Origin of the sequence: Nocardia sp. NBC_00508 (genome assembly GCF_036346875.1) — a bacterium.
Taxonomy (GTDB): Bacteria; Actinomycetota; Actinomycetes; order Mycobacteriales; family Mycobacteriaceae; genus Nocardia.
This window is the reverse complement of record NZ_CP107852.1, coordinates 1032953-1090337: the sequence shown is the minus strand read 5'-3', so window position 1 is coordinate 1090337 and position 57385 is coordinate 1032953. Positions and strand designations below refer to the sequence as shown.

The following is a 57385-nucleotide window of genomic DNA, read 5'->3' as shown; positions in this document are numbered from 1 at the left end:
GAACCATTGCGCGACAAGGAGTTCGGTGGCCTCCTCGGGCGGCGTCCTCGGCGCCACTACGGCGAGCAGGGCCTGCTGCGAACCGGTCAGCGCGCGGGCGCGGGCGACCACCTGCGCGAGGACCAGGTCAGGGGTGGTGCCGGCGAGGAACTCGGTCGCGATGTCGCGGGTCGCCGTGATCCACGCCTGCCTGGTCCGCGCGGATTCGTACAGCCTCGCGTTCTCGATCGCGATGCCCGCCGCGGCGGCCAGCGCCAGCACGATCGACTCGTCGTCGTCGGTGAACGGCCGGCCGCCTGCCTTTTCCGTGAGATACAGATTGCCGAAGATCTCCTCGCCGATCCGCACCGGGACGCCGAGAAAGCTCCCCATCGGCGGATGGTGGCGCGGAAAGCCCACCGACGCGGGATGTTTCGACAGATCGTCCAGCCGGATCGGTTCCGGCTGCACGAAGAGCAGTCCCAATACGCCGTGCCCCTCGGGTAGTCGGCCGATATCCGCCCGGGTCGCGTTGTCGATGCCCTCGTGAATGAATTCGGCCAGCTGCCGGTCGTGTCCGCGCACGCCGAGTGCGGCGTAGCGTGCGTCGACCAGGCGTGCGGCGGTCCGCACGATGGCACGCAAGGTGTCGAGCACCGTAGCCGATAGGCTGGGAGTGACGTCCGTCATAGAGTTTTCCGGCGGCCGGTGGGGTGCGCAGAGCGTGCCCAGTCTAGTCGGCCGGACACGCGCACACCCTGAAGTCGCGGCACCTCCCTGACCGTCCGACGTTCGCAAATCAGCCCCCCGTCGCCGATCATCGGACTCTTCCGCACCGCAAGCGCACCGTAGCTCGCACGGCTCGGTCGTCTCCGCCTGCTCGATACTCATCACATAGCCGCAGGTCTCCGCCGGAGATCGGCGCATCCGGCCGGAGCGTCGTCCGCCGCCGTGGCCCGCGTCGCGTTGCCCGCAGCACGGCCACGGCATACTCGGCAGATACTCGCGCGCCCGCGCGGCACCCCGTCGACGGAATGACGGCCGCGTCGTGCAGTTGACCAGCGGTGCTGGGAGGGCGATGCTACGGAGGCGTCCTGGCCTGTTTCCCGGCTCCATCCGTTACGTCCGGCTGCCGTGTTCCCGCCATTCATCGAGGTGAGGGGCGGTCCGCGAAACTTGTCGGTGCTCATGCCTAGCATGGCGGGTCGGGGGTATGTCTGGACGCCGAACACGAAGGAGAAGGGACGGCCTGTGGCGGAACGCCTCACTGTGCGCGGAGCTCGGGAGCACAACCTGAAGGGGGTTGATCTCGACCTGCCCCGCGACAGCCTCATCGTGTTCACCGGTCTGTCCGGTTCGGGCAAGTCGAGTTTGGCCTTCGACACGATCTTCGCGGAAGGGCAGCGGCGCTACGTCGAATCGCTGTCGGCGTACGCGCGCCAGTTCCTCGGCCAGATGGACAAGCCCGACGTCGACTTCATCGAGGGGCTCTCGCCCGCGGTATCGATCGACCAGAAGTCGACCAACCGCAACCCGCGCTCCACCGTGGGCACCATCACAGAGGTGTACGACTACCTGCGCCTGCTCTACGCGCGCGCGGGCACCCCGCACTGCCCGGTCTGCGGCGAGCTGATCGCCAAGCAGACGCCGCAGCAGATCGTCGACCAGGTGCTCGCGATGGAGGAGGGCATCCGCTTCCAAGTGCTCGCCCCGGTGGTGCGCACCCGCAAGGGCGAGTTCGTCGACCTGTTCGACCAGCTGAACACCCAGGGCTACTCGCGCGTGCGGGTCGACGGCGTGGTGTATCCGCTCACCGATCCGCCGAAGCTGAAGAAGCAGGAGAAGCACGACGTCGAGGTCGTCGTCGATCGCCTCGCGGTCAAGCCGAACTCCAAGCAGCGCCTCACCGATTCGATCGAGACCGCGCTGCGGCTGGCCGACGGCATCGTCGTACTGGATTTCGTCGACCGCGACGAGCATGCGCACGACCGGGAGCGCCGCTTCTCCGAGCGCCTGGCCTGCCCGAATGGTCACCCGCTCGACATCGAGGACCTGGAGCCGCGCTCGTTCTCGTTCAATTCGCCCTACGGCGCGTGCCCGGACTGCACCGGGCTCGGCATCCGCAAGGAGGTCGACCCGGACCTGGTGGTGCCCGACCCGGCGCTGAGCCTGAACGAGGGCGCGGTCGCCCCGTGGTCGCGCGGGCAGACCGCCGAGTACTTCACCAGGTTGCTGTCCGGCCTCGCCGATTCCATCGGCTTCTCCATGGACACCCCGTGGCAGGACCTCCCACCGAAGGCGCGCAAGGCGGTGCTGGAGGGCAGCGCGGATCAGGTGCATGTGTCCTACACCAACCGCTACGGTCGCAAACGCTCGTACTACGCGGATTTCGAAGGCGTGATGCCGTTCTTGCAGCGCCGCATGGAGAACACCGAGTCCGAGCAGATGAAAGAGCACTACGACGGGTACATGCGCGATATTCCGTGCCCGGTGTGCAACGGCGCTCGATTGCGGCCGGAGATCCTCGCGGTCACCATCGCGGCGAACGGCCACAAGAAATCCATCGCCGATGTCAGCGACCTGTCCATCGGCGAATGCTCCGGGTTCTTGAACTCGCTGACCCTCGGGGAGCGCGAGACCGCCATCGCCGGGCAAGTGCTCAAGGAGGTGCAGGCGCGACTGGGCTTCCTGCTCGATGTCGGCTTGGAGTACTTGTCGCTCTCCCGCGCGGCCGCCACCCTCTCCGGTGGCGAGGCACAGCGCATCCGGCTCGCCACCCAGATCGGCTCCGGCCTCGTCGGTGTGCTCTATGTGCTCGACGAGCCGTCCATCGGCCTGCATCAGCGGGACAACCGCAGGCTCATCGAAACCCTCACGCGCCTGCGCAATCTCGGTAACACGCTGATCGTTGTCGAGCACGACGAGGACACCATCCGCGCCTCGGACTGGGTGGTCGACATCGGCCCGTTCGCCGGCGAGCACGGCGGCACGGTAGTGCACAGCGGGCCTTACCAGGAACTGCTCACCGATCCGAATTCGCTCACCGGCGCGTATCTTTCCGGCCGGGAGCGCATCGAGGTTCCGCTGGTGCGCCGACCGGTCGCCAAGAAGCGGCAGCTCACCGTGGTCGGGGCGAGCGAGCACAACCTCAGGGGCATCGACGTCGGCTTCCCGCTCGGCGTGCTCACCGCGGTGACGGGCGTATCCGGATCGGGCAAGTCGACGCTGGTGAACGACATCCTGGCGACGGTGCTGGCGAACCGGCTCAACGGCGCGCGGCAGGTGCCGGGCCGGCACACCCGGGTCAACGGGCTCGACCACCTGGACAAGCTGGTGCAGGTGGACCAGTCGCCGATCGGCCGCACGCCGCGGTCGAACCCGGCCACCTACACCGGCGTCTTCGACAAGATCCGCACGCTGTTCGCGGCCACCACCGAGGCGAAGGTGCGCGGCTACCAGCCGGGCCGATTCTCGTTCAACGTCAAGGGCGGCCGGTGTGAGGCCTGCTCCGGCGACGGCACGCTGAAGATCGAGATGAACTTCCTGCCGGACGTCTATGTCCCGTGCGAGGTCTGCCACGGCGCCCGCTACAACCGGGAAACCCTCGAAGTGCACTACAAGGGCAAGACCATCGCCGAGGTGCTGGACATGTCCATCGAGGAGGCCGCGGAGTTCTTCCAACCGGTCACCTCGATCTACCGCTACCTCAAGACCCTGGTGGACGTCGGGCTCGGCTACGTGCGTCTCGGCCAGAGCGCGCCGACCCTCTCCGGAGGCGAGGCCCAGCGCGTGAAACTGGCTGCCGAGCTGCAGAAGCGCTCCACCGGACGCACGGTGTACATCCTCGACGAGCCGACCACCGGTCTGCACTTCGAGGACATCCGCAAGCTGCTCGCCGTCATCAACGGGCTGGTGGACAAGGGCAACACGGTGATCGTCATCGAACACAACCTGGACGTCATCAAGACCTCCGACTGGGTGATCGATATGGGTCCGGAGGGCGGATCCGGCGGCGGCACCGTGGTGGCCCAGGGCACGCCGGAAGATGTCGCGGCCGTCGCGGACAGCTACACCGGCCAGTTCCTCCGAGGGGCGCTGGAGCAGCCGCCCGCGCCGCAGGTCGCGAAGAAGGCTCCGGCGAAGAAGGCCGCCGCGACCAAGACCACCGCGAAGCGGGTGACGAAGAGGGCGGCGGCCGTCGGCTGACGCGTCAGCGATTGGCGATGGTATGGATCAACTCGGCGAGTTCCTTCGGCTTGGACCACATCGGCCAGTGACCGGTCGGCAGGTCGACGTATTCGGCATCGATGCGGCCCAGTTCGGCGAAGATCGCCGCTTCGCCGTTGTCCCGCAGCTTCTTGACCAGCTCGGCCGTCATGCTGCTGCAGATCACGGTGGTCGGGACAGCCAGCCGCGCGGGCGAATCGCTCAAATGCAACGGCGCCGAGGCGATGGACGCGGGCTCGGGCACGGCACGCTCGCGGAAACGCGCCAAGGCCGCCTCGTCCAGCCCCGCCAGGCTGCTGCCCTCGGCCTCCAGCTCGGACCATTCCGGCAGCGTCCATTCACGTGCCGCGTTGTCCAGCGCGGAGTTGATGACGAAGCCGCTCGGTAGCGGCGCGCTGTCGACGTAGATCGCCCGGCGGAACAGTTCGGGCGCGCGGTCGATGGCGAGATAGGCGGGCGCCGCGCCGCCGGAATGCGCGACGAGCACCGCGGTCTCGCCTGACGGCACCGTGTCGATGATGGCCTGCGCCTGCGTGTCCAAGGTCGCCGACAGCCGATCGGGGTCCGCGGCATCCAGGCCGGGCAGTGTGAGCGCTTGGACCTCGTTGCCACGCTGCCGCAGATCGGGCGCGACCTCGTCCCACGCCCAAGCACCGAGCCAGAATCCGGGAGCGAGAAGAATCCGAGTAGCCATGGCCCCACTGTGCCCTACCCATTGGGAATTTTCCTAAATTTCGGTCTCGGAGCGGGCATTTCACCCAAATTCTCTAGTCGGCCTTTCGGAATCTCCTGGAAGGGGTTAGTGCTGTCGACAAACGTGCCGTCAGTAGACCGGGCCGGTGTACTTCTCGCCCGGACCTTTGCCCGGCTCGTCGGGATGGGCGGAGAATTCGCGGAAGGCACGCTGCAGCGATTGGAGGCCCTCGCGGATCGGTCCGGCATGGGGACCCAGGTATTCCACCGACGCCGTCACCAGTCCGGCCAGCGCGGTGATCACGCGCCGCGCCTCGTCCAGGTCGCGGCGCGGACTGGCATCCGGATCCTCGTCGGCGAGGCCGAGCTTCTCCGCTGCCGAGCTCATCAGCATCACGGCGGCGCGGCTGATCACCTCGACCGCGGGGATGTCGGCCAGTTCACGCACGGAGGTGTCGAGCTCGTCAGTCATGCCCTTCAGGCTAGCGACGCCGCCCGCAGCATCCGGAGGTGGCCGATCTCGGCGACGTTCTTCATCAGCTCCGCGTTCACCCAGCCCGCCATATGGGCCAGGGTCAGTCCGGCGTCGGCGGGCCACGGGTATGCGGTGGGGCGGTCCAGGTCGGGTTCGGTCAGCCCGTCGAGGACCCGCTCCCACTCCGTACCCAGGTCGCGCACGCACGCGATGGCCGCGGGGCCGTCGCCTGGCCAGTGCACGTTCTCCCGCGCGGGTGGCGTCAACCTCTCGGCGTGGTTGATCGCCGAGCCCCACCACCAGCCGATATGCCAGGTGAGCCAGCCGATCGTCGGGACCGGCGCAGGGTCGGGTTCGGTATCGGCCCAGTCCGGCCGCCAGATGCCGTCGGCGTCGGGGCGTACCGTCCAGGTGACTCCGGCGGGTTCCCAGAGGAAGTCCGCGGCCGTCAGCGCGTCGAGATGGATACCGGCGAGCGACCAGGTCAGGTCGAATTGCCATCGCAGCAGGTCACGGCGTGGTGTGCGCATCGGGGGAGCGTGGCACGCGGGGCAGAGCCGGGCAAGCGGTTTTCGTCCCGATTCGTCCCGATTCGGCGATAGCCGAACGGAATGTTAGACTGGCCGCTGACGACCGCCCCGGGCTTGCCCCGGGGCTGATAAGTGGAGCCCGACTCCCACCGTTGCCGACGAGTGATCGTACGGTCAACGGTCCGGTCACCCGCCCCGCGAGGGTGGGTTTCTCGTGCCGGGGTTCTCGTAAGAGAGCCGCCATTGCGAGAGTCGATCCGAGTTCGCTCGCGATCGGCGATCGGTCGACATCGGGCCCCGTGTCGCGGAATACCGCACCGGGGCTTTTGTGTTGAAAAGGGGTTGCAGTTATTGCGTGCGGTCGTCCGACGACACCGCTTGACCTAGGAGGCCCCATCAGCACTGAGACCCGCATCAACGATCGCATCCGTGTTCCCGAAGTCCGGCTAATCGGACCTGGCGGCGAACAGGTTGGGATCGTGCGTGTTGAGGATGCATTACGCGTCGCCCTCGAAGCCGATCTCGATCTCGTCGAGGTCGCACCCGATGCCCGTCCGCCGGTCTGCAAGATCATGGACTACGGCAAGTTCAAGTACGAGACGGCGCAGAAGGCGCGTGAATCTCGGAAGAACCAGCAGCAGACGGTGATCAAGGAGCAGAAGCTCCGTCCGAAGATCGACGATCACGATTACGAGACCAAGAAGCGCAACGTCGTTCGCTTCCTCGAGGCCGGGTCCAAGGTCAAGGTGACGATCATGTTCCGTGGCCGCGAACAGTCCCGGCCCGAACTCGGCTTCCGGCTGCTGCAGCGGCTGGCCTCCGACGTCGCCGACCTCGGTTTCGTGGAAACGTCGGCCAAGCAGGACGGTCGCAATATGACCATGGTCCTCGCCCCCCACAAGGGTGCGAAGACGCGGGTGAAAGCGCAGCAGGAGTCCACCCAGCGCCCGGCGCCCAGCGCCGCACCGGCCGGTCAGCCCGCCGCGGAGCAGGCCGAGACGGCCGGTCCGCAGTAACACCGATCAGAACACCGGCGGCCCTCTGGGCCGCCGGCACGACAGATAGAGGAATCCATGCCGAAGATGAAGAGCCACAGCGGCGCCTCGAAGCGATTCAAGGTGTCCGGTAAAGGCAAGCTGCTTCGCCAGCAGGCGAATCGTCGCCACCTGTTCGAGCACAAGCCCAGCCGCCGGACTCGTCGTCTGGACGGCGTGGAGGTCGTCGCGGCTGCCGACGTCCGTCGCGTGAAGAAGCTGCTCGGTATCTGATTGCGCCGTCGCGCAGCCGGCAAGCACCCCGCGACCGGAGCTTCTCCGGCGCCACCCCCGACCAATTTCCGGGCGCCGCCCCGCGCCCCCACATCGAACAGGACTGACCAGTGGCACGCGTCAAAAGGGCCGTCAACGCGCAGAAGAAGCGCCGTTCCATTCTCGAGGCCTCCAAGGGCTACCGCGGCCAGCGCTCGCGGCTGTACCGCAAAGCCAAGGAGCAGCAGCTGCACTCGCTCACCTACGCCTACCGGGACCGCCGGGCGCGCAAGGGTGACTTCCGCAAGCTGTGGATCGCCCGGATCAACGCCGCGGCGCGGATCAACGACATCACCTACAACCGCTTCATCCAGGGCCTGAAGGCCGCCGGTGTCGAGGTGGACCGCAAGATTCTCGCCGAGCTCGCGGTGTCGGACGCCGAGGCGTTCGCCGGTCTCGTCGCGGTCGCCAAGGCCGCCCTGCCGCAGGATGTCAACGCCCCGGCGGCCTGAGCCGGAATCCGTTGACACACGGACAACTGTCGGAACGACCCGTGGAAGCGCTCAGCGAGCGCAATCCGCGGGTCGTTTCCGCTGTCAAGCTCCAGCGCAGCGCGCAGCGTCGTAAGATCGGCCGATTCCTCGCCGAAGGAGCCAACGCCGTGGCCGCCGCGCTGGATACCGCGCGGGTGCACGAACTGTTCTACTCGGGTGCCGCCGCCGAGCGTGACCACGCGCTGATCGCCGGTGCGGCCGCCGCGGGGGTTCGCACCACGCTGGTGAGCGATCGCGCGGCACAGCATCTCGGCGAAACGGTCACCGCGCCCGGGTTGGTGGCGGTCTGCGATCTGCTCGATGTGCCTTTGGCGCGGATCCTCGACGCGGGCCCGCGCATGCTGGCCGTACCTGTCGAGATGGCCGAGCCGGGCAACGCGGGAACCCTGGTCCGGGTCGCCGATTCGGTCGGCGCCGATGGTGTGGTGCTGGCAGGCGACACCGTCGACCCGCACAACGGCAAGTGCGTGCGGGCCAGCGCGGGCAGCATCTTCCACGTGCCGATCGCACGCCACCGGGACGTCGCCGAAACGCTGGAGTCGATCGCGGCGGCGGGCATCACGATCCTGGCGACCGCGGCGAACGGCGAAGCCGACCTCGATGACGCCGACGACCTGTTCACCCGGCCCGTGGCGTGGCTGTTCGGAAACGAAGCACACGGTCTCGACCCCGTCGTCGCGCGCAGCGCCGACCATCGCATCCGCATTCCCATTCGCGGCCGTGCCGAGAGCTTGAATCTGGCCACCGCCGCGGCGATCTGCCTCTACGCGAACTCGCGCGTCCGCTACGGTGTCTGATTTGCAGCGCCTGCGGCGCTGCGTGTTCGCGGCCCCCTTATGGCTCGCGTCCGAGCGACCGCCGCTGGCGACTTCGTCGCGGACGCGGCGGCCGCTCGGACGCGAGCCGGGCCGCGAACGGGGCAATGCTCGGTCTCGCTGCGCTCGAAATCGGGGGTTGGGCCGAGTAGTTGCGTGGGTCGGCGACTGCGGCGTCAAGGGTGTGCCGCATTTCATCGCTAGCGGCTGGGTGTCTGCCGCTGGCGACTTCGTCGCGGACGCGGCGGCCACTCGGACGCGAGCCGGGCCGCGAACGAGCAATGCTTGATCTCGCTGCGCTCGAAATCGGGGGTTGGGCCGAGTGGTTCGTGGGTCGGCGACTGTGGCGTCAAGGGTGTGCCGCATTTCATCGCTAGCGGCTGGGTGTCTGCCGCTGGCGACTGCGTCGCGGACGCGGCGGCCGCTCGGATGCGAGCCGGGCTGCGAACGGGGCAATGCTCGGTCTCGCTGCGCTCGAAATCGGGGGTTGGGCCGAGTAGTTGCGTGGGTCGGCGACTGCGGCGTCAAGGGTGTGCCGGACTTCATCGCTAGCGGCTGGGTGTCTGCCGCTGGTCACTTCGTCGCGGACGGGGCGGCCACTCGGATGCGAGCCGGGCTGCGAACCGGGAATGCCCGGTCGCGCTTCGCTCGAACGGTGGGGTCTGGCCGGCGTGGTTGTGTGCGGCGCAAGCACGGCGTTGAATTGTGGCCCTCTGGCGGGCAGCCCTGGATCGTCAATCGCCGTACGTGCTCAGGTCTTCCATGATCTCCGCCGCCCAGGCCGCTGGCACCGCATCCGGTCCGGCGACCCGCATCGCGCTCATCACCGTGAGCAGCATCCCGGTGGCGAGGAACCGGCGCGCCTCGGTTTCGGGTGCTCCGGACAGCTCCTGGATCAGCTGGTAGATCTGGCCGAAGCGCCCCCTGACGTCGTCGCCGATCTCGGGGTCTGCGCTGGCCGCGAACCCGTGCAGCAGCAGTTGGAGCAGTTCTCGCTCGGCCAGGAACACCGTATAGCCGTGGCCGAGGGAGGTCAGGGCCTCGTCGGGGCTCGCGCCGGGCGGCGCGTCGGCGCGTGACGTGCGGAAGATCTCCTCGATCCGGTCGCACACGCGATGCAAGGCGGCGCGGAACAGGTGCTGTTTGGTGCCGAAGAGCCGGATCACGTACGGCTGCGACACGCCTGCGCGCCTGGCGATCTCGTCGGTCCGGGTGGCGGCGTAACCGGACTCGGCGAAGGCCGACACGGCCGCGTGCAATACCTGCTCGCCTCGTTCAGTCGCGGTCATTCTGGTCCTGGTCGTTCCCGCCATCGTGCTCCATTCCCGCTGGTATCTGGTCCGGCCTTGACATGTTATCAGTCAATGCATACTGTTCGAGCCGTTAGTTATCAGTCGATTACAACAAGGATTGGACATGACCGAGACTCTCGCATCCGCCGCCGCGCCGCCGGTCGTCGCGCCCGCGCGGACGATCGGCGGGCGCAGGCTCGCCGCCGTCCTGGCCGCGGTCGGCATCCCGATGTTCATGGTCACGCTGGACAACCTGGTCGTGACCAACGCGCTGCCGGTGATCCGCACCGAGCTCGATGCCTCGCTGACCGACCTGCAATGGTTCGTCAACGCCTACACGCTGTCGTTCGCCTCGCTGCTGCTCACCGCCTCCGCCATCGGTGACCGGCTGGGCAGGCGCCGGATCTTCCTGCTCGGCATCGCGGTGTTCACGCTGGCTTCCGCGGCCTGCGCGCTGGCGACCGGCCCGGGCATGCTGATCGCGGCGCGCGCGGTGCAGGGCTTCGGCGCGGCGGGGGTGATGCCGCTCTCGCTGACCTTGTTGTCGGCGGCCGTCCCGGAACGGATGCGCAGCGCGGCCATCGGCATCTGGGGTGGCATCGCGGGCCTCGGCGTCGCGCTCGGGCCGCTCGTCGGCGGCGCGGTGGTTGACGGGCTGAGCTGGCAGTGGATCTTCTGGCTGAACGTGCCCATCGGCCTGATGGTGCTGCCGTTCGCCGCGCGGGTGCTCGCGGAATCGCACGGCGGCAGCCGCCGCCTCGATCCGGTCGGCCTGCTGCTGTCGGCGGGCGGCGTGCTCGCGGTGGTGTGGGGCGTCATCCATGGGGCCGACGACGGCTGGACCTCGGCGGGCGTGCTGTCCGCGTTGATCGGCGGCGCCGCGCTGCTCGTCTGCTTGATCGGCTGGGAACTGCGCACGCCGGAGCCGATGCTGCCGCTGCGGCTGTTCCGCTCCCGGGCTTTCAGTGTGAGCAATGTGGTCGGCTTCGCCTTCTCGGTCGGCGTGTTCGGATCGATCTTCCTGCTCGCGCAGTATTTCCAGGTCGTACAGGGCTACAGCCCGCTGGAATCGGGCGTGCGCACGATGCCGTGGACCATGGCGCCGATGGTGGTGGCGCCGATCGCGGGCCTGCTGATCGACCGGGTCGGCGCGCGCACGCTGATCACCACCGGGCAGGTGCTGCTGGCCGCCGCACTGGCCTGGATAGCCGCGATCACGACCGTGGACATCGACTACGGCTCGTACGTCGCACCGTTCCTGCTCGCGGGCGTGGGCATGGGGCTGACCTTCGCGCCCGCGTCGACCATCGTGATGGCCAGCGCGGCGCCGGAGGACCAGGCCATGGCATCCGGTACCAACAACACGGTCCGCGAAGTCGGCGTGGCGATGGGTGTCGCGGTGCTCGCGTCGGTGTTCGCCTCGGCCGGCTCCTACCTGGGGCCGCAGAGCTTCGTGGACGGCTTGGTGCCCGCGGTCTGGGTCGGCGCGGGCATTGTCGCGGTGGGTGCGCTGGTGTCGCTGCTGTTGCCGGCGCGGATCACTGCCGCGCACTGATCATCGACGCATGAGGCCGGCCCCGGGGCGATACCCGGGGGCCGGCATTCAGTCGCAGCCACCGGAGAGCAGCGCCTGCACGGGGTCGGTCCCGGCGGCGGTTCCGATGCCGACCAGGGCGCTCCGGGCGAACGGCTCCAAGCTGGCCTCCTTCGTGCTCCCCGGTCCCTCCGTATGGTGGGCCATGGGACTACCTCCGAGCTGGTCGTCACCGTCGGGGATCCGAACGGGTCGCGCGGCGGCAGCGGACCTTGCCCGGGTCGCTCGGCTCGGGCGCGCGCAAGCCGCCTGCTAGCACACGGCGCGAGCGCGGCGGCAGGTAATCCGCGTGAATCCGGGTCCACGCATCGAATACGATGCGACCAGCAGCAATGCGGGTCGGCAATCAGCTGTGCCCGCGAACCGATCCCCAGGGGAGAGACGGAGCATGGTGGCCGACGACATCGACGCAGGCGAGCAGAACGCGGCGCTGACCGAGGAGGCACTGGCCGCGGCCGCGGCGGCCGCCGAGAAGGCGTTCGCCGCTGCCGCCGACCTGGATGCGCTCGCGGTCGCGAAAACCGAACACCTCGGCGCCAAGGCGCCGCTGGCGCTGGCGCAGCGTGCGCTGGGTGGCCTTCCGAAGACGGAGAAGGCCGACGCGGGCAAGCGGGTCAACCTGGCCAGAGGCAGGGTGTCGGAGGCGTTCGAGGCCCGCCGCGCCACACTGCTGGCCGAGCGCGACGCCGCCGTGCTGGTCGCCGAGGCCATCGACGTGACGCTGCCCGCCCGCCGCACCGCCGTCGGCGCCCGGCATCCGATCACGGTCATCTCCGAGCAGATCGCCGACGTATTCGTCGCGATGGGCTGGGAGGTCGCCGAGGGCCCCGAGGTGGAGACCGAGCACTTCAACTTCGACGCGCTGAACTTCCTGCCCGACCATCCGGCGCGCACCATGCAGGACACCTTCCACATCGCGCCGGAGGGTTCCCGGCAGGTCCTGCGCACGCATACCTCTCCGGTGCAGGTGCGCTCGATGCTGGAACGCGACCTGCCGATCTACGTGGTCTGCCCCGGTCGCACGTTCCGTACCGACGAACTGGACGCCACGCACACCCCGGTGTTCTCCCAGGTGGAGGGCCTGGCGGTGGACAAGGGCCTGACCATGGCGCATCTGCGCGGCACCTTGGACGCGTTCGCCAGGGCGCTGTTCGGCCCGGAGACCCGGACCCGTATGCGCCCCAACTACTTTCCGTTCACCGAGCCCTCCGCCGAGGTCGACGTGTGGTTCCCGGACAAGAAGGGCGGTCCCGGCTGGGTCGAATGGGGCGGCTGCGGGATGGTGAACCCGAAGGTGCTGATCGCCAGCGGGATCGATCCCGAGGTGTACAGCGGGTTCGCGTTCGGCATGGGCCTGGAACGCACCCTGCAGTTCCGCAACGGCATCCCGGACATGCGGGACATCGTCGAAGGCGACGTGCGTTTCACGCTGCCCTTCGGTATCCGGTCCTGATCCCACCCTTCGATCGAGAGAGCGAAACGTCAAGTGCGAGTAGCGCAGTCCTGGCTGACCGACATCATCCAGCGAACCAACCCCGAGTGGTCGGTGACGCCGGAGGAGCTCGACGCGGGATTCGTCCGGGTCGGGTTGGAAGTCGAAGAGGTCGACAAGCTCCAGCGCGTCGACGGCGGGGACGGTCGGCCACCGCTGGTGGTCGGCCGGGTCGCCGAGATCACCGAGCTGGCCGAGTTCAAGAAGCCGATCCGCTTCTGCAAGGTGGACATCGGCCGGCCCGACCTGCAGGAGATCATCTGCGGCGCACAGAATTTCGCGGTCGGTGACCTGGTGGTCGCGGTGCTTCCCGGCGGTGTGCTTCCCGGTGGATTCCAGATCACCTCGCGCAAGACCTACGGCCATGTGTCCAACGGCATGATCTGCTCGGTCGCCGAACTCGGCATCGGCAAGGACCACTCCGGCATCCTGGTGCTGGAGCCGGGCACCGCGGAGCCGGGTACCGATGCCAACGAGCTGCTCGGGCTGGACGACACCGTCATCGAGCTGAACATCACCCCCGACCGTGGCTACTGCTTCTCGGTGCGCGGGCTCGCCCGCGAACTGGCCTGCGGTTTCGATCTCGACTACGCCGACCCGGCCGTGCGCACGCTGCCCGGCCACGAGCAGGAAGCCTGGCCGATCCAGGTCGAGCCGAATTCGCAGTGCACTCGCTTCGCGGCGCGCCGGGTCACCGGCATCGATCCGAAGGCGGTCAGCCCCTGGTGGTTGCAGCGCAGACTGCTGCTGTCGGGTGTGCGCCCGATCTCGCCCGCGGTCGACGTCACCAACTACGTCATGCTCGAGCTGGGGCAGCCGCTGCACGCGTTCGACGCGGAGAAGGTGTCCGGTGGCCTGGTGGTCCGCTCGGCGAGCACGGGGGAGAAGCTGCGCACCCTGGACGACGTCGAGCGCGTGCTCGATCCCGAGGATGTGGTGATCGCCGACGATTCCGGCGTGATCTCGCTGGCCGGCGTGATGGGTGGCGCCAGCACCGAGGTGGGCGCGGAGAGCACCGACATCCTGCTGGAGGCGGCCACCTGGAACCCACTGCGGATCTATCGGACCGCCCGCAGGCACAAGCTGGTGTCCGAGGCGGGCAAGCGGTACGAGCGGGTCGTCGATCCGGAGATCAATGTCGCCGCGCTCGACCGGGCCGCGAGCCTGCTCGCCGAAATCGCCGGCGGCACCGTCGAACCCGTGCTCACCGACGTACGGATCCCGGTTCCCGCCGCTGAGCCGATCCGCATCGACATCGATCTGGCCGATCGCGTCGCGGGCGTCATCTACCCGACCGGTACCTCGGCCGCTCGCCTGGCCCAGATCGGCTGCACGGTCGAGGTCGGCGTCAGCGAGACCGGACACGGTCAGCTGGTGGTGACCCCGCCGAGCTGGCGGCCCGACCTGGCCCAGCCCGCCGACCTGGTGGAGGAGGTGCTGCGGCTGGAGGGGCTCGAGCAGATCCCGTCGGTGCTGCCCACCGCCCCGGCTGGGCGCGGGCTCGCCCCGGCCCAGCGCCGCCGTCGCGCCGTGAGCCGCGCGCTGGCGTTCGCCGGTGCCGTCGAGGTCCTGCCGCCGATGTTCCTGCTCGCCGGTGTGTTCGACACCTGGGGCCTGGACGCCGACGACCCGCGCCGGGTCACCACCCGGGTGCTGAATCCGCTCGACGTGGAACGCGCGGAACTGGCCACCACCCTGCTGCCCGGCCTGCTCGAGGTGGCCGCCCGCAATATCTCGCGTGGCGCGCGTGATCTCGCCATCTACGGCATCGCCCAGGTGGTGCTGCCCGGACCGGACACCCGGGCGGTCGAGCCGCTTCCGGTGGACCGGCGTCCCACCGACGACGAGGTCGCGCAGCTGCTCGTCTCGCTGCCCGACCAGCCGGTGCACGTGGCCGCCGTCCTGACCGGCCGCCGCGAGCCGCGCGGGCCGTGGGGACCGGGCCGCCCGGTCGAAGCCGCGGACGCGTTCGCTCTCGCCGACGCGGTCGCCGACGCGGCGGGTGTCACCATCGAGCGCCGTCCTGTCGCTCACCTGCCCTGGCATCCCGGTCGTTGCGCCGAGCTGGTGGTCGAGGGCGCCGTCGTCGGCTACGCGGGAGAACTGCACCCCGCGGTGCTGGAGCGTTCGGGTTTGCCGCCGCGCACCTGCGCCGTCGAACTGGACCTGGACGCGCTGCCACTGCGGGAAGCCCGGCCGGCGCCGACGGTGTCGCCGTTCCCGGCGGTGCTTCAGGACGTTTCGGTGAGTGTCGAGAAGGCGATTCCGGCTGCCTCGGTCGAGTCCGCGCTGCGTACCGGGGGTGGCGAGCTGCTGGAGGACATCGCCCTGTTCGACGTGTACGAGGGCGCGCAGGCGGGCGAGGGGCGCAAGTCGCTCACGTACGCGCTGCGTTTCCGCGCTGCTGACCGGACGCTCACCGAAGACGAGGCCAGCGCCGCGCGGGACGCGGCTGTCGCCGCGGCCGCCGACGCCGTGGGCGCGGTCCTGCGCGGCTGAGCTGCGCGACCGTGTCGCCCCTGCGGCGGCATGGTCGCGTCCCGGGGTGCCACCCGGTAGCTGGATAGTGCGATCGACTGCGGAACGAGCGCGCGTCCTCGCACCACCCGCCTGCCGCCCCGCCGTCGTTCGGGGGTAAGAACGTGGCATGCGACATCCGGCCAGTCCGATCCTCAACGCGCTGACCTACCTGCCGGAACGGGCGATCGCGCAGACCCCGGCGCTGCTGGGCATGGACTACACCGACCTGTCCCTGACCACCTTGGACGGGGAGGTCTTGCATGCCTGGTGGATTCCGGCACGGGAATCGGTCGGGCACATCCTGTTCGCGCACGGCAACGCGGGCAACATCGGTGACCGGGTGCCGATCTTCGCGTTGCTGACCGAAGCGGGATTCGACGTGCTGGCCTTCGACTATCGCGGGTACGGGCGCAGTACCGGAAGGCCTACCGAGCACGGCACCTACCTCGACGCCCGCGCAGCGCGCGAGGCGCTGCTGGCGCAACCGGGTGTCGATCCGGATCATGTGCTGTACCTGGGCAAATCGCTCGGTGGCGGTGTCATGCTCGAACTGGCGCAGCATCACCCACCGGCCGGGTTGATGCTGATGTCCACGTTCACCGGGCTGCGCGACGCGGCGCGCTCGGTGTACCCGTTCCTGCCCGCACCGCTGGTCCCGAACGCCTATCCGAGCGAACGCCGCATCCGCGAGCTGCGCGCCCCGGTGCTGATCATGCACGGCGACCAGGACGAGCTGCTGCCGCCGCGGCACGCGGAACGGCTCTACGCCGCGGCCAGGGAGCCGAAACGGCTGGTCGTCTTTCCCGGCGCGGGGCACAACGACCTCATCGCCGTGGGCGGCTCGGCGTGGTACGACCTGGTGCGGAACTGGGCGAGCGCCCTGGTCGGACCATGACCGACGCCCGATCCGGTCGCGCTGCGTAGCCTGGCGTCATGAGTGACAACAGCGATATCGCGAGCCGGTTGGCCGGGCTGTCCGACGCGGAACTCGCGGGTGTCCTCCTCGTCGCGACGGCGGGACGTCCGGGGTTCGCGGCGGTCCATGCGGCGCTGGTCGGGCTACTGGAGTCGGGCGATGTGGTCCCCCAGGGGGATGTGACGCCTGCCACGGCGTTCGAGGCCGCTGCGCCTCCCGTCCAGGCGCCGGAGGTATCCGGGCAGGTCGAAGACATTTCTGCGGTACCGGTACCGCCGTCGGGTATATTCACGCCCGCCGCCGGCGGCGGATATTCGGACTCGGGCGTTCCTACTTTCGAGTCAGTTCGCGATAGGGTCGAGCAGCGCTTCGGGACCGCGCAGGGAATGAGCGAGCTCGACCGGCAGACTCCTGCGGGCCGCCGCGCGGACGAACAATGGGAGGCACGCGAGAAGGCCGCGCGGGAGCGCCTGGATCGGATTCGGAAATCGTTGCACGGCAACGACATCGACCCAGACCAGTCGTGATCCGGGCCGGGCGCGCCGGACGACGACTGTGATGGGTGGATTTCGATGAGCGAGCCGCGTGAGATCGCCGAACGGCTGCTGGACGCCCAAGTGGAGTTCCTGCTCGCCGAGGTGAGCGGAGACCGGTTCGCCGAGGTGATCGCGCGCGACACCGAAGCCGTGCTCGCGGTCGCCGACACGCTCGTCTTCCGGGACGTCGTCGAGATCGAGCAAGCCAAGGACACCGTCCGCACCGTCATCGATCTGATCGGCGGCAGTCCGGTGCTCGCCGACATGGTCGGGGTGTTCGCCGACTCCATCTACGACCACATCGCCGACAATCACGACTACACGCTCGGCGAGGTGGTCGAACGCGTGCCGGTCGAGGCGCTGCTGGAGAAGATCTTCGGCATGCACCAGGCCCAGGAGCGCATCCTGGACCGGCTCACCGAGAGCCCGCTGGTGGCCACCGTCGCCTCGAAGTTCGTGGACAAGCTGATCAACGACTTCATGCAGGCCAACCGGGAACGCGCCGAGAAGATCCCGGGCGTCTCCTCGCTCATGTCGCTCGGCCAGTCCGCCGCCAATCGCGCGAAGAAGGTCGCCGCCGACAGCACCTTCGTGGGTGACCTCGCGGGCAAGGGCGCGCTGTTCGCGCTCAAGCGCACCAATAACGCGATCCGGGAGATGTTGCGCGACGCCCCGGTGCACGACGCCGCCATGGAGTTCTGGGACCTGCACGCCGATGAACCGGTCAGCGGGCTGCGCGAATATCTGACCCAGAAGGACCTCAACGAACTGGTTCTGCTGTGCTACGAAATCGCCGTCACCACCCGCGAGAAGGAGTACTTCGGCCTGCTCGTGGACGAATGCGTGGAGGTGTTCTTCACCAAGTACGGCGACTACACGCTGGCGGCCATGCTGCCCGAACTGGGCCTCACCGGGGATGACATCGCCAAGGAGATCCTGCGCTACGGCCCGGCGGTCATCGAGGGCGCGAAGCGGGACGGCGTGCTCGCCAAGCTGATTCGCGAGCGCCTCGCGCCGTTCTATACCTCCGGCGTAGTACTCGGCATCCTCGGCGCCGACTAGCTGGTGTAGCGGCACTGCGAACGGAGAATACCCGGTCCCGCTTCGCTCGACGGCGGTGGAGCCGATGTGGTGGTGCGAGGTCCGCTACGTCGGCAGCACCGGGACGATCGCCTCGCCGACCTGTACCAGCCGATCGCACGGGCTCTGTCCGGCGGTCTTGGTGACCAGCGTCAGTTGCAGTAGCCCTTGCTTCGCGGCGAACAGCACGTCGCACATCTGATCCTTGGCGGCGTCGTCGACGCGGAACTGGCGGCCCGCACGTCCGGCGATGGTGACGTCCTGGAAGTCGACGTTGCCCTGCTTGCGCTCGAACTCGGCCACCGTCCCTGCGGTGGAGAACACGCCGAGGGTGTAGTCGGCGCCCTTCCATCCGCAGATCTCCCAGCCGGGCTGCTTGACGCCGCCGATACCGGCCTGTTCGGTCGCCGGGTCGAGTCCGGCGGTCGTCAGCGCGTTTTCGGGAATGCCGGCGCAGGGATCGAACAGCTGGGCCTGCGTACCGCTGGCACTAGTTGGCTGTGTGCTGGTGGCGGCCGGTGACCCGCCGGGCTCCTCGCCACCGCAGGCGGCCAGTCCCAGCACAAGTGCTACCGCCAAGGGAACCAACGTGATTCGGTGCGCCATCCCGCTCTCTTACCCTTCGGAGTGTCGCGCCGGACTGTATCAGAGCCGCGCCGGTGGGTTTGATGCCGGGCGAAGGCGGGTATCACGCAGTGTGATTCGGCGCCCGATCGCGCGGGAATGGAAGCCGTTTTGTCGCGCCAGGTAACCCTCCGTTGCCAGTGTGTTTAGAAGTCCGCACAGTGTCCGTTTTGTCCGGTTTTGGCGTTGACAGTGGGTAGGCGCTGTGAAAGCTTGCCCTTGTTCTCGTGCGCTCGCCGTGGAGCGATCACGGCGGGGCAATCGGAGGAGCCAGGGTGGTGCGGTTACGTCGACGGCCGGAGAATTCCGGCGGTACACGGGCTGCCACGCACGTCGCCTTCGTCGGTGAACGGCAGGCGTCCAGCAGCGGAATTGTTCGTCCTCGGACCATTCGCGGCCAGCTGGCCCGAATCCTCGTCGTGTCACTGGTTCTGGTGCTCGCGTTGCTGGGCGCCCTGATCGCACGGGAGATCGACGCGTATCGCAAGAGCCGGGACACTGTGGCCGCGGTGTCGCTGGCCCTCGCGGTGCAGGACCTGGTGCACGAGACGCAGCGCGAGCGCGGTCTGACCAACGGTCTACTCGGCGGTGACGGGCGATTGCGGCAGCCGGTGGACGACCAGCGCGGCGCCGTCGACCGCGCGCTGCGCGACTTGCAGCAGGCGATGGCGAGCAACCCACCCGGCGCCGAGCGGGTCCGGTCGGCCGCTCGGCCGCTGACCGACCTGGACGCGACCCGGTCCCGGATCGATGAGCTGCGAACGTCACGGCAGGCGGCCTTCCAGTACTACACCGACGCCATCGACGCGCTGAACCACCTGTCCCTCGGTCTCGACCAGGCGAGCGACCCCACGGTCCGGCACGGCCTGCAGGCGCTGTACGCGCTGGGCGAGGCCAAGGAGCAGACCGCGCGGGAACGTGGCTTCCTCAACGGGGTCTTCGCCGCCGACGCGTTCGGACCGGGGGAGTACGTGCAGTTCCTCGACATCCGAGCGGCCAAGCTGGCCGGTTTGGCCGCGTTCGCCCGCGATGCCACCGCGGCCCAGCGCTCCCGCCTGGACGCGGCGCTGGACAGCGCGAACGCGGTCGCAGCCGCGGAGTCGGAGAACATCGCGATCGCCTCCAGCGCCGGACCGCTGGTTCGGCCGGTCGATCCGATCACCTGGTGGACCCGGATGACCGCGGTGATCGACGAGCAGCGCACTGTGCAGCAGGCGGTCGGCAGCGACGTGCGGCAGCGCGCCGACGTATTGCGCAGGAACGCCGCGGTGATCCTCGGCGCGTTCGCGCTCGCCGCGATGGGCTCGATCGCGGTGCAGGTGGCGTTGGTCGTCGCCGCGGTGCGGGCGATCGTCCGGCCGTTGGCGACGCTGGCCACCGACGCCGACGACGTCTCGAGCAGGCGCCTGCCGGACGTGATCGCCGCATGGCGCACCGGCGCCGACACCCGGCCGGACCCGCCCGCTCGAGTGCGGACTCCGCCGGGGGCGGGCGCCGAGATCGCCGCGGTGGCCGGAGCGTTGGACCGGGTGCAGTCCACCGCGTTCGACCTCGCGTCGGAGCAGGCGCTGGTGCGCCGCAACACCACCGAGTCGATGGTGAGCCTGGCCCGCCGCAGCCAGAACCTGGTGCGCCGCCAGCTCAATCTGATCAGCGAATTCGAGCGCGAGGAACTCGATCCCAAGGCGCTGTCGAACCTGTTCGAGCTCGACCACCTCGCCACCCGTATGCGCCGCAATGCCGAAAGCCTGCTCGTGCTGGTCGGCGAGGGGAGCCCGCGACGCTGGGCGGAACCGATTCCGTTGAGCGACGTGATCCGCGCCGGTTTGTCCGAGGTCGACGACTACCGCAGGGTGGTGCTGCGGCGCATGGACGACGTGCTGATCACCGGGGCGGCGGCCAGCGAGCTGGCGCACATCCTCGCCGAGCTGATCGAGAACGGGCTCGCCTTTTCCCCACCGGACCTCGAAGTGGAGATCTACGGGCGCGGCGGGCCGGGCGGGTATCTGCTCGCCGTGGTCGACCACGGGGTCGGCATGCCCGCGGAACAGCTGGCTCGAGCCAACGCGCGGCTGTGTGGCGAACAGGACTTCGTCGTCGCGCCCACCCGCAATCTGGGCCACTATGTGGTCGGCAGGCTTGCCCAGCGCCTCGGTATCGGCGTCGAGCTGAGCGTCTCGCCGGTGAGCGGCATCGTCGCGCGCCTGACGCTGCCGCCGGGAATGCTGGAAATCGAACCGGACCAGCAGCGTGATGTCGCGGCCGAGCGAGCCGCCGCGTCCGGAGCCGAAACCGGCTGGGGCGACTCCGGACGGGTCGCCGGATCCCCGGCCATCGGCGCCGCGCGAGGTGACACCGCCGCGCTCCCGGTCGTCTCGGCTCCGGCGGTGCCGGGCCGGCCCGCAATCGCGGTCGACCAGATCGGTGCGCAGCCCGCGTCTCCCACCTCGGCTCCCAATCCACCCGCCCGCTCGAGGGGTGGCGCCGGCCCGTCCGCCTACACCCAGTTCGTCTCACCGCGAATGGAATCGGCGGCCGCACCGGTTGATTCCGCTCACGAATCCTCCCGCGAGACAGCGAAATCGGGTTCCGGCCACACCCCGATCGCTTCGCCGCAGACGGAGTCGGCGCCGGTCGGCCGTCCTCGTGAAAGCTTCCGTGCACCAGCGCCATCGGTTTCCGGCGAACCTGCGGTTCAGCGCACCAAGAACGGCCTGGTCAAGCGAAACAAGAAGGCCCGCGCGGCGGCTACACGCCCCGGTTCCGACGCGGTACCCCGGCTGGAACTCGCACCGGCGGTTGATCGCTCACCTGAGGAGATCCGCAGCATGCTGTCCGCCTTTCGCACCGGCCATCAGCGCGGCGTACCGGCCCCCGCCGCACCGCGCGACAACGACATCAGCGCCGTCGCTTCGGCGTACGAATTCCAGCCTGCCGTGCCCATCGCAGAGGAGATCCGGTGACCACCCACCTATCGAGCGCCGACCCGCACACGTTCAACTGGATGCTGGCCAACTTCGTCCGCGAGACCGACGGTGTCCGCGAGGCGGTCGCGGTCTCTTCGGACGGACTACTCATCGCGATGTCCGACGGCTTGGACCGCACCTCCGCCGACCGGCTCGCCGCCATGGTGTCCGGGTTGGTCGGTCTCGCCAGGAGCGCCTCGCGCAGTTACTCGTTCGACGGGCTGAAGCTGATCATGATCGAGATGAAGCGCGGGTTCCTGCTCGTCTCGGCGATGGGCGACGGCAGCTGCCTCGGCGTGATCGCCGACAGCGGTTGCGACGTCGGGCTGGTGGGCTACGAGATGGCCGTGCTCGCCGACCGCGCCGGCGCGCTGCTGGATCCGGCGCTGATCGCCGAACTGCGCGAGACGCTGCGGCGATGAGACAGCCAGAGCCACCTCGGCTGCCGGACCCGCGCATGATCTCGGTGCAGGGGACCTACGGCGGGTTCGGCAGGCCGCCGGACCGCCCTGCGGACGAATCAGCCGGCGGCGACGAGCGATTCGTGCGCCCTTTCGTCGTCACCGCCGGACGCACCACCCCGCTGCTGGACGGACTGCGGATAGAGACGCTGGTGCGGGCGGAGCCGGGTGCGCTGTCCGCACCGCTGCGCTTCGAGCAGCACACCCTCGTGCGGCTGTGTCAGCAACCGCACTCCATCGCCGAGATCGGGACCGCGCTGCGCGTTCCGATCGGGGTCGCGAAGGTCGTCGTCAGCGACCTGGCCGCCACCGGACACGTGACCGTGCGCGCCGCCGACCAGCTCACCGCCGCTGCCATCGAGAGGATCAGGGACCTTGTCCGGGCACTCTGACATGCGAACGCCGACCATGCCGTCCTCGGTGAAGATCGTGGTCAGCGGCGGGTTCGGGGTCGGGAAGACGACATTCATCGGTGCCATCTCCGAAATCGAGCCGCTGGCGACGGAAGCGGCGATGACCGAAATGGCCGTCGGCGTGGACGATCCGGGACACCAGGACAAGACGCAGACCACGGTCGCCCTCGACTTCGGCCGCATCACCCTGGACCACTCGCTGATTCTGTACCTGTTCGGCACACCGGGACAGGACCGATTCGTATTCCTCTGGGACGACTTGGTCGACGGCGCGCTCGGCGCGGTGATCGTGGTGGACACCGGCCGCGTCGACGACTGCTATCCGGTACTGGACTACTTCGAGGAACGCGGCACGCCCTTCGTCGTCGCGGTCAACCGCTTCGAGGGCAGCGCCCACTTCGACCTCGACGAGGTCCGCGAGGCGCTCGAACTGGAGCCGTGCATTCCGGTGCTGGAATGCGACGCCAGGCAACGCGATTCGGTCAAGAACGTGCTGGTTTCGCTGCTCGAGCAGGTGCTGCTGCATCGCACGGACGACATCCCGGCCCGGGACGCGGGCTGAACGCTGCCCCGCGGCACGTCGCTAGCCTGGGGCCATGCTCACAACCCTGGCCGTCGAGAACTATCGGTCGCTGCGGCGGTTGGTGGTGCCGTTGGCCGGGCTGAACGTGGTGACCGGGGCCAATGGGAGCGGCAAGTCGAGCCTCTACCGGACGCTGCGGCTGCTGGCCAACTTCGCGCGCAACGGGGCGGTGGCGGCGTTGGCGCGCGAAGGCGGACTCGGCTCGACGCTGTGGGCGGGGAGCGAGAGCGTGGGCGATGCCGTACTGCGCAGCGTCCCACCTGGGCTGCGGGTCGGGTTCGCGGGCGACGACTTCGGCTACGCGGCCGAACTCGGCATGCCGCCGCGGGACCGGAAATCGATGTTCAACCTCGACCCGGAGATCAAGGCGGAGGCGGTCTGGGCGGGACCGGTATTGCGGCCCGCAACGCTGCTGGCCGAGCGGGCCGGACGGGTGGTGCGCCTACGGGAGGACAACGGCGAGTGGGGAATGGTCCCGCACGCGCTGCAACCATTCGACAGCATGCTCAGCGAACTGGCCGACCCGCAGAGCGCGCCGGATCTGCTGCTGGTGCGGGAACGGATTCGTTCCTGGCGGTTCTACGACCACTTGCGCACCGACGCCGACGCACCCGCCCGCGCACCCCAGGTGGGCACCCGCACCCTGGTTCTCGGCCACGACGGTGCGGATCTCGCCGCGGCATTGCAGACGATCCGGGAGATCGGCGACGCGCAGGCGTTGGCGCAAGCCGTCGACCGCGCCTTCCCCGGCAGTGAGATCGCGATCCTGGATCGGGACGGCCGATTCGAGCTGGCGCTGCGCCAGCCCGGCTTGCTGCGACCGCTGGGTGGCGCGGAACTGTCCGACGGCACCTTGCGGTATCTGCTGCTGGTGGCCGCACTGCTCACCCCGCGCCCGCCGGAGCTGTTCGTCTTCAATGAGCCCGAGACCAGCCTGCACCCCGAGTTGCTCGCGCCGCTGGCCGAACTCATCGCAACGGTCGCGGTGGACACCCAGGTCATCGTGGTCACGCACGCACAGCCGCTGGTTGTGGCGCTGGACGGCAGCGCCGCCCGGCCGCGCACGGTAGAGCTGGTCAAGCGGGACGGCGCCACCACCATCACGGGGCAAGGCATGCTCGACCAACCCCCGTGGTACTGGCCGAAGCACTGAAGCGAAAACTCGGCTGTTGGTGACGCAGGAGCCCGGTCCGGTGTGGGCCGCGTCGCATACTCGCGCACACCGGACAATACTGTCTGATCATGGGCGAATCGACGATCGACACCGCACAGGACGCCACCCGGCCGCTGCGCGACGACATCCGGTTCCTCGGTGGCGTGCTCGGCGACACCATCCGCGACCACGAGGGGCCGGAGGTCTTCGACCTCATCGAGCGGGTGCGCATCGAGGCATTCCGGGTGCGCCGCGAGGAGGTCGGGCGTAGCGCGGTCGCGGAGATGCTGGACGGCGTCGACATCGCGGTGGCCCTCCCGCTCATCCGTGCGTTCAGCTATTTCGTCCTGCTGGCCAACCTGGCCGAGGACATCCAGCGCGACCGTCGCCGCGCCGCGCACGAGACGGCCGGTGAACCGCCGCAGGATTCGTCGCTCGCGGCCACCTACCGCAAGCTGGATGCGGCGGCGCTGGACGGCGACCGGGTCGCCGATCTGCTGGCCGACGCGCTGGTGTCGCCGGTGATCACCGCGCACCCGACGGAGACTCGGCGCCGCACCGTCTTCGACGCGCAGGCCCGGATCACCGAGTTGATGCGCCGCCGTCAGCGCTACGCCGAGAGCGAGCGTGAGCGCGCCGATCTCGAGTCGCGGATCCGTCGCCAGGTGCTCAGTCTGTGGCGCACCGCGCTGATCCGCTTGGCCCGCTTGCGCATCCAAGACGAGATCTCGGTGGGCTTGCGTTACTACGACCTCACCCTCTTCGACGTGATCCCTGCGATAAACGCCGAGTTGCGCGCCGCGCTGCGCTCGCGCTGGCCCGGTGTCGAGCTGCTGCCGCGCCCGATCCTGCGTCCCGGGTCGTGGATCGGCGGCGACCGGGACGGGAACCCGTACGTCACCGCCGATGTCGTGCGCCAGGCCGCCCACCGCGCCGCGGGTGTCGCCTTCGAGCGCTATTTGCACGAGCTGGTCGAGTTGGAGAAGACGCTGTCGTTGTCGGCCCGGCTCGTCCCGGTGACGCCCGAGGTGGCCGCGCTCGCCGAGACCGGATACCCCGATCCGGCCACGCACGCCGACGAGCCGTATCGCCGTGCGCTGCACCATATTCGCGCTCGACTGACCGCCGCCGCGCAGGCCGCGCTCGGGGAGGTTCCGCCGAACGGCCTGGATATGGGGGCGCGGCCCTACCCGACACCCCAGGCGGCCCTCGACGACCTCGACGCCGTGGACGTGTCGCTGCGGCGCAGCGGCGACGACCTGCTCGCCGACGACCGCCTCGCCGCGCTGCGCTACGCGCTGGAGACGTTCGGTTTTCACCTGCAGGGGCTGGACATGCGGCAGAACTCCGAGGTGCACGAGCAGGTGGTCGCGGAGCTGCTGGCCTGGGCGGGAGTGCACTCGGATTACGCGAGTCTGCCGGAGCCGCGGCGGGTGGAGCTGCTCACGGCCGAGTTGCGCACCCGCCGTCCGCTGCTCGGTCCGCACGCGCGCCTGAGCGAACTGGCCGCGAAGGAACTCGACATCGTCCGCGCCGCACGGGATGTGGTGGAAACGCTCGGCGCGGAGGCGGTGCCGAACTACATCATCAGCATGTGCACGTCGGTCAGCGACCTGCTGGAAGCCGCCCTGCTGCTGAAGGAGGGCGGGCTGCTCGACCCGGGCGAGCCGGACGGGCCGCCGAGCTGCCCGGTGGGCATCGTGCCGCTCTTCGAGACCATCGAGGATCTCGGCGCCGGGGCGGCCACGCTGTCCGCGGCGCTGGAGGTTCCGGTCTATCGGGAGCTGGTGGCGGCACAGGGCATGCGCCAGGAAGTGATGCTCGGCTACTCCGACTCCAACAAGGACGGCGGCTACCTCGCCGCCAACTGGGCGTTGTACCGGGCGGAGCTGGATCTGGTGGAGGTGGCCCGCAAGACCGGAATCCGGTTGCGGCTGTTCCACGGTCGCGGCGGCACGGTCGGCCGCGGCGGTGGCCGCAGCTACGACGCGATCCTCGCCCAGCCGGTCGGCGCGGTGCGCGGCTCGCTGCGGCTCACCGAACAGGGCGAGGTGATCGCCGCCAAGTACGCCGAGCCCGGTGCGGCGCACCGCAACCTGGAGTCGTTGCTCGCGGGCACCCTGGAGTCGACACTGCTGGACGTGGAGGGCCTCGGCCCCGATGCCGAACCGTCCTACGCGATCATGGACGATCTGGCGGCCCGCGCCCGTGCGGCATACGCGCGGCTGGTGCACGAAACCCCAGGATTCGTCGAGTATTTCCGCCAATCGACGCCCGTCGCCGAGGTCGGCGACCTGAACATCGGCAGCAGGCCCGCGTCGCGGAAGCCGACCAGCTCGGTCGCCGACCTGCGGGCCATCCCGTGGGTGATGTCGTGGAGCCAGGCGCGGGTGATGCTGCCCGGGTGGTACGGCACCGGGGCCGCGCTGGAGGAGTGGATCGGCGGCGACCCGGAGCGTTTGGCGACTCTGGCGGATCTGTACCGCCGCTGGCCGTTCTTCCGGACGGTGCTGTCCAATCTGGCCCAGGTGATGGCCAAGAGCGATCTGGACATCGCCGCCCGCTACGCCGCACTCGTCGACGACGTGGCGCTGCGGGAACAGATCTTCGGCATGATCCGCGAGGAGCACGCCCGGACCATCCGCATGCACGCCGCCATCACCGGCAACGATCACCTGCTGGCCGACAATCCCTCGCTGGCCGAGTCCATCCACAACCGCTTCCCGTATCTGGAACCGCTCAACCAGATGCAGGTGGACCTGCTGCGCCGCCTGCGTGCGGGTGACGACTCGGAATTGGTCAAACGCGGAATACTCCTGACGATGAACGGCTTGGCCACCGCCTTGCGCAACTCGGGCTGACCGCCCGGTTCCGATGCGCAGGACCGAAGTGCGCCCAGTGTTCGTCCGTCCGCCCCTCGGCGCAGGTGACCCAGGGTCCCGTGCCAGGGATGCGTTGCGTAGGCAGGTCGCAGGCGTTCGGGACTTCGGCCGCGACTGGCGGCGGCCGCGCGTGAATCGTCTGCTGTTCGTTCAGGACTCCGGCGGGAGTATCGGCGATGTGAAGACGTCCTCCAGCGGGGTCGGGCCGGTGTAGCGGCGGCAGTGGCAGCCGACCCACTCCCGCAGGCCGTGCGTGCCCTTGCGGGAGGTTTCGGCGTGGCACGTACCTGTGGCACGATCGTGCAGCGCCAGGTCGTGACCGCAACCGCAGCGGGCGGGGAGTTTCGCACCCGACCGGGCTCGCCGCCGATGCCCGAGTCGACCACATACCCAGCCGACGCCGACCAGGCCGGCACCCACTGCGAGGCTGAGAGGATCCACCATGCTCGCAGTATACGTATACGCATAGCCGCGGTCACCCCGGATCGTGGCGTCCGATGTTGTTCCGCTTCGTGCACATCCGCGCCGCGGAACGCGCACTCCGGCGGACGGATTCTCCAGGTGCGCAGGGCAAGTGTCGGCTAGGTTGGGTGGGTGACCAAGGTCGCCTGGGAGGCATACCCGCAACGGTCCGGACTCGCTGAGCGCGCACCCGCGTACCTACTATCCGACGATCCGTTCCAGATTGCCGAGCGGCTCTCCGACGTAGGTTTCGAGACGGTGCATCTCGCCGGCGCCCGCTGGACTCGGTCCGACGGGGACTACACCCACACCGCAACCGTCATCGAATCCGACGGATCCAACGCCGACACCGCCGCCGAAATCAACGTGTACCTGAAGGCAACCGAGATCCAGCAGGACGTCCGGCGCGTCTTGTACGCCTTCGTGATTCACCAGGACTGCGGCGACGGGCCGGTCCGCCGCGACGAGGCATTGCGTGTCGCCGGCAGTCATGCTGCCCTGGACGCGTTGATCCACCTGCACGGTCGGTCCGATGACGTTGGGGTGGACGAGATTCTGCACCGCGGGATCGACGCGCTGGCCCTCCTGCACGCCGAACGAGAGCTGGGATTGTTGACCGACGACTAGCTGATCGGGCACTCCGGCTCGCCGCCGTCAGCCGGCCGCGCCGCCGATCAGCGCGCGCACCAACCGCTCCAGCTCCGGGCGTGGATCGAAGTCCGGCGCCGGGTTCACCAGCTGGTGCAGGATGATTCCGTCGAACTGGCCGACGAGGATGTGCGTGGCCGACCGGTCGCCGCCGACGCCCGCCAGCAGGGTGGCGGCCCAGTCGGTCAGTCGCCGGTGCCCGCGTCGCACGGTCTCGCGGACCGCTGGCATCGTTTGCGCCTCCAAGAACAGGGCATACCTGGCCAGCGTCCGCACGCGGTCGGTGTGCACCGCGTGCACGACGAAAGCGGCAATGCCGTCGATGAGTTCATCGATGGTGCGGGGCGTGGGTTGCCGGTTGAGCGCCTCCCAGTCCGCGTAGTCGCGGGCTTCCAGCCGCTCGGCGATGCCGGTCAAGAGCGACTCGCGGGTGCGGAAGTAGTTGGAGGCCGACCCGGCGGGCATGCCCGCGACCTCATCGACCGCGCGGTGCGTGAGCGCGCGGGTGCCGCGGGATCCCAAGAGGTCGATCGCCGCGTCCAAGACGAGTTCACGCTTGCTGGACACACCGTCATACTACATCGGTAGTGATCCGTGCCGATCCGATCCGGCGAAGTCACGCAGAGCGCGATCGCAGCGGGCGGCCTGAGCGCGGAGGGCGGTGACGAGTTCCTGCGGCCCGGCGAGCAGCGTGAAGTCCAGGTCGACCGAAGTGATCATCCATACCAGCTGCTCCGGCGACTCGGCGCCGACGTGCAGGTGGCAGCTGTGGTCGTCGACGGCTTCCAGGACGCCCATGCCCGGCCACACCCGATCGGCGGCGTCCTCGGCGGATCGGTGCAGCAGCACCGTCGCCTGATGCGGCCACGCACGGGCCGACAAACGCATCGAAAGATAGGCCGCGACATCGCCTTCCGGTGGTTCACGCGGCGCGAAACGAGGGCCGGTCGGGATGCGCGGGGTGATCCGGTCGACCCGGAAAGTGCGCCAGTCGGCGCGGTCGACGTCCCAGGCGACCAGGTACCAGTGCCTGCTGAAATGCACGAGCGTGTGCGGCTCGACGGTGCGCAGGCTGGGCTCGCCGCTGTGTGCGCGGTAGTCGAAGCGCAGGCGTTCGTGCCGCTGGCAGGTCTCGGCGATGGCCATGAGCGTGTCCGGATGGACCTGCGCCGCTGGCGGGGCGACGCGCAGGGTGGCGCCGCGCAGCGTGCGGACGCGATGCCGCAACCGGGGCGGCAGCACCTGCTCCAGCTTGGTCGAGGCGCGCAGCGACGCCTCCTCGAGACCGGTCACGGTGCCGGTAGCGCTGCGCAGTCCGACCGCCACCGCGACCGCCTCGTCGTCGTCGAGGAGCAAGGGCGGCAGCGCGGCGCCCGCGCCCAGCCGGTAGCCCGCGGCGCCTCGGGTCGCGTGGACCGGGTAGCCGAGTTCGCGCAGCCGGTCGATGTCGCGGCGCACGGTTCGCCCGGTGACGCCGAGCCGCGCGGCCAGGTCGGCGCCGGTCCAGTCGCGGTGGGTCTGCAGCAGGGCCAGCAGTTTGAGCAGGCGGGCCGAGGTTTCCAGCATGGTTCCAGAATGCCGGAAAATTAGGAACGATCCCGTCCTAAGCGGTTTCTACCGTGCATTCGCGATGGAGGCGCCGGATCTGCTGACCGCGGACGTACGGGAGTTCTTCCGGTCGCTGCGCTGATCGCTCGGATCCGCCGTCGCCATCGATGGACGAGGCGGTCCCTGGTGGTCTACCCGCCGGAATAACGCGCGTGCATGGCGGCGGCTGTCGCCGCGAGCTGCGCCCGCAGTTGCGGCGGTTCCAGCACTTCGACGAACTCGCCGAGGGGAAGAAGGCCGTGGGCGAGCACCTCGTAGGACTCCGAGGGCACGACTACTTCCACGCACCCTTCGGCATCGGGCGGTCCCGCGGAGGCCAGCGCCTCCGCGACCGCTGCCGGATCGTTCATCAGGCGCAGCAGCCGCAGATGGGTGGCGGCGATCCGGCAGCGCGCTCGGACGCGCAGCATCGAGCGCGCGAAATCGTCGGCGGCGTCGGCCCAGTGTTCCCGCAAGTCGAATTCCGCAGGGCGAATGAAGGTTTCGCCGGTCGGCTCGGCGGCGAGGATGCGCCCCACCCGATAGGAGCGCAGCGACGAACCCTCGCGGGCGACCAGATACCAGGTGCCCGCTTTGAGGACCAAGCCGAGCGGGTCGAGCAGGCGTTCGACCACCTTGTCCTTGCGGCCGTAGCGCACGCCCAGCCTACGGTCGTGCCAGAGCGCGTCGGCGACGGTCGCGAGCGTCGGCGTCTCGTCGGGCCGGTGGAACCAGCCCGGTGCGTCGACGTGTACCCGCTCGGCGATGCGCGTAGCGCGCCCGCGCAGTTCGGGCGGCAGCGCGGCGAGCACCTTCAGCTGTGCGGTGGCCAGCACGGTGCCGAGCCCGAGATCGGCGGCGGCGCCGGGCAATCCGGTCAGCAGTACCGCGTCGGCCTCCTCGGTGGTCAGGCCGGTGAGCCGGGTCCGGTAGCCGTCGACCAGCCGTACCCCGCCCGCCCGGCCCGGCTCGCTGTACACCGGGACGCCCGCCGCCGAGAGCGCCTCGATATCGCGGTACACGGTGCGCACCGACACCTCCAGCTCCCTGGCCAGTTCCGGCGCCGTCCGCCGCCCGCGCGTCTGCAGCAGCAACAGCAGTTGCACCAATCGGCTCGCCCGCATGCCCGCGACACTAGCCGGAAAACCTGACAGGAGATGGCAAGTATTCGTCGTACCGTCGTCGCCATGACCACTTGGAGCCGATTCACCGAAGAAGCGCCGCACGTCGCCGAGATCTTCCGGCGCAGACACCGTGCCGCGGGCAACCTCTGCATGCTCGGCACGCTCCGTTCCGACGGATCCCCGCGGATCAGTCCGGTCGAGCCGCGGATCTTCGAGGAGTTCCTCGTGATCGCGGGCATGCCGGGGACGACCAAGTTCCGCGATCTGGCCCGTGATCCGCGCTTCTGCCTGCACACCGCCACCGTCGACACGAACGTGTCCGACGGCGACGCCAAACTCTTCGGCACCGTCGTCGATCTGCCCGACCGGGACGTGCACGCCCGTTTCGCGCAGCAGCTGTTCGACGAGAGCGGTTTCGACATCCGCGGCCAGGAATTCGACCATTTCTACGTCGCCGATCTCACCGGCGCCTCGACTGTTGAGGTCGTCGAGAACCGCCTCGACATCACGATCTGGAAGCCGGGCGAGGGCGAGCGCGTGGTCCACAAGCAGTGAGCCGGGCATGCTCGGGCCGATCGGTGTGGACTGGTGTCACGGTTGGCTGCGGTTCGAGCGTGGCCGCAACCAGTAGGGCTGCCGCGGCTGTCCATCCGGCGGCGCGGAGGCCTGCGACGGTGCCCGGTGTCGTGGCTGGGTCGCCGGTGGTGTCGGTGATGGCGACAAGGGCGGATCCTCGGCGGCGGCCGCGGAAATTCGGTGACACCCTCAGTAAGCGGGCAGTAGATGCTGGACGTCGTTGTACGTGAGTGTGTCCGACGGCACGGGCGCGTCGTGCAGGACGGCGCGCGCGGTGTCCACGGCGGCCGACAACGCCGCACGGTAGAGCAGCGAGCCGGTGCTGACCCGGCGGACACCGAGTTCGGCCAGCGTCGCGAGGGCCGGGCCGGTGGCCGAATACAGGACGTTGACCGGCAGGTCGGTCGCCGCGACGATCCGCTCGATCCGGGCCGGGTCGCTCACGCCTGGAACGAAGACGCCGTCGGCGCCCGCCGCGGCGTACCGTCGTACGCGGTCGTGCGTGGAGCCGTGCTCGAGGCCGAGCCAGTAGGTGTCGATGCGAGCGTTGACGAACAACTCCGGCGTGCGGCCCTTGATCGCGGCGATCAGTTCGGCCTGACGACCGGGTGCGGCCAGGGCGGATTCCGCGCGGCCGTCCTCGAGGTTCACGCCCGCGATACCACACGCCGCGAGCTGCTCGGCGAAATCGGCCACCGCGCTGGGTCTTTCGTCGAATCCGCCCTCGATGTCGACGGTCACCGGCACCGGCAGCCGCGACAGGCGCTGGGCCGAGGCGAGCGTTTCCGCCTTGGTGACGCCCGCGCCGTCGGCCAGTCCCGCCGCGGCGGCCACGCCGAGGCTGGTGGTGCCGATCGCCGGAAAGCCCTCGGTCGCCAGCAGCGCCGCCGAGGCGAAGTCCCAGGCGTTCGGCAGCACCAGGGGCTGGTCACGGTGGTGCAGATGGCGAAAGATCTCGGACTTGGTCATGGGGGGCGTGGCGGGCCCGCCCGGCAGCGCAGAAGACGAAGTCATGTGGTGACCGTAGCCACGGGACGTTTCGGCACCCGCCGAAATGACAGCGCGCGATCATGGTGTGGTGCCGACCAGAGGAGCCGAACTGGCGGGCTTGGCCGCCCTGCTCGCCGACCGCACCCGCGCCGACATCTGCCTCGCGCTGCTGGACGGGCGAGCGTGGACCGCGGGTGAACTCGCACGCCACACCGGAGTCGCGCCGTCCACCACCACCGAGCATCTCAACCGCCTGCTCGACGGCGGACTGCTGATCGAGCGTCGCCAGGGCCGCCACCGCTACGTCCAGCTGGCGGGCGCGCCGGTCGCGGAGCTGCTCGAGGCCATGGTCGCCCACCTGAACCCGTCCGACTCCGCGGCGACCGGTCTGCGCACCGCCACTGTCGCCGCCGCGCTGGCCCGCGGCCGCACCTGCTACGACCATCTCGCGGGCCGCCTCGGTGTGGTCGTCACCGACGCCATGACCGCGCGAGGCCTGCTCGACAGTGACGGGGGTTTCGCGCTCACGGCGTCGGGCCTGGACTGGCTGACCGGCCCGATGGGCGTCGAGCCCGCCGCACTGCACGCCACGCGGCGCCCGATCGCCCGGCCCTGCCTCGACTGGACCGAGCGGCGGGTCCACCTGGGCGGCTCGGCGGGCGCGCATTTGTGCCGCCGACTGGGGGAATTGGCGTGGATCAAGCGAGTCGGCACCGGACGCGCCGTGCGTGTCACCGTGCGGGGCGAAGCCGGGCTGGCGGAAGTGCTCGGCATAGACCCGATGGCGCTGCGCTGAGCTGTCGGCGAGGGCCACTGCAATGGGGTGCCCCGTTCACTGGTGCCGCGTACGGTTACTTGTGCGGTTTGCGTGATTCGAGGCCGGGTATCACCCTGCCCGTGACCGAGCCGGGCGACCCAGGCTGTGAATGAGCTTGCACAGTCATGCATAATCATCACATGGTTGATTCCTCGGGCGGACCCGTGATCCGGGTCGCGGTTGCCGGTGCCAGCGGGTACGCCGGCGGCGAAGTGTTGCGTCTGCTGCTGGGGCATCCGGCGTACCGAACCGGGCGCCTCGTCGTCGGGGCGCTGACCGCGGGGTCGAATGCCGGAGCCACGCTGGGGGAGTTGCAGCCGCATCTGCTGCCGCTGGCCGACCGGGTGCTGGCGCCGACCACGGTCGCCGAACTGGCCGGACATGACGTGGTCTTCCTCGGACTGCCACACGGGCAATCGGCCGCCATCGCGGCGGAGTTGCCCGGGGACACGGTGGTCATCGACTGCGGCGCCGACTTCCGCCTCGCCGACCCGAAGGCCTGGGAAAAATACTACGGCAGCCCGCACGCGGGCAGCTGGCCCTACGGTTTGCCCGAGCTGCCCGGCGGCCGGGAGAAGCTGCGCGGCGCGACGCGGATCGCGGTCCCCGGCTGCTACCCGACCGTCGCCAGCCTCGCGTTGGCCCCCGCGGTCGCCGCGGGCATCGTGGAGCCCGCCGTGCACGTGGTCGCGGTGAGCGGCACGTCGGGCGCTGGCCGCAAGCTGGACGTGGGGTTGCTGGGGTCCGAGGTCATGGGTTCGGCGCGGGCCTACGGCATCGCGGGCGCGCACCGGCACACGCCGGAGATCGTGCAGAACCTGACGGCGGCGGGCGGTGCGGACGTCGCGGTGTCGTTCACCCCGGTGCTCGCGCCGATGCCGCGCGGCATCCTGGCCACCTGCACCGCGCCCACCCGCGTCGACGCGGCGCAGGCGCGCGCCGTCTACGAAAAGGCCTATGCCGACGAGCCTTTCGTGCACCTGCTGCCGGAAGGTGTTCTCCCGCAGACCGGTTCGGTTCTCGGCTCCAACGCCGTCACCCTGCAGGTGGCCGTGGACGCCGACGCCGGTCTGCTCGTGGTCATCGGCGCGATCGATAACTTGACCAAGGGCACTGCGGGCGCCGCGGTGCAATCGATGAACCTCGCCCTCGGATTCGACGAGACCGCAGGTCTTTCCACCGTAGGAGTGGCACCGTGACGACAACCGACATCGCCGACGGGAAGCTGGTCCGGACCCAAGGCGTGACCGCGCCGCTCGGCTTCCGCGCCGCGGGCATCGCCGCGGGCATCAAGGCCAGCGGCAAGCCGGACCTCGCCCTGGTGTTCAACGAAGGCCCGGAATACCCGGCCGCGGGCGTGTTCACCCGTAACAAGGTGAAGGCGGCACCGGTGCTGTGGTCGCAGCAGGTGCTGACCGGCAGGCGGCTGCGCGCGGTGATCCTGAACTCCGGCGGCGCCAACGCCTGCACCGGCCCGGGTGGCTTCCAGGACACGCACAAGACCGCCGAGGAACTCGCCGCCGCGCTGAGCAATTGGGGTACCGAGACCGGCGCGGGAGAGATCGCGGTCTGCTCGACCGGGCTGATCGGCGACCGGCTGCCGATGGACAAGCTGATCCCCGCCGTCACCGAGATCGTGCACGAGATGGGCGGCGGGCTGTCCGGTGGCTCGGACGCCGCCTGGGCCATCATGACCACCGACACCGTGCCCAAGGAGGCGGCGTTCCATCACCGCGACAAGTGGAACGTCGGCGGCATGGCCAAGGGCGCGGGCATGCTGGCACCGTCGCTGGCGACCATGCTGGTGGTGCTCACCACCGACGCCGCGGTCACCGAGGACCAGCTCGATCGCGCCCTGCGCAACGCCACCGCGCGCACCTTCGACCGGCTCGACGTCGACGGCTCCTGCTCGACCAACGACACCGTGCTGCTGCTGGGCAACGGCGCCAGCGAGGTGACTCCCAGCCAGGAGGAACTCGACGCCGCCGTGCTCGCGGTCTGTGACGACCTGGCCGCCCAGCTGATGGCCGACGCCGAGGGCGTCACCAAGCGCGTGCTGGTCACCGTCGCCGGAGCGGCGAGCGAGGACGAGGCGGTGGCCGCGGCGCGCACCGTGGCCCGCGACAGCCTGGTCAAGACCGCGTTGTTCGGCTCCGACCCGAACTGGGGCCGGGTGCTGGCGGCGGTCGGGATGGCGCCGGTGACGCTGGATCCGAACCGGATCTCGGTGTCGTTCAACGGCAATCCGGTCTGCGTCGACGGCGTCGGTGCGCCGGGCGCCCGCGAGGTGGACCTGTCCGGCGGCGACATCGAGGTGCTGATCGAGTTGAACGTCGGCTCGGCGACCGCGACCATCCGCACCACCGATCTTTCACACGGTTACGTCGAAGAGAATTCGGCCTACAGCTCATGAGTCAGGTGTTGCACACGCTCTCCGCGCTGGACAAAGCGCACGTTCTGGCCGATGCGCTGCCGTGGTTGCAGAAGTTCCGGGACAAGGTCGTCGTCGTGAAGTACGGCGGCAACGCCATGATCGACGAGAACCTCAAGCAAGCCTTCGCCGCCGACATGGCCTTCCTGCGCACGGTCGGTGTGCACCCGGTGGTGGTGCACGGCGGCGGCCCGCAGATCAGCGCGATGCTGACGAAGCTCGGCTTGCGCGGCGAGTTCCGCGGCGGCTTCCGGGTGACCACCCCCGAGGTGATGGACGTGGTGCGGATGGTGCTGTTCGGCCAGGTCGGCCGCGAGCTGGTCGGCCTGATCAACGCGCACGGCCCGTACGCGGTCGGCACCTCCGGCGAGGACGCCGGGTTGTTCACCGCGACCCGCCGCACCGTCGAGGTGGACGGCGAGGCGACCGACATCGGCCTGGTCGGCGACGTCACCGCGGTGAACCCGGACGCCGTGCTCGACCTCATCGGCGCGGGCCGCATCCCGGTCGTGTCGACCATCGCGCCGGACGCCGACGGCGTGGTGCACAACATCAACGCCGACACCGCCGCCGCGGCCCTCGCCGCGGGCATCGGCGCCGAGAAACTGGTGGTGCTCACCGACGTCGAGGGCCTGTACACGAACTGGCCGGATCGGTCGTCGCTCACCACGCGCATCGACACCGCCGCGCTGGCCGAGTTGCTCCCGAGGCTCGATGCGGGCATGGTGCCCAAGATGGAAGCCTGCCTGCGCGCCGTGCGAGCGGGCGTGCCGACCGCACATGTGATCGACGGACGGGTCCCGCACGCGGTGCTGCTGGAACTGTTCACCGGAGAAGGAATCGGAACGATGGTGACACCCGCCCCGAACGGGCCGGGCTCGCCGGACGGAACGAAACAATGAGCACAGCTGAACTGCAGAAGCGGTGGTCTGCCGCGCTGATGAACAACTACGGCACGCCCAATGTCGCGCTGGTGCGCGGAGCGGGGGCCGTGGTCTACGACGCGGACGGCAGACGTTACGTCGATTTTCTCGGCGGTATCGCGGTCAACAGCCTCGGCCATGCGCACCCGGCAATCCTGGAAGCGGTCACCCAGCAGCTCGGCACGCTCGGGCACGTCTCGAATCTGTACGCCAGTGAACCGGTCGTCGAGCTGGCCGAGCGGCTGCTCGCGCACTTCGGCGACGGCGAGGGCCGGGCGTTCTTCTGCAACTCCGGCACCGAGGCGGTCGAGGCGGCGTTCAAGATCGCGCGGTTGACCGGGCGGCCCAAGATCGTCGCGTGCGAGGAGGCCTTCCACGGCCGCACCATGGGCGCGCTCGCCCTCACCGGCCAGCCGTCCAAGCGGACGCCGTTCGAGCCGATGCCGCCCGGCGTCGTGCACGTGCCCTACGGCGACGCGGCAGCACTGGACGCCGTGGTCGACGAGGACACCGCCGCGGTGTTCCTGGAGCCGATCATGGGGGAGAGCGGCGTCGTGGTGCCGCCGTTCGACTACTTGGCCACGGCGCGCGAGATCACCGCACGGCACGGCGCGCTGCTGGTGCTCGACGAAGTGCAGACCGGCATCGGCCGCACCGGCAAGTTCTACGCCCACCAAGCGGTCGGCATCGTGCCGGACGTGATCACCCTGGCCAAGGGCCTCGGCGGCGGATTGCCCATCGGCGCGGTGCTGGCCAACGGACGCGCGGCCGAATTGCTCACGCCCGGCCTGCACGGGACCACTTTCGGCGGCAACCCGGTGTGCGCCGCGGCCGCGCTCGCGGTGCTGCGCACCATCGACGAAACCGATCTGCTCTCACACGTGGAGTCGATCGGCAAGCGGCTCAGCGACGGCATCGAGCTGTTGCAGCATCCGCTGATCGACCAGGTGCGCGGCGCCGGTCTGCTGCTGGGCGTCGTGCTGACCGACAACGTGTCGGCGCTGGTGGAGGCGCGGGCCCGAGCGGCGGGCTACCTCGTCAACCCGGCCAAGCCCGACGTGATTCGCCTGGCGCCGCCGCTGGTGCTCACCGAGACGCAGGCGGACAACTTCGTCGCCGATCTGCCGGAGATCCTCGACGGCGCGCTCACGGACGCGAAAGGAGCTGCGGCGCAATGACCTCCGTGCGGCACTTCCTGCGCGACGACGACGTCACCCCGGCCGAGCAGGCCGAGATCCTCGCGCTCGCAGCCGAACTCAAGAAGGAGCCGTTCGCCCGGCGGCCGCTGGCGGGCCCGCGCGGTGTCGGCGTGATCTTCGAGAAGAACTCCACCCGCACCCGGTTCTCCTTCGAGATGGGCATCGCGCAACTCGGCGGGCACGCGGTCGTCGTCGATGGCCGCGACACCCAGCTGGGCCGGGAGGAGACACTCGGCGATACCGGCCGGGTCCTCTCGCGCTACGTGGACGCGATCGTGTGGCGCACCTTCGAGCAGTCCCGGCTCGACGAGATGGCCGCCACCGCGACGGTTCCGGTGGTCAACGCGCTGTCCGACGAGTTCCATCCGTGCCAGGTGCTCGCGGATCTGCAGACGCTCGCCGAGCACAAGGGCGACCTGATCGGGCGCGAACTCGCCTATTTCGGTGACGGCGCCAACAACATGGCGCATTCGCTGCTGCTCGGCGGCGTCACCGCGGGCCTGAACGTGACCATCGCCGCGCCCGCCGGATTCGAGCCGCTGCCCTGGGTCGTGGAGGCCGCGCGCAAGCGGGCCGCCGAGACCGGCGCCACCGTGACGCTGACCGGCGATCCGGTCGCGGCCGCGTGGGGCGCCGACGCGTTGGTGACCGACACCTGGACCTCGATGGGCCAGGAGAACGACGGCCTGGACCGGGTCGGCCCGTTCCGGCCGTTCCAGCTCAACGCCGACCTGCTCGCACACGCCAAGCCGGATGCCGTTGTGCTGCACTGTCTTCCCGCGCATCGCGGCGAGGAGGTCACCGACGAGGTGCTGGACGGGCCGCACAGCGCGGTCTGGGACGAGGCGGAGAACCGGCTGCACGCGCAGAAGGCGCTGCTGGTCTGGTTGCTGGAGCGACGATTCGGGAGCACGGCGTGAGCGAAGGCGGCCGAAGTACCGGCACCGGCCGTGCGCATTGTGCCGAGCAGGCCAGCGAGGTGCAGTCGTGAGCGTCTCGCAGTCGGAATCGGGAAAGAGCGGTCCGGCGATCGCGCGCACCCGTGCCGGGCGGCAGTCGCGCATCGTGGAGCTGCTGTCCGCGCACGCGGTGCGCAGCCAGACCGAGCTGGCGGCGCTGCTCGCGGCCGAAGGCATCGAGACCACCCAGGCGACATTGTCCCGGGACCTGGACGAACTGGGCGCGGTGAAGCTGCGTGCCGCCGACGGCGGTGCGGGCGTCTACGTGGTGCCCGAGGACGGTAGTCCGGTCCGCGGCGTCATCGGCGGCACCGACCGGTTGTCCAAATTGCTCGGCGACCTGCTGGTCTCCACCGACGCCAGCGGCAACATCGCGGTGCTGCGGACTCCGCCTGGCGCCGCGCACTTCCTGGCCAGCGCACTGGATCGCGCCGCCCTGCCCTACATCGTCGGCACCATCGCGGGCGACGACACCATCGCCGTCATCGCGCGCGAGCCGCTCACCGGCGCCGAGGTGGCCGCGAAGATCGAACAACTCGCCTGAGCTTCCCCACCCGCGTTGCCATCGTTGTCAGCGCGGAGGGCGGTTGCTGTGCGAGGGTGTATGCATGGCTGTTGTCCCAGCGTAGGGATGGCGCCACCCGGTTGTGAATGAGCTTGCATCATCATGCATAATCATTTGCAGGACGGTGCGGGCCGCTGTGGCGGGAAGCCGGTCCGTACTACGCAGACGAGCACCGAAACATCGAGGAGCACACGAACATGTCCGAGCGCGTCGTACTCGCCTACTCCGGTGGGCTGGACACCTCCGTCGCGATCAGCTGGATCGGCAAGGAGGCCGGTGCCGAGGTGGTGGCCGTGGCCATCGACCTCGGCCAGGGTGGCGAGGACATGAACGTGGTGCGTCAGCGCGCGCTGGACTGCGGTGCCGTCGAGGCGATCGTGGTCGACGCCCGCGACGAGTTCGCCGACGAGTACTGCCTGCCCACCATCCAGGCCAACGCGCTGTACATGGGCGAGTACCCGCTGGTGTCCGCGATCAGCCGCCCGCTCATCGTCAAGCACCTGGTCGAGGCCGCCAAGTTCCACGGAGCCAGTACGGTCGCGCACGGCTGCACCGGCAAGGGCAACGACCAGGTTCGCTTCGAGGTCGGTATCGGCGCGCTCGCGCCCGATCTGAACGTGATCGCCCCGGTCCGCGACTACGCGTGGACCAGGGAGAAGGCCATCGCGTTCGCCGAGGAGAATGCGCTGCCGATCAACGTCACCAAGAAGTCGCCGTTCTCCATCGACCAGAACGTCTGGGGCCGCGCGGTGGAGACCGGCTTCCTCGAGGACCTGTGGAACGCGCCCACCAAGGACGTCTACGACTACACCTCCGACCCGACGGTCAACTTCGAGGCGCCGGACGAACTGATCATCAGGTTCGAGCGCGGCGTACCGGTGGCCATCGACGGCCGCCCGGTCAGCGTGCTGGAGGCGATCGTCGAGCTGAATCACCGCGCCGGCCGCCAGGGCGTCGGCCGGCTGGACATGGTCGAGGACCGTCTGGTCGGTATCAAGAGCCGCGAGATCTACGAGGCGCCCGGCGCGATCGCGCTGATCACCGCGCATCAGGCGCTGGAGCACGTCACCATCGAACGCGAGCTGGGCCGCTACAAGCGGCAGGTCGAGCAGCGCTGGGGCGAGCTGGCCTACGACGGCCTGTGGTTCTCCCCGCTGAAGCGGGCGCTGGACGCCTTCATCGGCGACACCCAGCAGCACGTCTCCGGCGAGATCCGGATGGTCCTGCACGGCGGCTCCGCCGTGGTCAACGGCCGCCGCTCGGAGCAGTCGCTCTACGACTTCAACCTGGCCACCTACGACGAGGGCGACACCTTCGACCAGTCGCTGGCCAAGGGCTTCGTGCAGATCCACGGCCTGTCCTCCAAGGTCGCCGCCCGCCGCGACCTGAACCAGAAGTAGTCCCCGCACGCGCCGGTGCACGGACACGCACCGGCGCGCCGTCGGCCCTCGCGGAGTCGTAGTCTCGGAGTCGCACGACCAGGTGTGCGTCTTGACAGGCCGCGCGCCATCCCTGGACAGGCACCACGCTCACGCTGGGGCGCAAGCACACTGCTCCGGGGCGGCGAGGACACTGCTCTCGACGGGCGGACCGGCGGGCAGCCCGATACTCGTCGCCCGCGAACAAAACAACTGATCTCGCAAGAACCGAACGCAACATCTGATCTCGCAAGAACATGGGTAACTCACCGGGTACCCCCAAAACCCGAGCGGCACCCAACGCAGGACCTGAACGCAAATCCCTCATCACCCAACTAGTACGGCCTAAAGACGCGGAGAGGCGGACAGTGAGTACGAATCAGGGGGCCCTCTGGGGCGGGCGTTTCGCCTCCGGGCCGGCCGAGGCCATGGCCGCGCTGAGCAAGTCGACGCATTTCGACTGGGCGCTGGCCCCCTACGACATCCGCGCGTCGAAGGCGCACGCGCGGGTACTGCACAAGGCGGGCCTGCTGTCCGACGCCGACCTGTCGGGCATGCTGGCCGGGCTGGATCGGCTTGCCGCGGACGTGGATTCGGGTGCGTTCGGCCCCGCCGAGTCCGACGAGGACGTGCACGGCGCGCTGGAACGCGGCCTGATCGAGCGGGTCGGCGCCGAACTCGGCGGCAGGTTGCGGGCCGGACGGTCGCGCAACGACCAAGTGGCCACCCTGTTCCGGATGTGGTTGCGCGACGGAATGCGCCGGGTGGCCGCTGGTGTGCTCGCGGTGGTGGACGCGCTGGTGGAGCAGGCCGCGGCGCACCCGGACGCGGTGATGCCGGGTAAGACCCATCTGCAGGCGGCTCAGCCGGTGCTGCTGGCCCACCATCTGCTCGCGCACGCCCATCCGCTGCTGCGCGACCTCGATCGGCTGCGCGATTTCGACAAGCGTGCGGCGGTGTCGCCCTATGGTTCCGGCGCGTTGGCGGGCTCCTCGCTCGGGCTCGACCCGGAGGCGATCGCCGCGGACTTGGATTTCGACGCGGCCGCGGCCAACTCGATCGACGCGACCTCGGCGCGGGACTTCGCCGCCGAGGCCGCGTTCGTGCTCGCTATGATCGGGGTCGACCTGAGCCGGATGGCCGAAGAGGTGATCCTCTGGAGCACACCGGAATTCGGCTATGTCACGCTCGCCGACGCGTGGTCGACCGGGTCCTCGATCATGCCGCAGAAGAAGAATCCGGACGTCTCCGAGCTGACCCGCGGTAAGGCGGGCAGGCTGATCGGCAACCTCACCGGGCTGCTGGCCACCCTGAAAGCGCAGCCGCTCGCCTACAACCGTGACCTGCAAGAGGACAAGGAACCCCTGTTCGACTCGGTCGCGCAACTCGAACTGCTGCTCCCGGCCATCGCCGGCTTGGTCTCGACGCTGACCTTCCACACCGACCGCATGGCCGAACTCGCACCCGCCGGTTTCACACTGGCCACCGACATCGCCGAATGGCTGGTCCGCCAGGGTGTTCCGTTCCGTGTCGCGCACGAGGCGGCGGGCGCGTGCGTGCGCGCCGCCGAATCCCGCGGCGTCGGCCTCGATGACCTCACCGACGAGGAGTTCGCCGCCATCGACCCGGCGCTGACCGGAAAGGTGCGCGAGGTCCTCACCGTGCAGGGATCCATCGCGTCCCGCGACGCCCGTGGCGGAACGGCTGGTGTGCAGGTCGCGGCGCAGCTCGACGAGGTGCGCCGGGCGGCGTCCGCTGCCCGCGCCTGGCTCGGCTGAACCGTTCGCGTTCGCTCCCCGGCTCGGCTGGACCCCTAGTCCTCGCCAGCGTTCAGTCGCCGAATAATATTGTCGGCCAATCGATTCGACTCCACGCGAGCCTGCGAAGACGATGCAGCCCTGCGCTGCTGAACCGCAAGTCGCCGGCGCAGTTGTGCCAGGCGGTGGTCGCTGTGCGTGCCCGGCTCGGCTGATCCGGGTTCCGCTGTACTGCCCGCCGCGGATGACTCCTCTGCGCGGAGGCCAGGCTTCGCGTCCGGTCTACCCGACGATGGCGATGTCGGCTCCGCTGAACAGCAGGTCGCTGCGGCGCGGGACGGTGCGCCCGGCTTCCGGCACGAGTTCGGCCTCCGGCGCCAGTTCGTGTAGCTGCCGGAGGAACACTTCGACGGCCAGCGTGGCCATGCTCTTGCCGGGACAGACATGCCTTCCGAACCCGAAGGTCACTGGCAGCTTGCCGGTCCCGTGCAAATCCAGGCAGTCCGGGAACGCCTCGGGATCGCGGTTGGCCGCGGCGAACAGCACCAGCACCGGTCCCGCGGGCAAACGGGTGCCGCTGGCCAGCACGACCGGCGTCCTGGCTCGACGTTTCCACGCCACCAAGCCGGGGTCGAGCTGGAGGATCTTCGCGGCGACTCGTCTGTTGCCTTCCGGGTCGGCGAGCAGGTTCCACCACACCCGCTCCGGATCGTCGAGCAATCGCTGCACGCCTTGCTGAATGCTGCCGCTCACCGTGTGTACTCCGGCGGCGAGCGAATTCGCCATGGCCGACACCGCGAGCCGATGCGAGAGACCGGCGTCGCGAAGCCTGCGCGCGAAACCGATTGCCTCGCTGCGGCGGCCCGCGCGCACCGCCTTGCTGCTCACCGTGAACAACCAACCGAGCGCGCTCACCGCGTCGGCCAGTTCGCGTCCGCGCAGTTCGCGTCCGAGCAGTCCCGATTGAGCGCCGCTCCAGGCGGCTACGTGCGGCCAGTCGGCGGCGGCCAGGCCGACGGCCGCGCCGACCGTCCGCGCGGCGTACGCGATCGACAACGCCGTGATGTCGAGCGGCGATCCGGATCGATATCCCGCGTCGCGCAGCGCGTCGTGAAAATGCTCGGCCATGGCCGCTGCTCGGTGCGGCCGGTCTCCTGCGGGAATGGTGAAGTGCCCGGACGGACCGGCCATGGTGTTCCACACCCGTTTGTGCAGCCGGTCGTCGGTCAGGTTGGCGGTCGCCTTGGCGGGCGTCGGAACCAGGTGCCGCAGGAAATGCGGGATAGCTCGTGGCGTTGTCGCGATCCGCGGGTAACCCACCAGCGGGTCCAGCGAATTCGCGTTGGAGATGCCCGGTGTCGTCGCGTCCAGCACTTCGCGCACATCGGCGTACTTCCAGATCATGTGCAGTCCGGACGGATGCCGGTAGGTCGGCTCCGGCCATTCGTGCAATCGTCGGTACCGTTCGTCGCGTTCGGCGTACGACATCTCATTGCAGGTCAGCTTGTCGAAGGGGAATTCCGTCCCAGCGACCATCGGCTCGCGCACGACGCGATCGTATGGATCCGGGGCAAACAATGCCGACCGGTCTTTCTCGAGTGTGGGAAGCCTCACTCCGGATCATCGCGCATCGAACCGGTGCCGGCCACTCGGCGCTGGCTACGCTGCGGCAATGACCTTGCTGTTGCTTGCCCTCGCCATCGCCTCCGAGGTGACCGCGACCGTCTCGCTGAAGCTCTCCGACGGATTCACCAAGCTCACTCCCTCGATCGTTGTCGTCGTCGGATACTGCGGGGCGTTCTACTTCCTGGCCCAGGCATTGAAGCGCGGCATGCCGATCGGGGTGGCCTACGGCATCTGGTCGGCGGTGGGGGTCGCCGCGATCGCGGTGATCGGCGTGCTGTTCTTGAACGAACGGCTGAGCCTGGTGCAGGTCGGCGGCATCGCGCTGGTGATACTCGGCGTGCTGGCGCTGGAACTCGGTGGCGCGCGTTGAGATTCGGCTCTGCGGGTCGCGCCCACTCAATCCGACACGCGGACAACGTATCCCGCGTTGGATAGCGCGGTGAGCACGTCGTCACGATGGGTGGGACCTCTGGTTTCCAGCGTCAGCGACACCTCCACTTCGTCGATCGCCAACCAGGTGCCGGTCCGGGAATGTGCCACGTCGACCACGCTGGCGCCGGTCTTGCCGACGACGGCCAGCAGCGCGCCGAGCGCGCCCGGACGATCGGAAATCGTCACGCGCACAGCCAGATAGCGGCCCGCCGCGCTCAGCCCGTGGCCGATCACGCGGGTCAGCAGGAGCGGGTCGATATTGCCGCCGGACAAGATCGCGCAGACCGGTCCACGCAGATCGAGGTCCTCCGGCGCGTGACTCATCAGCGCGGCGACCGCCGCGGCACCGGCCGGTTCCACGATCAGCTTCGCGCGTTCCAAGCACAGCAGCAGCGCCTGCGACAGCGCTTCCTCATCCACGGTGACGATGGCCGAAACATGCTCGGCCACGTGGGCGAACGGCACGGCGCCTGGCTGCCCGACCGCGATGCCGTCGGCCATGGTCGACATGCGATCAACCCGGACCGGACGGCCCGCCGCCAGCGAGTCCGGCCAAGCGGCCGCCTCCGCGGCCTGGACGCCGATCACGCGCACCTGCGGCGCCAGATGATGCAGGGCGACCGCGACCCCCGCCAAGAGCCCGCCGCCGCCGGTGGGCACCAGCACCGTGCCCACCTCGGGCAGTTGCTCCAGGATCTCCACACCGACGGTCGCCTGTCCGGCCACGATGTCGGGATGGTCGAAGGGGTGGATGAGCGTAGCCCCGGTGCGGTCGGCGAAATCCAGTGCGGCGTCGAGTGACTCGTCGATGGTCTCGCCGACCTGACGCACCTGCGCGCCGTACGCCTTGGTCGCCATGAGCTTCGGCAGCGACGCCCCGATCGGCATGAAGACGGTCGATTCGATGCCCAGCGAAGCCGCCGACCACGCGACGCCTTGCGCATGATTGCCGGCGCTCGCGGCGACGACGCCGCGCGACCGCATCTCCGGCGGCAGGTTCGCGATCCGGTGGTAGGCGCCGCGCGGCTTGAACGATCCGGTTCGCTGCAAGTTCTCGCACTTCAGCCACACCTCGGCGCCCGCGCGCTCGGACAACACCCGCGACGCCACCAGCGGCGTGCGGCGGATCACCGGAGCGAGCAGCTTCGCGGCCGCCTCGATCCGCGCCATCTCGACCAACACCATGCCGCCATGCTGCCACTATGGCCAGCAGGGGGACTACGGTCAGGCGGCCCTGGCGAGATTGTGGGCGAGTGCGCCCAGTCGGGCCAAGCGGGCGTCGCCCAGTGGCGTGAGCTTGCTGCCCAGCCGATTGGTGACGAAGCCGAGCGACATTCCGGTCGCCGGATCGGCGAAGCCGCCGGAGCCGCCCAGGCCGAAATGGCCGAAGGCCGAGATCGGATCGGCCTTGGACGGTTTCATCGGCACGCCGTGGTAGCCCAGCGCCCAGGGAATACGGAATGCCAGCACATAGTCCGGTGTGAACACCTGCCGCCGGGTCATTTGCTCGATGGTGTCCGGGCGCAGCAAGTGGTATCCGTCGAGCTGTCCGCCGTTGGCGAGCGCGCCGTACATACGGGCCAGCGCACGGGCGGAGAAGACGCCGTTCAGGCCCGGCATCACCGAATTGTGCAGGCGCGAATCGGCAACCAGCTCGGCGAAGCCCACCGGCGTGGTATCAGCGGCGGCCGCGAACCGGGTGCGCGCCATCAGCCGGGAGCCACGCTCCCAGCTCATCCCCGCGACCGTCAGCCGCGGGAAGTTGGTGGCGATGCGTCCACGCGCGGATTCCGGGACTCGGAACCACAGTTCTTCGGCCGCAAGCGGTTGCGCGATCTCGGTACGCAGCGCATCGGTGAAATCCGTTCCGGTGACCCGGCGCACCAGCTCGGCGGCGAGATGCCCGTAGGTGATGCCGTGATAACCGCTGGTCACCTTGTGCCGCGGATCGGGCGCTGCGGCCGCGAGTGCTGCGGTCACGGCCGCGTCGTCGAAGAATCGCTCGACCGGTCCCGGCAGCAGCCCGCGCAGCCGGTGCAGCCCGGCTCGATGGCTGAGCATCGCGCGGACGGTGATGCGATCCTTGCCCGCCGCCGCGAACTCGGGCCAGTACGCTGCGAGCGGCTCGTCGTAGTCGATCAGGCCGCGTTCGGCCAACCGGTGCACCAGCGTGCTGGCGACGCCCTTTCCGGTGGAAAACGCCATCGCGACGGTGTCCTGCGCCCACGGAACCCCGGAGTGCGCGAATCCGGCCCAGACATCCACGACGGGCTTGCCGTGCAGGTAGACCGCCAGCGCCCCACCGCCGTCGGACGGCCGCCGGAACAGCCGGTCGAACTCGGCGACCAGGCGTGCGAAGCGGCGGTCGACCAACTGTGCTGCCGAGTCTGTCATCGGAAACTTTCCTGTCGTACGGTCCGTTCAGCATCGCACGCCCTGGGACGCGCCGACCCGACCCACCCATGCGACCAGTCGGTTTCGTGCGACGACCGTCACACGAGTGACTTGGAACGCAACACGATTCGCTGCCGTATTGCCCTGCCGCCGAGGCGACGTTCGGCGCTGCTCGCGAGGTTGGTCGCCTGCGAGATTCCGGTTCCGGCACTCGACAGCGACCCGGACGCACGCAAGATCGTCACCGAGGTGTGCCGGGAGGCGGGACGGGCCCGGCGCGACTGTCCTGAGGCTGCGCAGACCTGTGCTCACAGGTGGGCATGCCGGGAGTGGCTGGCGGGGCGGCCGCGACGGTGACCGTGCAATCGCTGCTCACGCTCGGTCTGCGGGAAACGGGCGGGGGAGAGTTCGCCGCGTCGACGGGCCGAGCGGCACAGCGGCCCTGCCGCCGTTCGGCGCCCTGAACCTGGTCAGGCAGCCGCGGCGGTCGCGAGCCTACGCAACTCGGCGTCCGGGTCGGCAACGTCGACGATGAGCCGGGTAACTTCGGCGCCCGCCAGATCGATGTGAATGGCGTGGCCGTCGAAACGTGTGTCCCAGAATTCCTTGCGACCCTTGCCGCGGAAGGTGCCCGCCGCGATGACACCGGGGAAGAACGTGCCGGGTGTGCGCACCCACGGCGGGCGGCGGTCGACAGCGGCCAGGCCGAGCGCGGTGATATCGGAGAGATCGAAGGTCAACCGCTCGCGCAGCGCCAGCAGCTGATGTGCACCGAGCACGTGCACCGTGACCGTCGTCCCCGTGACCTCGAACTCGACCATCACGCACCTCATTTCACCGAGAACTCATACATCGTCAAGAATGCGGAACGGTCCTGGCCGGAGCCTGTGCCGTTCCTATGATTTCTCTCAGTTTCGGCACATGGCGTTACAGGGATATGCGCATCTGTCGATGTATCGACGATATCGATATCCATCGAATGCTGGGGAGTGGCGAGTTCCGAATCAGCCAGGACGGGGGTCCGTCCGGCGGCTGGATTCGTTGCGGAATGGGCTCGAGGCGGCGGAGCGGGTAGCGCGACGACTCAGTCGATGGTGCGCGGTGGTCGCCGCCTCGAACCAAGGGAATCGAACAGCTGAGGGAACGATCAGCCCGCTGACGTTCCCGTGGCGTGCGCGGGTTGGGCGATATCGAGCACCCCGGCCAGCCAGGGCGTGTAGGCGTCCGGATGGTCGGCCAAGGCGACGCGTAATGCGTCCGGTTGGATCCACGTGTAGTCCGCCACCTCGGCGGGGTCCGGTCGGGGTGTATCGATGGCCAGCAGTCCGATCAGCACGTGATCCCACTCGGCCTCGACGCGGCCGGTCCGCGGATCCGCGGCGTGATAGCGGTAGATCCCCGCTTCGGTCAGCGCCGCGGTCAACCCCATTTCCTGGGATAGTCGCAGCGCCGCCGCGGCGGCGACCGGTTCACCGGGAGCCGGGTGGCCGCAGCAGGTGTTCGCCCACAGCGACGGGAACCTGGTCTTCACCGCCGCGCGCTGCTGCAACAGCACCCGCCCCGCCGCGTCGAAGAGCAGCACGGAGAACGCGCGGTGCAGCATTCCCGGGGCCAGGTGAGCTTCGGCGACCGAACACGCGCCGACCGCGCGCCCCGCGTCGTCGACGAGTTCGACGGGCAGGGCCTCGCGGTCGGTGATCGGCTGGGCGAGGGTGTCGGTCACCTGCCCACCTTATCGGCGGCGATCAGCAGGTAGTGGAAGCTGCCCTCCCGGTAGGCGGTCAGGAACGGCTTCTCGACCCCCGTCGCGAGCTCGGATTCCGTGCGCAACTCCCAGTACGGGATGGTCGCCGCGGTGAGTTCGGTCACGGCGATGGGCACCAGGTGATTCTCGGCCATGGCGCGGAAGTACTCGCCACGCGGATGGATCATGCAGCCGTAGTGCGCGTCGATCCAGCTGACCGAGGAGGAACGTCCGCCGGTCACGTCGTTGGAGCAACCGGTGATGCACACGTAGCGCCCACCCGGCTCCAGCAGGCGGGAGAACTCGCGGAACAGCTCGAAAAGGTCCACGTACATGGTGGTCTCGTTGGTCCAGATTCCGCGCATGGAACCGGCCTCGAACCCGGTGTCCAGCATGTTGCGGAAGTGGAAACGCACCTTGTCCGCGACCCCGCGATGAGCGGCCTGGTCGTTGGCGAAGCCGACTTGGTATTCGGAGATGGTCACCCCGTCGACCTGGCAGCCGAAGCGCTGATTGGCCATGAAGCCGGTGCCGCCCCGGCCGGAACCACCATCCAGCAGCCGGTCGCCGGGGCGGATGTCGCCGAGGTGGTCGAGCAGGAAGTCTGCCTGTGCGGTTTCCAGCCGGTGCAGCTCGGTGACGATCCGCTCCTCGCGGGTGTCCTCCGGCCCGGTCAGCACGGACAGGTCGGGCTCGCCGATGCCGTAGTGGTGGTGGAAGAGACCGTCGACCTCGCCGAGTTTGGTATTGACCCGGTCGTCGTTCGGATTGTTGTTCCAGTACGCGGCGACGGACTTCTGGTAACTGGTACGCAGAACGGTCCCGGTCTCCGGGTTGAGCATGGTCATGCGCGATCATCCCCTCTCGGTGCGGTACTGCCTATTTCGGGTCGCTATAGCGTTTGCTGCCTGCGTGCCAGGCGCGGTTGCCGCCCATCCAAGCCCAGAGGCCGGCGAGGAAGCGGCGTAGCTCCGGGGATCCCGCCGCGGCCAACGGCGCCGCCTCGCGTTCGAATCGGTGCACCAGCTCGTCGTGCACCTCGGCGGTGCGCAGCACCGCCTCCCGGCGCGAGCAGCGCTCCTCGGCGGCCAGGACGGTCGGCAGGTTGAATTCCCTGCCGTCGGAAAGGTCTTCGCGCGCCATGGAATACAGGTCGTTCACCATCTGGCTGGCGAGCGCGGCCGTGGTGACCGCCCGGCGCACCGCCGGATCGGTGTACTCCGCCGCCGACAGCTCATAACCGCCGACCACGTCGGTCGGCGCCATGCACGGCAGGAAGCTGTGCGGCTGGCGGTTGGTGAGGTACTCCCACACCGGCGGCATTCGCCCCGCCGCCCGCCAGCCCGCCTCCGCGCCGAGCGCGATGAACCAGCCCGCGATCTCGGTGCGCAGCCGGGCCAGTTGGGCCGGGCTGGCGTAGCGGGCCAGGTGGGCGAAGGAGGTGCGGAACGCGCGCAGGATCGGGTCGGCGTCGAGGGCCGATTCGAGCTGGGCGGCGTAGCGCGCGGGTAAGTGGACCGGATCCATGGCGGCGGCGGCCAGCTCGAGCCTTGGCCCTAGTTCTGCCTCCGCACTGGACGGAGTTCCGTCCGGCGCGCGGTCATCGGCGTCCTCCTCGCAGTAGTAATCGTCCACCGACCATTCCGAGACGGCGCATTTCGCCACCGCCAGCAGGATGTCCGGGTCGTCGCAATCGGGATGCGCGAGCATGATCAGCCGCCCGAAGTCGGCGTCACGCAGCTCGTCCAGCCGCCCTTCGTACAGGCCGATATCCCTGGCCCAGTCCACGATGCCGTGATTGACGGCCGCGGCGAGTGCGGGATCGTCGCGCAGTGGTGGCGGACAGTACAGCGGGGGAATCGGGTCCTGATGATCGTGGTTCGTGGCAATGTCGAGCTCGGTCGGCCCGCGTTGAACACGTGCGGGGTTGCTCGCGCGCTCCCGTTCGGCTCGCGTGCCGGACGCCGGTGGCACGACGGTGCGCGCGGGTGACGCGCCGCCGTACCGGCCGAGGAACGTGGACGCCGTGCCCAGCCCGGTCGGTCCAGTGGGAACGCGTGGTACCGAACGTGTCGGCATACGCCCCGCCGCACCGGACTCGAGGATTGATCCCGGTGCGTCACTGGTCGGCACCGCTACTGTCGGCGCGCTGCCCGCGGCGCTGATTTCGGCGGCGCCCGGCGTGGTGCCCACGGCGGCGCTCAGCGTCCCCGTGCCCGGTGTGGTGTCCGGCGTGCTGGTGCGGTCAGCGGTCGAGAAATTCGCCGTGCCGCCGGAGAATTCGTCACCGTCGGAAGGCGCCGTCGGCCCCGCCGGGAAACCCGGGGCCTGCCTCGGAGGGGGTGCCGACCCCGCCGAGGTACCGCTGGGCGTCGTGGCGAGGTCGATCCGCTGGCGTGGAAGCAGCAGCGCGGCGGCGCCGAGGCCGGACGGACCGAGCGGGGCGCGCGGCGCGGCGACCGTTCGTCCGTCTCGCGGCGAATCGTGATGCGCAACAGCGGTTTCCGCTCGAAGCAGCTCGCGCGGGGCGGCCGTCCGGGTGTTGCTGAGCAGCGCGACGACGGCGGCGGCCACCTCGTCGGTCGCCTGGGCCGCCGCGGCGCGGGAGAGCACCGACATGCTCATCACCCCCGGTCAGTCCGCTTGCCGGGCGACCAGGACGTTGTCGAGCACGCCGAGCGCGTCCGGCACCAGCACGGCCGCCGAGTAGTAACAGCTGACCAGGTAGGAGATGATCGACTGGTCGTCGATGCCCTTGAAGCGCACGTTCAGGCTCGGCTCGTACTCGTCCGGGATGCCGGTCTGGTGCAGGGCGATCACGCCCTGGTCCTTCTCGCCGGTGCGCATGGCCAGGATCGAGGTGGTCTGGGTGTCGCTGACCGGGATCTTGCCGCACGGGAGGATCGGCACGCCGCGCCACGCGGGCACCCGGTGCCCATCCACCTCGACCGGGTCCGGGTAGAGCCCGCGCTTGCTGCATTCGCGTCCGAACGCGGCGATCGCTTTCGGATGGGCGAGAAGGAGTTTCGTGCTGCGGCGCATGCTGAGCAGTTCATCCATGTCGTCCGGCGTGGGCGGACCGGATTCGGTGGCGATGCGCTGCTTCAGGTCGCAATTGTGCAGCAGACCGAAATCGGGGTTGTTGACCAGATCGTGCTCACGCCGTTCGTAGAGCGCCTCGATGGTCAGCCGCAGCTGCTGCTCGACCTGGTTCATCGGGTCGTTGAACAGATCGGCGACCCTGGTGTGCACGCGCAGCACGCTCTGGGCGAGGCTGAGCTCGTATTCGCGCGGGGAGGCGTCGTAGTCGACGAAGGTGCCCGCGAGCAGCGGCTCGCCGGCATGACCCGAGGCGACCTCGATGTCGGCCTCGCCCTTGTTGTTCTGCGGGCGGGTGGGCGCGGTGGCGACGCTGGAAAGTTGCTCACGCAGCGTCGGAGCGTTGTCGAGCAGCTCGGTCAGCGATTGCCGGGGGAGAACCAGCATGGTCGTCCTGGTGACGGTCTTGACGGTGACCGGCCAGATCGCCGAGGAGTCGGTGAGCATGGCGTCGCCGAAGAAATCACCGCCCGCCAATATGCCGAGCTTGGTCTGCTCGCCGTACTCGCCCGACCCGATCTTGCTCAGTTTGCCGTGCACGATCAGCAAGACCTGATCCATCGGATTTCCGAATTCCGCTACGACAGTTCCCGGTTCGAGATCGCGCTGTTCGAAACGCCGTGCGAGGGCATGCAGTACTTCCTCGTCACCGAAATCGCGCAGCGGCGGCAGCTCGCGCAGTTCCAGGGGGATGACGCTCGCGGTGGAGCCGTCGATGACGAATTCCACCTCACCGTTGCCCAGGGTATGGGTCAGGCGGCGATTCACCCGGTACACACCGCCGCTGACCTGTGTCCATGGCAGCGCGCGTGTGAGCCAGCGCGAGCTGATGCCCTGCATCTGCGGCTCGGATTTGGTGGTGTGCGCGAGCAGCCCAGCCGTGCTGGTACTGAGGCTCTTGCGCGCGTTGTTTTCTGTTTGGAGCGGCATTTCTATGGTCATGCGTGCGTCCTCACCTCGAGGCGGCCACCGAGACAATCGATGGTGACGGGTTTGGGGGTTGGGTGGTACAGAGTCGTCGATAGTTCAGAGTCGCTGGGTCTTCACAACAAATCGGCAGACACGACGTGCCTGCGCAGCTCATCGAACGAAATCACCTACGCGCCATGGCGTTCCAGACGTGATCGATGGTAGTCCGTGAAACCGGCTGCGCGCAGAGAAATTTCGAAGATGCCTTCCTGTTCGCCGGATGGTTACGACACGCCGTCGATTCCGGTAACGGCGAATGACGTACTGGGCTGAATCGCCGAATTGCCTTCTGATCGCTGCGGATTAGCTATCGGCGGGACGCCTGGTTGGACTCCGTGGTCGTCACCGGCTCGGTGGTCGCGCTGGCCCGGCGATGATCCGCTTGGCCGAGCGCGTGCCAGGCCTCGTCCATTGGTGAGCTGGCTGCCGAGGCTATGGACAAGGTCGGCAAGGAAGGCGTCATCACCGTCGCGTAGATCAACACCTCGGGAGCGGCGGCCTTCTCCGGCGGAGCGGTACGTGCTGCGGAGGTTCGGCCGGAGCCGGGCCGCAACGACATGGTCGCCAGTGTGCCGACCGTCGGCGGCGTCTTGCGCGGCGTTCTGTGGTGAGCCGACAGGGGGCCGGACAGGTTCGTGAGCATGTGCATGAGCGGCGGACGCGGCGACCCGGCATGCGACGTGTCACAGCGGACACATAATGGACATGTGGTGTGGGAAGCTCGTCTGAACACCTCGGGGTGTGTGATGCGGGTCACGTTCTAGGGCCAGGAGCGATGGTGAAGTTGAGTGCGAAGGATGTGGTGGGCTCGGTGCAGCGGTTGATGGCGACCGCGCAGAACGGCCTCGAGGTCATCCGCTTCGGCGGGTTGACCCATGACGTCGCGGCGTCTCCGTTCGAGGTCGTGGAGCGCAGACGCATGTACCGGTTGCGCCACTACTTCCCCGACGACACCACCACGGGTCGTCCGGTGGCCCTGCTGGTCCCCCCGCTCATGGTGAACGCCGATATCTGGGACGTGAACGCCGAAGACGGCGCCGTCGGCATCCTGCAGCGAGGCGGAGTCGATTGCTGGGTGGTCGATTTCGGCTCGCCCGCCAGCGAGGAGGGCGGCTGGCAGCGTGATCTCGCCGACCATGTGCTCGCGATCAGCAGCGCCATCGACACCGTCACCGAGGCCACCGGCAGCGGTGTGCACCTGATGGGCTACTCCCAGGGCGGCATGTTCGCCTATCAGACCGCTGCCTACCGGTACGGCAAGGGAGTGGACAGCATCGTGACCTTCGGCAGCCCGGTCGACGTTGTCGCGGGCATGCCGTTCGGGCTGCCCTACGGCATGGTGTCCGACGTCGCCGACTTCCTGGCCGACCACGTGGTCACCCGGCTCCCGATCACCGACTCCATGGTGCGGATCGGCTTCCAGTTGCTCGACCCGGTGAAGACGGCCAAGTCCAGGATCGATTTTCTGCGTCAGCTGCACGACCGCGAGGCGTTGCTGCCGAAAGAACGCCAGCGCCGTTTCCTCAACAGCGACGGCTGGGTCGGTTACGCGGGCCCGGCCGCAGCCGATCTGCTCAAGCAGTTCGTGGTGCACAACCGGCTGATGCTCGGTGGTTTCGTGATCCGCGACCAACCGGTCTCGCTGGCCGAGCTGAAATGCCCGATCCTGGCGTTCGTCGGCGAGGTCGACGACATCGGCCAGCCCGCGGCGGTACGCGGCATCGTGCGCGCGGCGCCGAACGCGGAGGTCTACGAGGCGACCTTGGTCGCGGGGCACTTCGGCCTGGTGGCCGGGAGCACGGCCACCAAACACACGTGGCCGCTGGTGCGGCAGTGGGTCCAGTGGATGAACGGCGCCGAGCCGCTGCCCCCGGAGATCGTGCCGATGGCCGAGCACGTGCCGAACAATCGCCCGCGGTCGGCGGCCACCCGGGTGATCCACACCGCCGGGACCCTGGCGGAGGCGGGCACCGGGGTGGGGAAGGCGCTGGAGGGCATCGCGAACAACACGGTGCGCGGGTCGATCGAGCTGGCCGGTGAGGCGGCGCGGGCACTGCCCAGGCTGACCCGTCTCGGCATGATTCAGCCGCACACCAGGATCTCGCTCGGGCGCCTGGTCGCCGAACAGGCACGGCGCGCTCCGCAGCGTGACCTGTTCCTGTTCGACGACCGGGTGCACAGCAACGCGGCGGTCAACGCGCGCATCGACAACGTCGTGCGCGGCCTCGTCTCGGTCGGCGTGCGTCCCGCGATGCGGGTCGGCGTGGTGATGGAGACCCGGCCCAGCGCATTGGCCGCCGTCGCGGCGCTGTCGCGGCTGGGTGCCGTCGCGGTGCTGCTGGCCCCGAGCAGCGAACTGAGTCACGCGATCGAGCTGACCGGCGTGGAAACCCTGATCGCCGATCCGGAGAACCTGCGCCAAGCCGCCGCGACCGGCGTCAGGGTGCTGGTGCTCGGCGGCGGCGTCGCGCGCGAGCTGTCGATCCCCGCCAGTGATCGGATGATCGACCTCGAGCAGATCGATCCCGCCAAGGTGCGGCTGCCCGCGTGGTTCCGGCCGGATCCGGGGCAGGCACGGGAACTGGCGTTCGTGCTCGTCACGGGCACCGGTGACCGGCTGGAGACGAAGTACATCACCAATCATCGCTGGGCGCTGTCGGCGTTCGGCACCGCGACCACGGCCGACCTGAACCGTCGGGATACAGTGTATTGCCTTGCGCCGCTGCATCATTCGTCCGGCCTGCTGGTCAGCCTCGGCGGTGCGATCGCGGGCGGCAGCCGGATCGCGCTGGCGCGTTCGCTGGACCCGCGGCGCTTCGCGGAGGAGGTGCACCGCTACGGCGTCACCGTGGTGACCTACACCTGGACCATGCTGCGCGACATCCTCGACGCCGAGGTCTTCCCGACCGGGCATCGCCACCCGATCCGCCTGTTCATCGGCTCCGGCATGCCCGCGGGTCTGTGGCGGCGCACCGTCGAGCAGTTCGAGCCCGCCCGCGTCCTGGAGTTCTACGCCTCCATCGAAGGCGACGTGGTCTTGGCCAACGTGACCGGCGCGAAGCGCGGGTGCAAGGGCAGGCCGGTGCCGGGCACCGCGAAGGTGGAACTGGTGGCCTATGACCCGCTCACCGAACGGATCCTGGTCGACGGGTCCGGTTTCGCCCGGCGCTGCGCGGACAACGAGGTCGGGCTGCTGATCGGCAAGGCGTCCGAGGGCGTGGACATCTCCGCGGGCGGTCTACGCGGGGTGTTCGCCGCCGGTGACTCGTGGATGCCGACGGAGAACCTGTTCCGCCGCGACAGCGATGGCGACCACTGGCTGATCGACCGCACGGACACGGTCATCCGCACCCGCCGCGGCCCGGTCTACGGCCAGCCCATCGTCGACGTGCTCAACGACATCACCGCCGTCGATATGGAGGTCGCGTACGGCCTCGACGTCGGCGACGACTGCGTGGCGGTTGCGGCGGTGAGCGTCCGCGAGGGCTTCCGGCTCGAACCCGAGGACGTCACCGAGGCGGTGCGCGCGCTGGAACCGGATCAGCGTCCCGACCTGGTGTATCTGGTGGACGACATTCCGCGCAGCCCGTCCTACCGCCCCTCCACCCGTGCGGTGCAGGAGGCCGGGCGACCGCAGCCGGGACCGGACACCTGGTGGTACAACCGCGCGTCGGACGCCTACGAGGTCCTCACCGAGAGCCGGGCCCGCACGCTGCTCGGCGATTGACGACGTGCTGAACGCCTCCTCGCCCGGGTACTGCCAGTCACGTTGCCGACCTACGGGATTCACCGGCCGATGGCATAGTGAGTGCTTGTGAGAACGAGCCTCATTTACCGCAACGGGACCGTCTACGAGGTGCTGATGCGCGGGTTGTACGGCAGGCACTACACGGCTCGGTATCGCGCCATCGCGGAACTCGTCCCGGCGGGGGCGAGCGTGGTCGACCTGTGCTGTGGACCCGCGACGCTCTACACCCGCTACCTGCGCCGGGAATCGGTCGACTACACCGGACTCGACCTGAACGAGCGCTTCGTCGCGCGGGTGATCGAGGCGGGCGGGCAGGGCAAGGTGTGGAACCTGCATTCCGACGAGCCGCTCCCCGCCGCCGACTACGTGATCATGCAGGCCAGCCTCTACCACTTCCTCCCCGAGCCGGGGCCGGTGATCGATCGGATGCTCGCGGCGGCGACCGCGCAGGTGATCGTCGCCGAGCCGGTCCGCAACCTGGCGACCAGCGACAATCCGGTGCTCGCCACCATCGGCAAGCGGTTCACCGACGCGGGCGACGGCGAACAGGCGCACCGCTTCACCGAGCGGACACTGGACGAGTTCTTCGCGGCCTACGGGCCTCGGGTGGTGCGGCAATCCCTGATCGCGGGCGGCAGGGAGAAGCTCTACGTGCTCACCGCGTGAGACCGGAGTCCAGGTCCGTCGCCGGGTACAGGGCCCGGCGGCACGCCACCACTGCGTCCACGACGCCTGCCGTCTGCGCTTTTTGTCGGAGACGGCACAGCACGCGCACGACGCTCGCGAGAACTGCGCACCGGGCCTCGAGTGCGGCAGTTCCTGATCGCGAGCCGCAGGGAGACGCTTTACGTGCTCACCGCGTGAGACCAGAACCCGGGCCTGTCG

At 69.2% G+C, this 57385-nt stretch carries 52 protein-coding genes (1 of these 52 only partly in view); 31 read left to right on the top strand and 21 right to left on the bottom strand.

Features of this window, described 5'->3' with window-relative positions; genetic code table 11:
- On the bottom strand, positions 1–669 hold the 5' portion of the coding sequence (locus OHA40_RS04745; protein ID WP_330231849.1) for a GAF domain-containing sensor histidine kinase. 1233 nt of this gene lie to the left of the window's left edge; only the first 669 of its 1902 coding nucleotides appear in the window; the start codon lies at positions 667–669; the stop codon falls past the left edge of the window.
- A 561-nt stretch (positions 670–1230) separates the two neighbouring features.
- Here OHA40_RS04745 and uvrA point away from each other — a divergent pair.
- Positions 1231–4185, top strand: a complete 2955-nt coding sequence (gene uvrA, locus OHA40_RS04740) for an excinuclease ABC subunit UvrA (RefSeq protein WP_330231848.1) — start codon at positions 1231–1233, stop codon at positions 4183–4185.
- A 4-nt stretch (positions 4186–4189) separates the two neighbouring features.
- Here uvrA and OHA40_RS04735 read toward each other — a convergent pair whose 3' ends face one another.
- From OHA40_RS04735 to OHA40_RS04725, 3 genes are all read right to left on the bottom strand, one after another.
- Positions 4190–4900: an alpha/beta fold hydrolase gene (locus OHA40_RS04735; protein ID WP_330231847.1), complete on the bottom strand. Its 711-nt coding sequence runs from the start codon at positions 4898–4900 to the stop codon at positions 4190–4192.
- A gap of 129 nt (positions 4901–5029) precedes the next feature.
- On the bottom strand, positions 5030–5371 hold the full coding sequence (locus OHA40_RS04730) for a DUF1844 domain-containing protein (RefSeq protein WP_330231846.1): 342 nt from the start codon (positions 5369–5371) through the stop codon (positions 5030–5032).
- Between the two features lie 5 nt (positions 5372–5376).
- Positions 5377–5904 carry a DinB family protein gene (locus OHA40_RS04725; RefSeq protein ID WP_330231845.1) on the bottom strand — a complete coding sequence of 176 codons (528 nt, stop codon included), beginning with the start codon at positions 5902–5904 and terminating at the stop codon, positions 5377–5379.
- 350 nt (positions 5905–6254) lie between these two features.
- Here OHA40_RS04725 and infC point away from each other — a divergent pair, with 350 nt between their 5' ends.
- From infC to OHA40_RS04705, 4 genes are all read left to right on the top strand, one after another.
- Positions 6255–6920 carry a translation initiation factor IF-3 gene (gene infC / locus OHA40_RS04720; RefSeq protein WP_330234044.1) on the top strand — a complete coding sequence of 222 codons (666 nt, stop codon included), beginning with the start codon at positions 6255–6257 and terminating at the stop codon, positions 6918–6920.
- Between the two features lie 57 nt (positions 6921–6977).
- Entirely contained in the window at positions 6978–7172 is a 195-nt protein-coding gene (rpmI, locus tag OHA40_RS04715) for a 50S ribosomal protein L35 (RefSeq protein ID WP_330231844.1), read from the top strand.
- Positions 7173–7282: 110 nt separating this feature from the next.
- Positions 7283–7663, top strand: coding sequence for a 50S ribosomal protein L20 (gene rplT / locus OHA40_RS04710; RefSeq protein WP_039797323.1), 381 nt, complete (start codon positions 7283–7285; stop codon positions 7661–7663).
- A 41-nt stretch (positions 7664–7704) separates the two neighbouring features.
- Positions 7705–8502, top strand: a complete 798-nt coding sequence (locus tag OHA40_RS04705; protein WP_330231843.1) for a TrmH family RNA methyltransferase — start codon at positions 7705–7707, stop codon at positions 8500–8502.
- A gap of 752 nt (positions 8503–9254) precedes the next feature.
- Here OHA40_RS04705 and OHA40_RS04700 read toward each other — a convergent pair.
- Positions 9255–9809: a TetR/AcrR family transcriptional regulator gene (locus OHA40_RS04700; protein WP_330231842.1), complete on the bottom strand. Its 555-nt coding sequence runs from the start codon at positions 9807–9809 to the stop codon at positions 9255–9257.
- Positions 9810–9936: 127 nt separating this feature from the next.
- Between OHA40_RS04700 and OHA40_RS04695 the strand changes: the two genes are divergently transcribed.
- Complete coding sequence (locus OHA40_RS04695) at positions 9937–11367, top strand: MFS transporter (protein WP_330231841.1); 1431 nt, start codon at positions 9937–9939, stop codon at positions 11365–11367.
- A 48-nt stretch (positions 11368–11415) separates the two neighbouring features.
- On the opposite strand, the gene OHA40_RS04690 is transcribed toward OHA40_RS04695, so the two are convergent.
- Positions 11416–11553, bottom strand: coding sequence for a hypothetical protein (locus OHA40_RS04690; protein WP_330231840.1), 138 nt, complete (start codon positions 11551–11553; stop codon positions 11416–11418).
- Positions 11554–11794: 241 nt separating this feature from the next.
- Between OHA40_RS04690 and pheS the strand changes: the two genes are divergently transcribed.
- From pheS to OHA40_RS04665, 5 genes are all read left to right on the top strand, one after another.
- Positions 11795–12859, top strand: coding sequence for a phenylalanine--tRNA ligase subunit alpha (gene pheS, locus OHA40_RS04685; RefSeq protein ID WP_330231839.1), 1065 nt, complete (start codon positions 11795–11797; stop codon positions 12857–12859).
- A gap of 33 nt (positions 12860–12892) precedes the next feature.
- Entirely contained in the window at positions 12893–15397 is a 2505-nt protein-coding gene (gene pheT, locus OHA40_RS04680) for a phenylalanine--tRNA ligase subunit beta (protein ID WP_330231838.1), read from the top strand.
- Positions 15398–15545: 148 nt separating this feature from the next.
- Positions 15546–16313 (top strand): alpha/beta hydrolase, encoded by a 768-nt coding sequence (locus tag OHA40_RS04675; RefSeq protein WP_330231837.1) that lies wholly within the window; start codon positions 15546–15548, stop codon positions 16311–16313.
- Positions 16314–16351: 38 nt separating this feature from the next.
- Positions 16352–16861 (top strand): hypothetical protein, encoded by a 510-nt coding sequence (locus OHA40_RS04670; protein ID WP_330231836.1) that lies wholly within the window; start codon positions 16352–16354, stop codon positions 16859–16861.
- Positions 16862–16906: 45 nt separating this feature from the next.
- Positions 16907–17932 carry a hypothetical protein gene (locus tag OHA40_RS04665; protein ID WP_330231835.1) on the top strand — a complete coding sequence of 342 codons (1026 nt, stop codon included), beginning with the start codon at positions 16907–16909 and terminating at the stop codon, positions 17930–17932.
- Between the two features lie 84 nt (positions 17933–18016).
- On the opposite strand, the gene OHA40_RS04660 is transcribed toward OHA40_RS04665, so the two are convergent.
- Positions 18017–18556: a DUF3558 domain-containing protein gene (locus OHA40_RS04660; RefSeq protein ID WP_330231834.1), complete on the bottom strand. Its 540-nt coding sequence runs from the start codon at positions 18554–18556 to the stop codon at positions 18017–18019.
- Between the two features lie 437 nt (positions 18557–18993).
- On the opposite strand from OHA40_RS04660, the gene OHA40_RS04655 reads away from it, so the two are divergent.
- The 6 genes from OHA40_RS04655 to ppc all read left to right on the top strand — a co-directional run bounded on the left by OHA40_RS04655 (position 18994) and on the right by ppc (position 27011).
- Positions 18994–21537, top strand: coding sequence for a sensor histidine kinase (locus OHA40_RS04655; RefSeq protein ID WP_330231833.1), 2544 nt, complete (start codon positions 18994–18996; stop codon positions 21535–21537).
- Positions 21534–21962 (top strand): roadblock/LC7 domain-containing protein, encoded by a 429-nt coding sequence (locus tag OHA40_RS04650; RefSeq protein ID WP_442943923.1) that lies wholly within the window; start codon positions 21534–21536, stop codon positions 21960–21962. The genes OHA40_RS04655 and OHA40_RS04650 overlap by 4 nt, the downstream gene beginning before the upstream one ends.
- Positions 21959–22393 carry a DUF742 domain-containing protein gene (locus OHA40_RS04645; RefSeq protein WP_330231832.1) on the top strand — a complete coding sequence of 145 codons (435 nt, stop codon included), beginning with the start codon at positions 21959–21961 and terminating at the stop codon, positions 22391–22393. Before OHA40_RS04650 ends, OHA40_RS04645 begins: the two co-directional genes overlap by 4 nt.
- Position 22394: 1 nt before the next feature.
- Positions 22395–22976 (top strand): GTP-binding protein, encoded by a 582-nt coding sequence (locus OHA40_RS04640; RefSeq protein ID WP_442943922.1) that lies wholly within the window; start codon positions 22395–22397, stop codon positions 22974–22976.
- Positions 22977–23010: 34 nt separating this feature from the next.
- The gene (locus OHA40_RS04635; protein WP_330231831.1) at positions 23011–24150 is read left to right on the top strand and encodes an AAA family ATPase; all 1140 of its coding nucleotides are present in this window, start codon (positions 23011–23013) and stop codon (positions 24148–24150) included.
- Between the two features lie 89 nt (positions 24151–24239).
- Positions 24240–27011: a phosphoenolpyruvate carboxylase gene (gene ppc, locus OHA40_RS04630; protein ID WP_330231830.1), complete on the top strand. Its 2772-nt coding sequence runs from the start codon at positions 24240–24242 to the stop codon at positions 27009–27011.
- Between the two features lie 171 nt (positions 27012–27182).
- Here the strand turns inward: ppc and OHA40_RS04625 are convergent, their stop codons facing one another.
- Positions 27183–27476, bottom strand: a complete 294-nt coding sequence (locus tag OHA40_RS04625; RefSeq protein WP_330231829.1) for a hypothetical protein — start codon at positions 27474–27476, stop codon at positions 27183–27185.
- A 150-nt stretch (positions 27477–27626) separates the two neighbouring features.
- Here OHA40_RS04625 and OHA40_RS04620 point away from each other — a divergent pair, with 150 nt between their 5' ends.
- The gene (locus OHA40_RS04620; RefSeq protein WP_330231828.1) at positions 27627–28121 is read left to right on the top strand and encodes a hypothetical protein; all 495 of its coding nucleotides are present in this window, start codon (positions 27627–27629) and stop codon (positions 28119–28121) included.
- Positions 28122–28148: 27 nt separating this feature from the next.
- On the opposite strand, the gene OHA40_RS04615 is transcribed toward OHA40_RS04620, so the two are convergent.
- From OHA40_RS04615 to OHA40_RS04605, 3 genes are all read right to left on the bottom strand, one after another.
- Positions 28149–28709 (bottom strand): TetR/AcrR family transcriptional regulator, encoded by a 561-nt coding sequence (locus OHA40_RS04615; RefSeq protein ID WP_330231827.1) that lies wholly within the window; start codon positions 28707–28709, stop codon positions 28149–28151.
- 9 nt (positions 28710–28718) lie between these two features.
- Positions 28719–29708 carry a helix-turn-helix transcriptional regulator gene (locus OHA40_RS04610; protein WP_330231826.1) on the bottom strand — a complete coding sequence of 330 codons (990 nt, stop codon included), beginning with the start codon at positions 29706–29708 and terminating at the stop codon, positions 28719–28721.
- Positions 29709–29881: 173 nt separating this feature from the next.
- Positions 29882–30853 (bottom strand): helix-turn-helix transcriptional regulator, encoded by a 972-nt coding sequence (locus OHA40_RS04605; RefSeq protein WP_330231825.1) that lies wholly within the window; start codon positions 30851–30853, stop codon positions 29882–29884.
- A gap of 63 nt (positions 30854–30916) precedes the next feature.
- On the opposite strand from OHA40_RS04605, the gene OHA40_RS04600 reads away from it, so the two are divergent.
- Positions 30917–31408 carry a pyridoxamine 5'-phosphate oxidase family protein gene (locus OHA40_RS04600; RefSeq protein WP_330231824.1) on the top strand — a complete coding sequence of 164 codons (492 nt, stop codon included), beginning with the start codon at positions 30917–30919 and terminating at the stop codon, positions 31406–31408.
- 210 nt (positions 31409–31618) lie between these two features.
- On the opposite strand, the gene OHA40_RS04595 is transcribed toward OHA40_RS04600, so the two are convergent.
- Positions 31619–32443 carry an isocitrate lyase/PEP mutase family protein gene (locus tag OHA40_RS04595; protein WP_330231823.1) on the bottom strand — a complete coding sequence of 275 codons (825 nt, stop codon included), beginning with the start codon at positions 32441–32443 and terminating at the stop codon, positions 31619–31621.
- Between the two features lie 64 nt (positions 32444–32507).
- On the opposite strand from OHA40_RS04595, the gene OHA40_RS04590 reads away from it, so the two are divergent.
- The 9 genes from OHA40_RS04590 to argH all read left to right on the top strand — a co-directional run bounded on the left by OHA40_RS04590 (position 32508) and on the right by argH (position 42509).
- Positions 32508–33215: an ArsR/SmtB family transcription factor gene (locus OHA40_RS04590; protein WP_330231822.1), complete on the top strand. Its 708-nt coding sequence runs from the start codon at positions 32508–32510 to the stop codon at positions 33213–33215.
- A 161-nt stretch (positions 33216–33376) separates the two neighbouring features.
- Entirely contained in the window at positions 33377–34435 is a 1059-nt protein-coding gene (argC, locus tag OHA40_RS04585) for an N-acetyl-gamma-glutamyl-phosphate reductase (RefSeq protein WP_330231821.1), read from the top strand.
- Positions 34432–35649: a bifunctional glutamate N-acetyltransferase/amino-acid acetyltransferase ArgJ gene (gene argJ, locus OHA40_RS04580; RefSeq protein WP_330231820.1), complete on the top strand. Its 1218-nt coding sequence runs from the start codon at positions 34432–34434 to the stop codon at positions 35647–35649. Before argC ends, argJ begins: the two co-directional genes overlap by 4 nt.
- A complete protein-coding gene (argB, locus tag OHA40_RS04575; protein WP_330231819.1) occupies positions 35646–36569 on the top strand; it encodes an acetylglutamate kinase in 924 nt (307 codons plus the stop codon). The genes argJ and argB overlap by 4 nt, the downstream gene beginning before the upstream one ends.
- Positions 36566–37768, top strand: a complete 1203-nt coding sequence (locus OHA40_RS04570; protein ID WP_330231818.1) for an acetylornithine transaminase — start codon at positions 36566–36568, stop codon at positions 37766–37768. The genes argB and OHA40_RS04570 overlap by 4 nt, the downstream gene beginning before the upstream one ends.
- Positions 37765–38709, top strand: coding sequence for an ornithine carbamoyltransferase (gene argF / locus OHA40_RS04565; RefSeq protein WP_330231817.1), 945 nt, complete (start codon positions 37765–37767; stop codon positions 38707–38709). Before OHA40_RS04570 ends, argF begins: the two co-directional genes overlap by 4 nt.
- A 67-nt stretch (positions 38710–38776) precedes the next feature.
- Positions 38777–39292: an arginine repressor gene (locus OHA40_RS04560; protein WP_330231816.1), complete on the top strand. Its 516-nt coding sequence runs from the start codon at positions 38777–38779 to the stop codon at positions 39290–39292.
- Positions 39293–39510: 218 nt separating this feature from the next.
- Positions 39511–40713 (top strand): argininosuccinate synthase, encoded by a 1203-nt coding sequence (locus tag OHA40_RS04555; RefSeq protein WP_330231815.1) that lies wholly within the window; start codon positions 39511–39513, stop codon positions 40711–40713.
- Between the two features lie 386 nt (positions 40714–41099).
- On the top strand, positions 41100–42509 hold the full coding sequence (argH, locus tag OHA40_RS04550; protein ID WP_330231814.1) for an argininosuccinate lyase: 1410 nt from the start codon (positions 41100–41102) through the stop codon (positions 42507–42509).
- Between the two features lie 261 nt (positions 42510–42770).
- Here argH and OHA40_RS04545 read toward each other — a convergent pair whose 3' ends face one another.
- On the bottom strand, positions 42771–44036 hold the full coding sequence (locus tag OHA40_RS04545) for a hypothetical protein (RefSeq protein ID WP_330231813.1): 1266 nt from the start codon (positions 44034–44036) through the stop codon (positions 42771–42773).
- Between the two features lie 124 nt (positions 44037–44160).
- On the opposite strand from OHA40_RS04545, the gene OHA40_RS04540 reads away from it, so the two are divergent.
- Positions 44161–44484: a DMT family transporter gene (locus OHA40_RS04540; protein ID WP_330231812.1), complete on the top strand. Its 324-nt coding sequence runs from the start codon at positions 44161–44163 to the stop codon at positions 44482–44484.
- Between the two features lie 26 nt (positions 44485–44510).
- On the opposite strand, the gene ilvA is transcribed toward OHA40_RS04540, so the two are convergent.
- From ilvA to OHA40_RS04500, 8 genes are all read right to left on the bottom strand, one after another.
- A complete protein-coding gene (gene ilvA, locus OHA40_RS04535; RefSeq protein WP_330231811.1) occupies positions 44511–45731 on the bottom strand; it encodes a threonine ammonia-lyase in 1221 nt (406 codons plus the stop codon).
- A 39-nt stretch (positions 45732–45770) separates the two neighbouring features.
- Positions 45771–46940 (bottom strand): serine hydrolase domain-containing protein, encoded by a 1170-nt coding sequence (locus OHA40_RS04530; RefSeq protein WP_330231810.1) that lies wholly within the window; start codon positions 46938–46940, stop codon positions 45771–45773.
- Positions 46941–47410: 470 nt separating this feature from the next.
- Positions 47411–47761, bottom strand: a complete 351-nt coding sequence (locus OHA40_RS04525) for a hypothetical protein (RefSeq protein WP_330231809.1) — start codon at positions 47759–47761, stop codon at positions 47411–47413.
- Between the two features lie 326 nt (positions 47762–48087).
- Positions 48088–48663 (bottom strand): isopentenyl-diphosphate Delta-isomerase, encoded by a 576-nt coding sequence (gene idi, locus OHA40_RS04520; protein WP_330231808.1) that lies wholly within the window; start codon positions 48661–48663, stop codon positions 48088–48090.
- Entirely contained in the window at positions 48660–49532 is an 873-nt protein-coding gene (locus tag OHA40_RS04515) for a geranyl diphosphate 2-C-methyltransferase (protein WP_330231807.1), read from the bottom strand. Before OHA40_RS04515 ends, idi begins: the two co-directional genes overlap by 4 nt.
- A 31-nt stretch (positions 49533–49563) precedes the next feature.
- Positions 49564–51303 (bottom strand): family 2 encapsulin nanocompartment cargo protein terpene cyclase, encoded by a 1740-nt coding sequence (locus OHA40_RS04510; RefSeq protein ID WP_330231806.1) that lies wholly within the window; start codon positions 51301–51303, stop codon positions 49564–49566.
- Between the two features lie 15 nt (positions 51304–51318).
- Complete coding sequence (locus tag OHA40_RS04505) at positions 51319–52725, bottom strand: family 2B encapsulin nanocompartment shell protein (RefSeq protein ID WP_330231805.1); 1407 nt, start codon at positions 52723–52725, stop codon at positions 51319–51321.
- A 334-nt stretch (positions 52726–53059) separates the two neighbouring features.
- Entirely contained in the window at positions 53060–53395 is a 336-nt protein-coding gene (locus tag OHA40_RS04500) for a hypothetical protein (RefSeq protein ID WP_330231804.1), read from the bottom strand.
- A 132-nt stretch (positions 53396–53527) separates the two neighbouring features.
- Between OHA40_RS04500 and OHA40_RS04495 the strand changes: the two genes are divergently transcribed.
- Both OHA40_RS04495 and OHA40_RS04490 read left to right on the top strand, forming a co-directional pair.
- The gene (locus OHA40_RS04495) at positions 53528–56479 is read left to right on the top strand and encodes an AMP-binding protein (protein WP_330231803.1); all 2952 of its coding nucleotides are present in this window, start codon (positions 53528–53530) and stop codon (positions 56477–56479) included.
- 87 nt (positions 56480–56566) lie between these two features.
- The gene (locus OHA40_RS04490) at positions 56567–57166 is read left to right on the top strand and encodes a class I SAM-dependent methyltransferase (protein WP_330231802.1); all 600 of its coding nucleotides are present in this window, start codon (positions 56567–56569) and stop codon (positions 57164–57166) included.
- Positions 57167–57385: the final 219 nt, after the last annotated feature.

What these genes read in the sequence shown, in the direction of transcription:
- OHA40_RS04625 (WP_330231829.1), bottom strand. Translation starts at nt 27,476, where the DNA reads ATGGTGGATCCTCTCAGCCTCGCAGTGGGTGCCGGCCTGGTCGGCGTC.
- ppc (WP_330231830.1), top strand. Translation starts at nt 24,240, where the DNA reads ATGGGCGAATCGACGATCGACACCGCACAGGACGCCACCCGGCCGCTG.
- OHA40_RS04700 (WP_330231842.1), bottom strand. Translation starts at nt 9,809, where the DNA reads ATGACCGCGACTGAACGAGGCGAGCAGGTATTGCACGCGGCCGTGTCG.
- OHA40_RS04525 (WP_330231809.1), bottom strand. Translation starts at nt 47,761, where the DNA reads ATGGTCGAGTTCGAGGTCACGGGGACGACGGTCACGGTGCACGTGCTC.
- OHA40_RS04505 (WP_330231805.1), bottom strand. Translation starts at nt 52,725, where the DNA reads ATGACCATAGAAATGCCGCTCCAAACAGAAAACAACGCGCGCAAGAGC.
- OHA40_RS04660 (WP_330231834.1), bottom strand. Translation starts at nt 18,556, where the DNA reads ATGGCGCACCGAATCACGTTGGTTCCCTTGGCGGTAGCACTTGTGCTG.
- OHA40_RS04595 (WP_330231823.1), bottom strand. Translation starts at nt 32,443, where the DNA reads ATGACTTCGTCTTCTGCGCTGCCGGGCGGGCCCGCCACGCCCCCCATG.
- OHA40_RS04735 (WP_330231847.1), bottom strand. Translation starts at nt 4,900, where the DNA reads ATGGCTACTCGGATTCTTCTCGCTCCCGGATTCTGGCTCGGTGCTTGG.
- OHA40_RS04725 (WP_330231845.1), bottom strand. Translation starts at nt 5,904, where the DNA reads ATGCGCACACCACGCCGTGACCTGCTGCGATGGCAATTCGACCTGACC.
- OHA40_RS04675 (WP_330231837.1), top strand. Translation starts at nt 15,546, where the DNA reads ATGCGACATCCGGCCAGTCCGATCCTCAACGCGCTGACCTACCTGCCG.
- OHA40_RS04690 (WP_330231840.1), bottom strand. Translation starts at nt 11,553, where the DNA reads ATGGCCCACCATACGGAGGGACCGGGGAGCACGAAGGAGGCCAGCTTG.
- OHA40_RS04645 (WP_330231832.1), top strand. Translation starts at nt 21,959, where the DNA reads ATGAGACAGCCAGAGCCACCTCGGCTGCCGGACCCGCGCATGATCTCG.
- argB (WP_330231819.1), top strand. Translation starts at nt 35,646, where the DNA reads ATGAGTCAGGTGTTGCACACGCTCTCCGCGCTGGACAAAGCGCACGTT.
- OHA40_RS04510 (WP_330231806.1), bottom strand. Translation starts at nt 51,303, where the DNA reads ATGTCGGTGCTCTCCCGCGCCGCGGCGGCCCAGGCGACCGACGAGGTG.
- OHA40_RS04730 (WP_330231846.1), bottom strand. Translation starts at nt 5,371, where the DNA reads ATGACTGACGAGCTCGACACCTCCGTGCGTGAACTGGCCGACATCCCC.
- OHA40_RS04555 (WP_330231815.1), top strand. Translation starts at nt 39,511, where the DNA reads ATGTCCGAGCGCGTCGTACTCGCCTACTCCGGTGGGCTGGACACCTCC.
- OHA40_RS04495 (WP_330231803.1), top strand. Translation starts at nt 53,528, where the DNA reads ATGGTGAAGTTGAGTGCGAAGGATGTGGTGGGCTCGGTGCAGCGGTTG.
- OHA40_RS04640 (WP_442943922.1), top strand. Translation starts at nt 22,395, where the DNA reads ATGCGAACGCCGACCATGCCGTCCTCGGTGAAGATCGTGGTCAGCGGC.
- pheS (WP_330231839.1), top strand. Translation starts at nt 11,795, where the DNA reads ATGGTGGCCGACGACATCGACGCAGGCGAGCAGAACGCGGCGCTGACC.
- OHA40_RS04530 (WP_330231810.1), bottom strand. Translation starts at nt 46,940, where the DNA reads ATGACAGACTCGGCAGCACAGTTGGTCGACCGCCGCTTCGCACGCCTG.
- ilvA (WP_330231811.1), bottom strand. Translation starts at nt 45,731, where the DNA reads ATGGTGTTGGTCGAGATGGCGCGGATCGAGGCGGCCGCGAAGCTGCTC.
- OHA40_RS04695 (WP_330231841.1), top strand. Translation starts at nt 9,937, where the DNA reads ATGACCGAGACTCTCGCATCCGCCGCCGCGCCGCCGGTCGTCGCGCCC.
- OHA40_RS04500 (WP_330231804.1), bottom strand. Translation starts at nt 53,395, where the DNA reads ATGCTCACGAACCTGTCCGGCCCCCTGTCGGCTCACCACAGAACGCCG.
- rpmI (WP_330231844.1), top strand. Translation starts at nt 6,978, where the DNA reads ATGCCGAAGATGAAGAGCCACAGCGGCGCCTCGAAGCGATTCAAGGTG.
- argF (WP_330231817.1), top strand. Translation starts at nt 37,765, where the DNA reads ATGACCTCCGTGCGGCACTTCCTGCGCGACGACGACGTCACCCCGGCC.
- OHA40_RS04570 (WP_330231818.1), top strand. Translation starts at nt 36,566, where the DNA reads ATGAGCACAGCTGAACTGCAGAAGCGGTGGTCTGCCGCGCTGATGAAC.
- OHA40_RS04600 (WP_330231824.1), top strand. Translation starts at nt 30,917, where the DNA reads ATGACCACTTGGAGCCGATTCACCGAAGAAGCGCCGCACGTCGCCGAG.
- OHA40_RS04610 (WP_330231826.1), bottom strand. Translation starts at nt 29,708, where the DNA reads ATGCTGGAAACCTCGGCCCGCCTGCTCAAACTGCTGGCCCTGCTGCAG.
- OHA40_RS04540 (WP_330231812.1), top strand. Translation starts at nt 44,161, where the DNA reads ATGACCTTGCTGTTGCTTGCCCTCGCCATCGCCTCCGAGGTGACCGCG.
- argC (WP_330231821.1), top strand. Translation starts at nt 33,377, where the DNA reads ATGGTTGATTCCTCGGGCGGACCCGTGATCCGGGTCGCGGTTGCCGGT.
- OHA40_RS04665 (WP_330231835.1), top strand. Translation starts at nt 16,907, where the DNA reads ATGAGCGAGCCGCGTGAGATCGCCGAACGGCTGCTGGACGCCCAAGTG.
- OHA40_RS04515 (WP_330231807.1), bottom strand. Translation starts at nt 49,532, where the DNA reads ATGACCATGCTCAACCCGGAGACCGGGACCGTTCTGCGTACCAGTTAC.
- OHA40_RS04605 (WP_330231825.1), bottom strand. Translation starts at nt 30,853, where the DNA reads ATGCGGGCGAGCCGATTGGTGCAACTGCTGTTGCTGCTGCAGACGCGC.
- OHA40_RS04635 (WP_330231831.1), top strand. Translation starts at nt 23,011, where the DNA reads ATGCTCACAACCCTGGCCGTCGAGAACTATCGGTCGCTGCGGCGGTTG.
- OHA40_RS04670 (WP_330231836.1), top strand. Translation starts at nt 16,352, where the DNA reads ATGAGTGACAACAGCGATATCGCGAGCCGGTTGGCCGGGCTGTCCGAC.